Annotated in this window: 43 protein-coding genes and 1 pseudogene (1 of these 44 running past the window's edge); 15 read left to right on the top strand and 29 right to left on the bottom strand. The window is 45.9% G+C overall.

The window, feature by feature from the left end; translation table 11 throughout:
• The 5 genes from CIK98_RS08995 to CIK98_RS08970 form a co-directional block, all read right to left on the bottom strand.
• Positions 1 to 13 carry the beginning of a hypothetical protein gene (locus CIK98_RS08995; protein ID WP_094383903.1) on the bottom strand. Its footprint begins 398 nt before the window's first position, so 13 of the gene's 411 nt are visible here — the first part of the coding sequence; it begins with the start codon at positions 11 to 13; the stop codon falls past the left edge of the window.
• An 11-nt stretch (positions 14 to 24) separates the two neighbouring features.
• A complete protein-coding gene (locus CIK98_RS08990; RefSeq protein WP_094383902.1) occupies positions 25 to 471 on the bottom strand; it encodes a Panacea domain-containing protein in 447 nt (148 codons plus the stop codon).
• A 196-nt stretch (positions 472 to 667) separates the two neighbouring features.
• Complete coding sequence (locus tag CIK98_RS08985; protein WP_094383901.1) at positions 668 to 1,168, bottom strand: hypothetical protein; 501 nt, start codon at positions 1,166 to 1,168, stop codon at positions 668 to 670.
• A 371-nt stretch (positions 1,169 to 1,539) separates the two neighbouring features.
• Entirely contained in the window at positions 1,540 to 2,112 is a 573-nt protein-coding gene (locus tag CIK98_RS08980) for a UpxY family transcription antiterminator (RefSeq protein ID WP_094383900.1), read from the bottom strand.
• Positions 2,113 to 2,615: 503 nt separating this feature from the next.
• The gene (locus CIK98_RS08970; RefSeq protein ID WP_094383899.1) at positions 2,616 to 3,824 is read right to left on the bottom strand and encodes a site-specific integrase; all 1,209 of its coding nucleotides are present in this window, start codon (positions 3,822 to 3,824) and stop codon (positions 2,616 to 2,618) included.
• A 269-nt stretch (positions 3,825 to 4,093) separates the two neighbouring features.
• Here CIK98_RS08970 and CIK98_RS08965 point away from each other — a divergent pair, with 269 nt between their 5' ends.
• From CIK98_RS08965 to rhuM, 3 genes are all read left to right on the top strand, one after another.
• Entirely contained in the window at positions 4,094 to 5,161 is a 1,068-nt protein-coding gene (locus CIK98_RS08965; RefSeq protein WP_094383898.1) for a Fic family protein, read from the top strand.
• A gap of 379 nt (positions 5,162 to 5,540) precedes the next feature.
• Complete coding sequence (locus CIK98_RS08960; protein WP_094383897.1) at positions 5,541 to 7,019, top strand: RNA-binding domain-containing protein; 1,479 nt, start codon at positions 5,541 to 5,543, stop codon at positions 7,017 to 7,019.
• Positions 7,020 to 7,255: 236 nt separating this feature from the next.
• On the top strand, positions 7,256 to 8,626 hold the full coding sequence (gene rhuM / locus CIK98_RS08955) for a RhuM family protein (protein ID WP_094383896.1): 1,371 nt from the start codon (positions 7,256 to 7,258) through the stop codon (positions 8,624 to 8,626).
• Positions 8,627 to 8,988: 362 nt separating this feature from the next.
• Here rhuM and CIK98_RS08950 read toward each other — a convergent pair.
• The 9 genes and pseudogenes from CIK98_RS08950 to dnaK form a co-directional block, all read right to left on the bottom strand.
• Positions 8,989 to 9,732: pseudogene (locus CIK98_RS08950) on the bottom strand (transposase); the annotation flags it as partial.
• A gap of 143 nt (positions 9,733 to 9,875) precedes the next feature.
• Positions 9,876 to 10,046 (bottom strand): hypothetical protein, encoded by a 171-nt coding sequence (locus CIK98_RS18130; protein WP_094383894.1) that lies wholly within the window; start codon positions 10,044 to 10,046, stop codon positions 9,876 to 9,878.
• Positions 10,047 to 10,116: 70 nt separating this feature from the next.
• Positions 10,117 to 10,887 carry a DUF1883 domain-containing protein gene (locus CIK98_RS08940; protein ID WP_094383893.1) on the bottom strand — a complete coding sequence of 257 codons (771 nt, stop codon included), beginning with the start codon at positions 10,885 to 10,887 and terminating at the stop codon, positions 10,117 to 10,119.
• A 5-nt stretch (positions 10,888 to 10,892) separates the two neighbouring features.
• On the bottom strand, positions 10,893 to 11,195 hold the full coding sequence (locus CIK98_RS08935; protein WP_094383892.1) for a hypothetical protein: 303 nt from the start codon (positions 11,193 to 11,195) through the stop codon (positions 10,893 to 10,895).
• A 96-nt stretch (positions 11,196 to 11,291) separates the two neighbouring features.
• The gene (locus CIK98_RS08930; protein ID WP_094383891.1) at positions 11,292 to 12,305 is read right to left on the bottom strand and encodes a YafY family protein; all 1,014 of its coding nucleotides are present in this window, start codon (positions 12,303 to 12,305) and stop codon (positions 11,292 to 11,294) included.
• A gap of 3 nt (positions 12,306 to 12,308) precedes the next feature.
• Positions 12,309 to 14,546 (bottom strand): AAA family ATPase, encoded by a 2,238-nt coding sequence (locus CIK98_RS08925; protein WP_094383890.1) that lies wholly within the window; start codon positions 14,544 to 14,546, stop codon positions 12,309 to 12,311.
• Complete coding sequence (locus tag CIK98_RS08920; protein ID WP_094383889.1) at positions 14,543 to 15,121, bottom strand: RloB family protein; 579 nt, start codon at positions 15,119 to 15,121, stop codon at positions 14,543 to 14,545. The genes CIK98_RS08925 and CIK98_RS08920 overlap by 4 nt, the downstream gene beginning before the upstream one ends.
• Before the next feature lie 2 nt (positions 15,122 to 15,123).
• Complete coding sequence (locus tag CIK98_RS08915; protein ID WP_094383888.1) at positions 15,124 to 16,353, bottom strand: ATP/GTP-binding protein; 1,230 nt, start codon at positions 16,351 to 16,353, stop codon at positions 15,124 to 15,126.
• A 926-nt stretch (positions 16,354 to 17,279) separates the two neighbouring features.
• Complete coding sequence (gene dnaK, locus CIK98_RS08905; protein ID WP_094383934.1) at positions 17,280 to 19,193, bottom strand: molecular chaperone DnaK; 1,914 nt, start codon at positions 19,191 to 19,193, stop codon at positions 17,280 to 17,282.
• Positions 19,194 to 19,535: 342 nt separating this feature from the next.
• Between dnaK and CIK98_RS08900 the strand changes: the two genes are divergently transcribed.
• Entirely contained in the window at positions 19,536 to 20,786 is a 1,251-nt protein-coding gene (locus CIK98_RS08900; RefSeq protein WP_141210484.1) for a hypothetical protein, read from the top strand.
• Positions 20,787 to 20,837: 51 nt separating this feature from the next.
• Positions 20,838 to 21,860 (top strand): recombinase RecA, encoded by a 1,023-nt coding sequence (gene recA, locus CIK98_RS08895; protein WP_094383886.1) that lies wholly within the window; start codon positions 20,838 to 20,840, stop codon positions 21,858 to 21,860.
• A gap of 266 nt (positions 21,861 to 22,126) precedes the next feature.
• Here recA and CIK98_RS08890 read toward each other — a convergent pair whose 3' ends face one another.
• The 7 genes from CIK98_RS08890 to CIK98_RS08860 all read right to left on the bottom strand — a co-directional run bounded on the left by CIK98_RS08890 (position 22,127) and on the right by CIK98_RS08860 (position 31,926).
• Positions 22,127 to 22,726, bottom strand: coding sequence for an HAD family phosphatase (locus tag CIK98_RS08890; protein ID WP_094383885.1), 600 nt, complete (start codon positions 22,724 to 22,726; stop codon positions 22,127 to 22,129).
• A gap of 18 nt (positions 22,727 to 22,744) precedes the next feature.
• Positions 22,745 to 23,416: a tRNA 2-thiocytidine biosynthesis TtcA family protein gene (locus CIK98_RS08885; RefSeq protein ID WP_253249679.1), complete on the bottom strand. Its 672-nt coding sequence runs from the start codon at positions 23,414 to 23,416 to the stop codon at positions 22,745 to 22,747.
• Positions 23,417 to 23,460: 44 nt separating this feature from the next.
• Positions 23,461 to 23,829 (bottom strand): DMT family protein, encoded by a 369-nt coding sequence (locus tag CIK98_RS08880; protein WP_094383883.1) that lies wholly within the window; start codon positions 23,827 to 23,829, stop codon positions 23,461 to 23,463.
• Positions 23,830 to 23,845: 16 nt separating this feature from the next.
• On the bottom strand, positions 23,846 to 26,215 hold the full coding sequence (locus CIK98_RS08875) for a bifunctional dihydroorotate dehydrogenase B NAD binding subunit/NADPH-dependent glutamate synthase (protein ID WP_094383882.1): 2,370 nt from the start codon (positions 26,213 to 26,215) through the stop codon (positions 23,846 to 23,848).
• 26 nt (positions 26,216 to 26,241) lie between these two features.
• A complete protein-coding gene (gene serS, locus CIK98_RS08870) occupies positions 26,242 to 27,558 on the bottom strand; it encodes a serine--tRNA ligase (protein WP_094383881.1) in 1,317 nt (438 codons plus the stop codon).
• Between the two features lie 213 nt (positions 27,559 to 27,771).
• Complete coding sequence (gene pgk, locus CIK98_RS08865) at positions 27,772 to 29,040, bottom strand: phosphoglycerate kinase (RefSeq protein WP_094383880.1); 1,269 nt, start codon at positions 29,038 to 29,040, stop codon at positions 27,772 to 27,774.
• Positions 29,041 to 29,226: 186 nt separating this feature from the next.
• Entirely contained in the window at positions 29,227 to 31,926 is a 2,700-nt protein-coding gene (locus CIK98_RS08860) for a valine--tRNA ligase (RefSeq protein WP_094383879.1), read from the bottom strand.
• Between the two features lie 98 nt (positions 31,927 to 32,024).
• On the opposite strand from CIK98_RS08860, the gene mazG reads away from it, so the two are divergent.
• From mazG to CIK98_RS08845, 3 genes are read left to right on the top strand one after another with little or no spacing between them, the layout of a single operon-like run.
• Positions 32,025 to 32,888 (top strand): nucleoside triphosphate pyrophosphohydrolase, encoded by an 864-nt coding sequence (gene mazG / locus CIK98_RS08855; RefSeq protein WP_094383878.1) that lies wholly within the window; start codon positions 32,025 to 32,027, stop codon positions 32,886 to 32,888.
• A gap of 14 nt (positions 32,889 to 32,902) precedes the next feature.
• Positions 32,903 to 33,511: a lipocalin family protein gene (locus tag CIK98_RS08850; protein ID WP_172409879.1), complete on the top strand. Its 609-nt coding sequence runs from the start codon at positions 32,903 to 32,905 to the stop codon at positions 33,509 to 33,511.
• A 5-nt stretch (positions 33,512 to 33,516) separates the two neighbouring features.
• Positions 33,517 to 34,449, top strand: a complete 933-nt coding sequence (locus CIK98_RS08845; protein ID WP_094383876.1) for a ribonuclease Z — start codon at positions 33,517 to 33,519, stop codon at positions 34,447 to 34,449.
• On the opposite strand, the gene CIK98_RS08840 is transcribed toward CIK98_RS08845, so the two are convergent.
• Entirely contained in the window at positions 34,427 to 35,071 is a 645-nt protein-coding gene (locus tag CIK98_RS08840; protein ID WP_094383875.1) for an HAD family hydrolase, read from the bottom strand. The genes CIK98_RS08845 and CIK98_RS08840 overlap by 23 nt on opposite strands.
• Positions 35,068 to 37,761 carry a 4-alpha-glucanotransferase gene (locus CIK98_RS08835; protein ID WP_094383874.1) on the bottom strand — a complete coding sequence of 898 codons (2,694 nt, stop codon included), beginning with the start codon at positions 37,759 to 37,761 and terminating at the stop codon, positions 35,068 to 35,070. The genes CIK98_RS08840 and CIK98_RS08835 overlap by 4 nt, the downstream gene beginning before the upstream one ends.
• A 231-nt stretch (positions 37,762 to 37,992) precedes the next feature.
• Here CIK98_RS08835 and CIK98_RS08830 point away from each other — a divergent pair, with 231 nt between their 5' ends.
• The 3 genes from CIK98_RS08830 (at position 37,993) to CIK98_RS08820 (ending at position 43,150) form a co-directional block, all read left to right on the top strand.
• Positions 37,993 to 40,545, top strand: coding sequence for an ATP-dependent Clp protease ATP-binding subunit (locus CIK98_RS08830; RefSeq protein ID WP_094383873.1), 2,553 nt, complete (start codon positions 37,993 to 37,995; stop codon positions 40,543 to 40,545).
• A gap of 38 nt (positions 40,546 to 40,583) precedes the next feature.
• Complete coding sequence (locus CIK98_RS08825; protein ID WP_371683258.1) at positions 40,584 to 42,317, top strand: bifunctional UDP-sugar hydrolase/5'-nucleotidase; 1,734 nt, start codon at positions 40,584 to 40,586, stop codon at positions 42,315 to 42,317.
• 65 nt (positions 42,318 to 42,382) lie between these two features.
• Entirely contained in the window at positions 42,383 to 43,150 is a 768-nt protein-coding gene (locus CIK98_RS08820; protein ID WP_253249677.1) for an alpha/beta hydrolase-fold protein, read from the top strand.
• On the opposite strand, the gene CIK98_RS08815 is transcribed toward CIK98_RS08820, so the two are convergent.
• Positions 43,137 to 44,708, bottom strand: coding sequence for an NAD(P)/FAD-dependent oxidoreductase (locus CIK98_RS08815; protein WP_094383871.1), 1,572 nt, complete (start codon positions 44,706 to 44,708; stop codon positions 43,137 to 43,139). The two genes, CIK98_RS08820 and CIK98_RS08815, sit on opposite strands and share 14 nt — an antisense overlap.
• Positions 44,709 to 44,901: 193 nt before the next feature.
• On the opposite strand from CIK98_RS08815, the gene kdsA reads away from it, so the two are divergent.
• From kdsA to cls, 4 genes are all read left to right on the top strand, one after another.
• Complete coding sequence (gene kdsA, locus CIK98_RS08810) at positions 44,902 to 45,663, top strand: 3-deoxy-8-phosphooctulonate synthase (RefSeq protein WP_094383932.1); 762 nt, start codon at positions 44,902 to 44,904, stop codon at positions 45,661 to 45,663.
• Positions 45,664 to 45,723: 60 nt separating this feature from the next.
• Positions 45,724 to 46,674 (top strand): SIS domain-containing protein, encoded by a 951-nt coding sequence (locus tag CIK98_RS08805; RefSeq protein WP_094383870.1) that lies wholly within the window; start codon positions 45,724 to 45,726, stop codon positions 46,672 to 46,674.
• Positions 46,675 to 46,737: 63 nt separating this feature from the next.
• Positions 46,738 to 50,514 (top strand): two-component regulator propeller domain-containing protein, encoded by a 3,777-nt coding sequence (locus tag CIK98_RS08800; RefSeq protein WP_094383869.1) that lies wholly within the window; start codon positions 46,738 to 46,740, stop codon positions 50,512 to 50,514.
• Positions 50,515 to 50,528: 14 nt separating this feature from the next.
• Positions 50,529 to 51,773 carry a cardiolipin synthase gene (gene cls / locus CIK98_RS08795; protein WP_371683259.1) on the top strand — a complete coding sequence of 415 codons (1,245 nt, stop codon included), beginning with the start codon at positions 50,529 to 50,531 and terminating at the stop codon, positions 51,771 to 51,773.
• Positions 51,774 to 51,778: 5 nt separating this feature from the next.
• Here the strand turns inward: cls and CIK98_RS08790 are convergent, their stop codons facing one another.
• From CIK98_RS08790 to CIK98_RS08770, 5 genes are all read right to left on the bottom strand, one after another.
• Positions 51,779 to 53,278 carry a calycin-like domain-containing protein gene (locus tag CIK98_RS08790; protein ID WP_094383867.1) on the bottom strand — a complete coding sequence of 500 codons (1,500 nt, stop codon included), beginning with the start codon at positions 53,276 to 53,278 and terminating at the stop codon, positions 51,779 to 51,781.
• A gap of 31 nt (positions 53,279 to 53,309) precedes the next feature.
• On the bottom strand, positions 53,310 to 54,056 hold the full coding sequence (locus CIK98_RS08785; RefSeq protein ID WP_094383866.1) for a porin family protein: 747 nt from the start codon (positions 54,054 to 54,056) through the stop codon (positions 53,310 to 53,312).
• A 2-nt stretch (positions 54,057 to 54,058) separates the two neighbouring features.
• Entirely contained in the window at positions 54,059 to 55,237 is a 1,179-nt protein-coding gene (locus CIK98_RS08780; protein ID WP_253249676.1) for a PCMD domain-containing protein, read from the bottom strand.
• A 77-nt stretch (positions 55,238 to 55,314) separates the two neighbouring features.
• Positions 55,315 to 56,295 carry a CHC2 zinc finger domain-containing protein gene (locus tag CIK98_RS08775; protein WP_094383865.1) on the bottom strand — a complete coding sequence of 327 codons (981 nt, stop codon included), beginning with the start codon at positions 56,293 to 56,295 and terminating at the stop codon, positions 55,315 to 55,317.
• A 45-nt stretch (positions 56,296 to 56,340) separates the two neighbouring features.
• The coding region (locus CIK98_RS08770; RefSeq protein WP_141210483.1) for a DUF3987 domain-containing protein at positions 56,341 to 57,671 on the bottom strand (1,331 nt) is incomplete at its 5' end.

Genomic DNA, 57,671 nt, shown 5'->3' with positions numbered 1-57,671 from the left:
ACTTCTTTACCATAATGACTGTAACTATTGCATCTGAGTCTTGAAATATGATTCCATGCTCGACAACGGTATGACAGTACCGCGGTCGTGGGGCTTTGCCTCAATCCAAGGTCTCTCCGTATGGGTGCGGTTCATCAATCCAATGGCTGAGAACTCCCTATAGGCATCATATACCTGACTGAACAAGATTTCCTCCTCTTCACTGAGGGATATCTCCGATTCTACTACAGGTAGAGCGGATGAACCGTATGCTGAGAACACGTCATATACAGTTGGTACAACAGGCCCGTACATCCATGCCTCTACATTCTCAGAAAACAACGGTGTGCCAAAAGCTGCAAGATGATAGCCCTGCTGATAGTAAAGCAGTTTCTGCAACTTCAGGTTGGTAAGACGCTCGCCTCCGTTGGGCTCGTCGTTCTGCGCCTTGAAGATTAATTTCTTTGCTATGTCTAATGCCTTGTATGTCATATCTTTCTAATTTTGGTACAAATTTACGTATTTTTTTGCTAACGGCAAAAGAAATGTTTATTTTGTAACTTTTGCTAACCTTAATTAACTTTAATAACATTAATTATACGTTGTACTAATTCTCACTGCAGTGAGAAAGCTAAAGTCCTGCGGCTTATAACCTTCAATCACAATATTGATAATTATTGATTGATTTTCAATTCCACAAGTCGCGAAGTCCGTCTTTCCAGGCTGGGAAAGGCGGGGTGGTGTTGAGCTCGTTGTAGATATCAACGTTCTTATTGACCAGCATCGCCACTTTGTCCAATAGATTGTTGTCTATATGGGCGATGAGAGGGGTATCGACGTCACCATCACAAAAGACACCAAATCCTCTTTCGTGAGCAGGGGCGTTTCTATGACTTAGAAGACTGACGTCGTCCTTGTCTTCGCCGGTTAGAACAGCAAAGAGAGTTGGACAGTTCTTCTGGATTCTCGGCAGTTGGACATCGGGATTCTGCATACGCATGAAGTATTTGTCCCAATTGGCATAGAGCATAATCTTGCCTCCTGTGCCTCGGGTCATGTTGATAATGACATATATGCCAGGCTTCAGTTTAAAGATGAATTCTATGCAGTCCTTTCGGGTGCTCAACGTGAGATTCGGCATTTCTTCGTAGAAGGTGGCACCGGCTTTTGTATCGAGTAGCTTTCGCATTGAAAAAAAATTAAAAATTAAATAATTAAAGATTAATGATGTTAGTAAGCGGTCATTTAAGACCCGTAAGCCAAGATAAAATAAAATTTTTATTTTTTATTAAGAGAAATAGGGTGTGATTATACCCATTCGGACACAGTTGATGGCTGCCTCGCCATGCGCTTGGGCACTGATTGCTTTTATGGAATTTTCTTCTGATTTCATAGTGCAAAGTTAATAAAAATATTTGATATTTCCTTTATCAGTGAAACTAGTGCAGATTTTGAGCAGCTGCCGGCTATGGAGGACGGAACGGGCATCTGTAGTAGAGGAGACTCCGAAAGGGTGGCCTTTGCGTATGTCTTTGATGGTTATCATCATTGTATAAGCTTTCAGTCTATGACTTGAATATATTCCGGTGCGACTTCTGCGGAAACCGCTAACAAGTCGGGAATGATGACTACGAGTTGCTTACCACGCTTCCTGCCAATCTTTATGAAATAGCCTTCCACCTGATCGAACGGTCCGCCATGCACTCTTACTCGCTTGCCTTTGGCGATGTCAATCTTATCCTTGCCTTTGTTGATTTCATCAATTTTATAGAAATGGACCTCCTGTTCCGTCTGTTTACACACCTCGATGAAATTTTTCATCTCTTTTTCAGGCACGGTTAGATAGACGAGTTCATCTTCGGTTTTCCATGTGACAAACTGGAGATTGTAATAATAATTGTGTTTGAAATCAACAATCTGCCTTTGACTTGCATATACAAACACCAGACTATGGATGACGGGTACCATACAAAGGGTTTTCTCGCCGTTGATGGTGCGAAGGACTTTCTGCTTGGGTATGAAATGCTTCAGGCCATACGTTTTATGAGAGAGACGCTCTTCGGCAGTACTCTCGTTCTTGTAGGCCCGCATGACATACCACCGTGGTTTATCCTTGTCCTGTACATTTGCCATAGTATTTTGACATGTATTATTTAGGGAAAGAGCATACTCATGGTTCACCCCGATGTGTGTATCAGGCTGTATATCAGAATCTTCCCTTGTGTTGCAACTACAATAGTCATCTATTCTCAGTTTTCCGAGTCCACTATTTGCAAGGCCTTCTTTCCGGCATGAAATACCGTTCGGATAAGGTATGCAAAAGTGTTTCTCTCTTTAAGAGAAATATCGTTTTGCTAAACAGTTGATACATAGGCATGATTTCGCTGTAAATTATCATATTTGCAAAACATCCGATTGACGAAAATCAATAGTTTTTTGTGTTTTTTATAAAAAAAATGATAGACAATTTGGTGGTTTGGAATATTTTCCGTAATTTTGCAACGCTGAGGAGTTTCTCTTAAAGAGAGAAACACCTTTTTGCTCAACAATCCCCGTTTTTTTTGTGGTTGCGGTATCTCACCGCAATACAATAGTTATAAATATTGAAAGAAAGGTGCAGTGAGTCACTGCACCTCCTAAAGAGAATTGATGATGAGATTGTTGGCGTTATCTACTACAGAGGTGTCCAATGAGGAGAGATATATCTGTGTGGTTTTCTCGGAGTCATGCCCCAATGCCTCGCTGATAGTGGAAATGGGCACATTCTTGCTCTTGGCTATGCTTGCCCAGGAGTGGCGGGCAACATAGGTGGTCAGCGGTATGGACAGGCCTATAATTTCTCCGACTTTCTTCAACTGCTTGGTGATACGGCTATAGGCATTCTTGTACTGCCTCCAGAATAGGGAGCCCTCCCCTTTGGCGATAGGGAGAAGATAGGGAGAATCTTCAGTCTTGTACTTCTCTACAATCTCCTGCATGGCAGGTTCCCATTTGATGTGCAACTGTTGCGAGGTCTTCTGACGGCGGTAAGTGAGCGTGCCGCCATGCAGATTGCTTGGTGTAAGTTGTGCCATGTCGATGAACGACATTCCACGGGTATAGAAACTGAACAGGAAAATATCCCTTGCAAGTTCCATACGTGGGGTCAGGCTCAAATCCAGATTTTTCAACTGCTTGATGATTTCCAAGGGAAGGGCACGCTTGACGGTCTTGTCGATGCCGGTATAGACGTGCTTGAACGGTGAGGAGGAGATGACCAATCCGTCGTCAATGGCATGGTTGTAGATGGTGCGTAGGTTACGGATATAGAATGAAGTGGTGTTGCGGCACAGTCCGCTGTCCTTTAGCCACTGCTCATAGCCCTGTATCATCGTGCCGTCGATTTCTTCCAACGGCACATCGTCTCCTTTCAGGTAACGCTGAAGGCTGTTGAGGGTGGTGGTGTATCTTGCCACCATCCGCTTCTTGCCGATGCGTCTCAGTTTCTCGTTCAATTCCAGCGTGTAGCCGATGATGCCCTGCAACTCCTTCCTTTCATGGAAGTGTTCAACGACGGTGTCTGCAGAGTAAGGATGCCCCTCCTTGTCCAACCGTGCAATGACCAGCTGCAGTTTCTTTCTGTCTGTTTCCAGTGTCTCTTTTAATTCCTGGAGGTAATTATTGCGCTGTGGAGTGGCGGAAGACGACAGGATGACGCTTGAATGAACCGCATCCCACTCTGAGGAATAGATTCTGTATGCTGTTTGTATTTGCCTTACCACACGGTTGTGGATGACCTGATAGTACAGGCGGCCCTCTTTCTCCTGAACGGAGGATGTTCTGAACTTTAATTTGATGGATGCCATAATTCTCTGACTTTAACATTGACTTTTCTTTTTTACCTTATATAATATATGTGGCTGCCAAACAACAAATGTCGGATGACCCAAACATGTTATCACAAAAATGATGGATGAAATAGCACTAGAATGCCTAATAATACTAAAAAAGGTTGCTGGAATACACCTTTTTATGTGTTATACTGCTATTATTTGACGAGAATTTTGTAACTTTGCACGCAGTAAAGGTTGACGAAATAAACCTTTTAGTGTAAATTCTTGCAAAAACCGTATATATGAAGAGTATAGAAGACGTAATGAGCGAATGGAACGCTTTGCAGCCCTTGTCTGATAGAGACAGAGAGATGCTTAGCCGTCGATTCACTATTGATTTCAACTATAATAGTAACCACATTGAGGGTAATACGTTGACTTATGGACAGACAGAGATATTACTCCTGTTCGGAAAGATAGTTGGCGAGGCTGATGTTCGTGATGTTCACGAAATGACCGCCAGCAATGTTGGCCTGAAAATGATGAAGGAGGAAGCAAGGCTTAAAGAGACTCCTTTGACACAGCATTTTATACGAACGTTGCATAAGACCCTCTTACGAGAGGATTATACAGTGTATCGCAATCTGCCTGGAGGGGTTCAGACAAGTTACGTTATCCATGCAGGACAATACAAAACGCGCCCAAATTCTGTCATCACTCGTTATGGTGACCGATTTGAGTATGCTACACCAGAAGAGACTCCTGCTTTAATGAGCGATTTGGTAGATTGGTATAACGATGCAGAAAGATCGGGAAAGTTGACTCCAATAGAGCTTGCTGCGATATTCCACTATCGCTACATTCGTATTCATCCATTTGAAGACGGCAATGGACGTATTGCCCGATTGATGGTCAACTACATCCTCACTCGCCATGATTATCCTATGATCGTGGTGCGTAGTCGTAAGAAAAAAGAGTATTTAGAGGCATTGCATCGTACTGACCTTACTGTCGGAGCTGCCCCTTCACTTGGCGCACATGCCTCAAAGCGTGACATTCAGCAGTTTCTTACTTACTTTACGAACCTTTTTATTGACGAGGTGTCATATGACATACAGTTCCTGACTGAGCGTGGAGATAATGTTTGGTGGTTTGATGGCGAACGCGTGAAATTCCGTAGTGCTACTACCAGCGTAATACTTAACCGCATGTATGAGCAGCCGAACAGTACCATCCCGCAACTGGCAGAGGCTGCCGGTATCAGTGTTACAGCAGTAAACAAGCAGTTACGACTCCTTACAGAGAAGGGATATATCACTCGTACTGAGAAAGATAATTCTTGGAGACTAATTATCACACCATCAGTATAAAACACAAAGAAAAACAGGCAAGTTAAATTATGCTCGAAGAGGAATGTGATTACGTTGTCAAAATGACTTGTTTGTGCCAATGATAACGACAAATACTTGATAAAATCATCAAATTTTCACTATAAACAATAAAAATTATGTGTATTCTGCTGAATTATGAATAAATTTTTGTATCTTTGCCCTCAAATAAGAGAAATCTATCATGGCAAAATTAAATCGGATAAGAATCGTTCTAGCAGAACACGACCTAAACAACAAGTGGTTGGCAGAATACCACCCAACCAAGCCTTGAAGCCCTCATTGCAATAGCAAATGCGCTTGAAGTGCCGGTACAGGAGTTGGTGAGACAGGATGAATTCAATCAAGAGAAATAAGTCGAATGATAACAAAAGACGAAATACAAGAACTGCTGCATAGCACGGAAACCTATCGTGTGGAGCGAACCACGTCAACAGGTGACATGGATAAGTTCCAAGAGGCCATCTGTGCCTTTGCTAACGATCTGCCAAATTCACGAAAGAATGGCTACTTGATATTGGGCGCTTTCGACAATGGCGAGTTGTCAGGTCTGAAGGTCACTGATGACTTGCTGAAGAAGATTGCAGCCATACGCAGCAACGGAAACATCCTTCCTATACCTGTTATGAGCGTTGACCGTTTCCAGTTCCCTGAAGGTGATTTGTTGGTTGCTGAGGTCAGTCCGTCCGACCTGCCGCCTGTGCGCTATCGTGGACGAACTTTTATTCGTATCGGTCCTCGTCGTGACATAGCATCGGAGGCTGAAGAACGCATCCTAGCAGAACGAAGAATGTCATTCATGGCAACCTTCGACACCATGCCTTGTTTGGCTGCCAAACTGAATGATGTCAACACGGACTTGCTGCGCACAAAGTATCTGATACCGCTATTAGGTAATGAGATAGTGGAGTCAGATAAGCGCCCTATCGAGGAACAGATGGCCGCTGTGGGCATGTATGACACTGAGCACCAATGCCCCACATATGCAGCAGTCGTACTGTTTGGCTACAAGCCACGCCGTTTCATGCCAGGTCTTTATGTGCAGTATGTACGTTTTAAGGGTGAAGACGTGACCAGTGAGGTGGAGAACGAAATGCAGTTGGAAGGCAATTATTGTGAATTGTTGCCACGTCTGGAATCGCTTTTGGAGTTGTCTGTTATCAAGAAGAAACCCGTTTTCGTTTCTATCCTTCGCGAGGAGATGGTCAGTAACTACCCCTATCAGGCTATCCGAGAGCTTCTTCTTAACGCCTGTATGCACCGCGATATGCAGAGTAATACGCCACTTCGCTTCTATGAGTTTGCCAGCCATCTGGAGATTCTGAATGCAGGCGGCTTGTATGGCAATGCCCGTCCTGAGAATTTCCCCAGTGTTAACGACTATCGCAACCCACTTGTTGCCAGTGCCATGAAGACACTGGGCTATGTCAATATGTTCAATCGAGGTGTAGGCCAAGTCCAGACTGACCTGAAGGAAAATGGCAACCAACCCGCAGAGTTCAACGTCAATCTTATCACGGCATTCAAGGTTGATGTGAGAGTCTCACAGAGTTATACCAAAGAGGATGGCGGTAAAACTGGCGGTAAAGTTGGCGGTGATGTCGTAGAAAACATCGCAGAAAACATCGCAGATAGCATCGTAGAAAAATTATCTACGACGCGTGCTAAGATTGTTAGAATTATCTGTAAGAATCCGAACGCTACGGCACAATCCATTTCCAAAGAAATAAATATCGCTTCTCGCAACGTGCAAGAGCACTTAAGAAAACTACAGGAACAAGGGGTCATCCGTCGTATTGGCCCAGACAAAGGTGGGCACTGGGAAATAATCGCACCATAGTCTTTGAGGGTAAGATACCCCATAAGACTAATAAGAGAATAAACTGAAAGAACAATGATACAAGAAAATACACCTGCAAAGGTTGGCTTATTGGAGTTACATTGGTTTTCATCTTTGGAAGTCTGATGGCATAAACGGAGAGATAAATGGCTCATATTCCTATATCTCTGGTACAAACAGTGAAAACATACAGCGGTGAATTGTAGCAACATCCAACGAAAACGTTAAAAATATATATGGAGCAAAATTCTAACAACATCCCCGAACTCCAATCTCCTTTCAAGCAGTTAAGAGAGGTTGATGCTGATGGCAAGGAATGGTGGAACTCACGCAAGTTGGCGCGAGTGATGGGCTATGGCAAATACTGGAACTTTGAACGTGTCATAGCCAAGGCACAGGCATGGACTTCACAGAAGGGCTATCATCTGGGTGAGCATTTTGTGGAGATAACAGAGATGGCGGAACTGGGCAGTGGTGCTGTCAGAGAGGTGACGAGCATCCGTCTGTCTCGTGCGGCCTGTATGGCTGTGGCTATGAATGCCGACCAAAAGAAAGAGATGGTGAAGGCGGCTCAGCAATATTTCAGTGCGACCATGACTCCAGATGTTGCTGTGAGAAGCATGGAGTCTTCAGTACTCATGTATAGAAGTGGACATGGAAAAGTACAGGTTCAAGTTATCTTCGACACCAATACTTTCTGGCTTTCACAACAGAGAATGGCAGAGTTATTTGGTATCGACGTTCGTACAGTTAATTATCATCTTAAACAAATTGATGAAAGCGGAGAAATACATTTGTCCGACACTATCCGAAAAATTAGGATACCTTCGGACAAATGGTCTGGCGAGGTGATGATGTATAACCTTGATGTGGTCATTGCCGTGGGTTATCGTGTGAATAGCTATGAGGCAACTCAGTTCCGTATATGGGCAACACAGGTTCTGAAAGAATACCTTACCAAAGGATTTGTGTTGGATGATGAGCGACTGAAGGGAAAGAACGTATTCGGGGCAGACTACTTCGATGATTTGCTTGACCGCATCCGTGAGATTCGTATCAGCGAGCGACGTTATTATCAAAAGATTACAGACATATACAGTGAGTGTAGTTCTGATTACGATAAAGATTCAGAACAAACGCAGTTATTCTTTAAGACGGTGCAGAACATAATGCATTATGCCGTAACAAAACAGACCGCTGCCGAGATTATCTATGACCGTGCGGATGCCGAACGCCCTCATATGGGTTTGACAACATGGAAGAATGCGCCAGACGGAAGAGTCATCAAGTCGGATGTTACTGTGGCCAAGAACTATCTCAGCGAAAAGGAAGTTGATTCGTTGAACAGGTTGAGCAATGCCTTTATAGACATTGCAGAGCAACGTGCAGAAGACCATATCTTAATGACTATGGCAGACTGGTCGGCTCTACTACAGCGCTATATGGATTTGAACAACCGTCCGTTACTTCCAGATGCAGGGCGTGTGACTCACGAACAGGCGGTAGAAAAGGCACTCACAGAATATGACAAGTTCCGTGTCATTCAAGACCATGAGATTATGAGTGACTTTGACAAACAGTTGAAATTATTATTTGATAAAAAATAATAGTACAAGAAAAGCGTGTAACTCACCAGAGCTACACGCTTTCCATTTGATTATGTATTCTTATTTCTATATGTGCTTACTTCACCTCCTCAAATATAAAGTGTGTTGATAATCAATATATTACGTTTATCAAGGTACAAATAATATGCAAATGTATGCATAAAACCACATATACAAAGTACAAAGAAACATGTAAGCGTCTCCGCGATGACGTATTGCATATATCAAAAAAAACCGCTAAGAGCTCACTTAGCGGTTTTCTTTCCATTTGTCAGGCAGAAGCATCCTGTATTTTTCCAGCGGCGTGTTTGGCGGCAATGCTGCCGCTTTGTTAATAACGTCCGATATGTATTCGAAGAAGTTCACGCCGTTGAGTCTGCACGAGCACACGAGAGAATAGAACATGGCTCCCCGTTCGGCCCCTTGTGAGAACCGAAGAACAGCGAGTTTCTCCGTGATAACGAGATGTAGCGGTTTAGTCTCTCGATGTCGTTGTTGTCCAGATGATAGTCTCCCCTTTTGAAGATGTTCATCAGCGCATCCCATTCTCCGAGCATGTAGTGCACCGCGTCATATTTCTCTGTCTTTGGCAATATCGTCTTGTCGGCTGCCATACGGTCGAGCTTTTTCCTTATGATTTTCATTATCGGCTTACACATGTCCTTCCTCCATTTTCTGTGCTTCGCCTCGGTCCACCCGTTTTGTCCGATCCTGTGTTTGTGGTCCAGGTGGTAAATGTGGTTTATCAGCCTGACTATCACCTTGCAGTCGAAGTCGTCTCCGCAGTCGAGGAACTTCCTTTTCACATGTTGGAAACAGGCAAGCCTGAGGAACCATTTTCCCGCGCTCTTGTATGTCCTGTAGCCGTCTGACTGAAAGGCTCCCTTAAAGCCGCGGATGAACTCGAAGAAAACATCCGACCCCCTCGACCCGCGGCAATAGAAAAAATATACGAGGCCGAGGTTCACGGCAAGGAAAACCCAAATATATCCGTTCTTTATCCCCTTGCCGTCCTTGTTCTTTTCCTTTACCAATATCTTGTGGTAAGTCTCGTCGGCACAGCCGTATGAGTCTGTCTTCACGGTTATCTTAAGTGCCTCATTGAGTTTTTCGAAGAGATTTTATGGAGCTGTAGAATCTTTGTCTCGTTGTGATTTTAAATGGCACAATGTCATTCCTTCGTTCACGTAAATTATACTTAAATTAAAAAATGCCCCGTTGAGTTTCATCAGCGAGGCACATTCTTAAATCACTTTTCTTTTCTAACGCCTTTGAATGGTGTTCCGTCCTGTTTGCCATCCATAAACTGTCCATTAGGGCCACGTTTTGTCCAAATGCCAGTCTTTGGGTTCAGAACTTGACTTCTCTGGCGCACCATTCCGTTTCTGTGGCCATCGCCACTTGGGGGATTTGTTGCCATATTCAATCTTTACCCGTCCTTTTCGGGGATTAAAGTGGCTGCATGTTTCAGGCAGCCGTAATAATTTTCTCTATCCATTTATTAACTCTGTAATTTCTTCTGCAATTTCTTCAACCGTATATGAAGCTGTATTACGGGCTACTTTGTCGGCGAGTGATGGCGAGTAGTCTAACACCTCTTGCTTGGTAATGCCATGCCAGATAGGCAGGAGTACCTGCTCTCCTGTGTTGGCTTTGGAAATAATACCATCTAGTTCATAGTTAGTCCAGCCTTTTTTTATGAAAGACTGAGACAGTACTACGATACCAAATTTGCTCTTAGCTAAGCCTCTGTCTATCTTTCTTCGAAGACTGTCGCCAATCTTTAGCTCAAACTCGTCATACCAAACCTTCAGCCCTTTGGTCACTAGTGCTTGCGCTAATGGGCGCACCACACTATCTTTGTCCTCAGAAGCATGTGAGATAAACACATCATATTCCATACAACTGTCTTCAGAGTCACCAATAGTAATAGGCTCTTTATGCAACAATGAGGGAACTGAAGATAAAGGAGGCTCTCTGTATTCAGGTAGAGGGCTGGGCAGTTTACGTACAGAAGATCTTACAGAACCTCTTAAACCTCCAAGGTCAATGGTCACATACCAATGACCTGAACGAGGAATCGTTAGTACAGATGGCGAACGTCTCATGAGTCCGCCATAATAGCTATGGCGGCGCCCATGTTTGTAGTTGTTATAGTTGGAACTATCCATTAGTCTCACGTTGGCAGCATTGCCACTGAGTGTTACTTGGACTTGTTCTCCTTTACCACACTGATGTAGGTCATAAACTTGATACTGCATGGTTTCTACTCTTTAGTGGTGTTAGTAATTTCATAGCAGTACACATACACACTGTCATCAGAACCTCCGCCAGTGTCACCTTCCATGCCCTTAGCCAGATAGTACTCCTCCACCTTTTGGGCTGTAGCCTTGTCTGTAGCAGTACGGTATATCCACCAGGCATTTTCCTTACTTACATTGTGCTCAACAAATAGCCTACGCTCAATGTTATTGGTTATTCCAACATAAAAGTTAGAATAATACTGTTTCGAGCTCTTCTGAAGATGAGCATCGAAATCTGCAATAATTTCTTTTGCGGTCAATCTCATAATTCAATATATTAAAAATGTTACTAATTCAAATTTACACCGCAAAAGTAGGCTCTAAGATTGCAGCCTTACTTCATTGTTTCAGAAATCTCTTTTCTATTTACAATTTTTAACTATTTCCTCGGCTCTATTTCTTATTTTGTTCCGCAAACTCTTTGGCTCCACTATCTGACAGTTGTTCATAAACCCTAGCAGTGCAGTCTCAAATTCATAGTTTAAAATTAGGCTCATCTCTATCAAAACATAGTTCTCATTCTGCTCAATTATCTTCTGGCTGCTATGCATCGGTTTGGAAATCATATACTCTGCATCAGGATATCCCACCTTTAACACAACTTTTTCCTTTTTCGCTTTGATATTGACAGACACACCTACCACTTGACCAAAGTACTCGTCAAAGTTCATACCTTGATAAGTTTGGTATACCACATCTTTTGCTTTTTCAAACTTATCTATACGGTCAAGAGGCAAGTTCACTAATGGCAGTTTATCTGCCATGTCTGGTTCCATTCCTATTAAAAACCATCTGTTGTTGAATTGCCTTAATTGGTAAGGATGTATTTCCCTTTTCTTGGTGGTCTTTCTATACTTATAGTAATATACGTATAGTACTTTTTGATTCATAATAGCATCCATCAGTGGCTCAAAGTGCTTCATGCCTCTTAAATAAGGATTGTGGTCGAAAGCAACAATGCCATAAGGCCTTTCGCCTAGATGGAACGTATCTTCCAATCTAGTCAGTGTTTCTTCTATCCAAAGGTAGTTGGGCAAACCTTTTAGCCTGCCAAGCATCCTTATCATTTCCTCCAGTCTCCCCATATCCTCTTGGGTTAAGGGCATATTCATAATAGAAAAGTCTGGGTCACTATAGTAATAATAGGCCTTATGCCCCACCATGCCTTTTTTGATGGGGGCAGAATAGCCCTCACTATCCATCATATAGCTGATGTCTTTTCTGATGGTTCTATCTGAGACTTCAGTCCCATAATAATAGTATGTATCCTTATTGACAATATCTATCAGGTCATCCATAAAGTACCTTTTGCTTCGGTCTCTGAAGCATCTGTCTAATACTTTATGCCTCTCAAAGGCATTCTTTGTTGCTGGCATACTCTAACTCTCTTCAGTACTAACACTACTTTCACCTTCTTTAGTAACTGGTCGCATCATCATTTCGTAATGCTCCAGCTGATTCATCTTCTCAAATATTTTTTTGAACACAGCCTTATGACGTCCAAGCTGCTCTTCAGACAATTCAACGAAGATGTCATCTGGAAAAGAATGAGAACCATCATTAACCCAACTTAGCAAAGATCTGCATATTTTTCTTTCTTCTGGAACTTCAAATTTCTCAAGGATATATTCAGGACTAAATCCACCTAATATCTGGAAGTAGTTCTCAATAATCCTACGCATGATATTCTGTATTATCACATGCGATTTAACATGATTAGAGTTTTTGTATTCATGCCATAGCAAATCATATGAACTCTTTATCGGGTTATCCTTCATAAAGGGTTGTATTGAAGAGATATTGTCATTCTTTCTCAATATCCAGAAATAAACATCATCCCTCCATTTGCAATATCTATCAAGAAAAGAAACTTCTTTGTGGAAGTAAACATTGTGAGTAAGCAGTATAACCTGCTTAATATTGGTATTTCCCTCATGAATAGTTGTGAATAACTCCCTAATCAACGTGCTTACAACAAAAAGAACACTGCTATCCAAACTTGAAACAGGATCATCTATAACCAACACCCTGCTACTGGTAATACCACTATCACTAAAACTACCTTTCACTAACTGCATATAATACAAGAAGGTCAGGAAAGTGATTTCACCCTCACTTAGTGTTTTATACGCCAATTCTCCATTTTCTCTTACAACGTGGTATTGATTATGGCCTTCAACGGTTTCTTCAATGTGAAAACCTGTGAAGCCAAAGCCTGACAGCATCTTATTCATTTTTATAACTGTAGGCTTTACGCTTGTCATGTTAGTTTCTAGTTTTCTGATTTCTGTCCTTAGTTCCAAATATCTCTTTCTAGCATCTTTAATCTTCACGTCTAAAGCAGATACGCCCTTAACAGTGTCCTTACACAATTTATCGTAGGCTTTCAGTTTTACATATTCAGATTTCACGAAAAACCGCCATATACTCTTTATCAGGTTGTCCCTCTCGCTATTAAAGTTATTCACAAGATTATTATGCTTGACAATTTCATCATTTGCACTTTTGATAAGAGCATTTATTTTCTCAATTATGTTTTTGGTGGAAGGTAATGTAATCTGCCTACTAGGTTCTTTTGCCTTCTGAGTCATACTCCCATATATTTCTGAGATTGTCGCATTAAGAGCTTTGATTAATGATTCTATCTGAATTATATCAAGAAAGCTCTTTGGCATACCTTTTTGCCCCTCTACCATAACTTTCAGCTTATAAACAATATCGTTACAAGATGCTTTATAGTTGGCTTGCATGTTGTTTATTTCAGCAACATTCTTCTTATATCCCTCATCAAAGAAATCATTCAGTTTCTTTCTAAAATCCCCATTAATAGTGCGGTGCTGGCAGAAAGGACATACATCACTTCCATCTTCTAGAAACTGCAATCCTTGGCTAACCCAGTCAGACATTCCCAATTTCTTAATTAGAGCAGCAATATCAATATCCTGTTTACCCACTACAACCTTTTTCCACAATTCAGATTCCTCAATATTGAATAAAATAGAGGCGTTAATAGTTTCTATAAGAGCATGTGTGATTGGTGTTTCACCAAAAAGCTGATATGCTTTTTTCCTAAGAACATCAACTTCCGGCACATCATCTTCAAATATACTGAAGCTCTCTAAAATTTTGTCTTTAAACGTTTCCTTCTTTTTAAACCCTTTACAAGCATCAGAAAACTCAGAATACCTTCTATAGATATTATCCCATAGGTACTGCATTAAATTACTTTCTTCTGTATTTTTCTTTTCTTTCAGTTTATCAATATTCTTCTGATAATTTTTCCCTTCTTCCTCTATTTGGTTGAGTTGCTCATTTTTTTCCTTTATAATTTTCTCTTTTTCTATAGTTGCTTCACCTAGGGTAAATATCCCAGGCATATTTTCAACAAAGTTTCGATCTTGGAAATCCTTGTTGTATGTCAAAACATCAAGCGGAGTATCATCAGTCCAATCAATAAAACACTCAGGATATTTACCCTCAGTATCACTCAACACTTTGCTAATAGTACTTTTTCCAGTACCATTAGCACCATAGATAATATTTACCTTTTGCAGGTTCTCAATCATTACCTCTTCTTTAAACGAGGCTTCATTTAGGATTTTTATAGACTTAATCATATTACAACATTCCTTTTACTTCCTACCTCTTTAAGAAATTCAATCAATTTATAAATGCCTGTTGATGGATTCTGGAATTCATGCAGTTCCTTTGCTCTTGTAACAGCAATATCCGTGTTGTTGTTTAAGAAAGACTTTTGTGTGTCGGTAAAGGCCGATTTGGAATAATTCTTCCACAAAGATGCGCTTTTCTTCAACTCTTTGATGAGTGCATCCGTTTCGATGGCAGCTTTTTGGTCTTTGGCATGAAGCAGCAACCATATCTCAAAACAAGGGTTGCTTAAAAGCATTTCAGCCTTACATTTACGCAATTTCTCATTGATGGCTTGTACATCCATGTCGTACATGAGGAATGTGTGCACCTTATCCCATTGAGAGATTTTGAGTTCCTTTGTACGCTTCTCAACCAACGATGGCGTGATTTTCGTGCCTTCTATGTGCGAAATGATTCTGATAGGTGACTTATACCACGATTTTAGTAGGTTGATATAGCAGACCTCTGTTTCGCCCTCGCAAATAACAAGGGCAATCTTTCGCATTCGCAAAGACGGTGACGGTTCTCTTTTGCTTGCCATAATCAATCTTCCAATAATTGTTTGATACTTGATACCGAAGAATCAACATAAGGCACAGCATCAAAGCGCCCTTGTATATACCCCTTTTCGGCATCCATGTTCTCACGGAAATCCTTAAAGTCGTATAATGAATACACTTCCGTTGCACCTTGCTCCGACTTGTTGACAAAAACAATCTGGTCACGTCTCAGTCGTTTAACATCGATAAGGTTCGTGTTATGGGAAGTGAACAATAACTGACTGCTCTCTGAGGCATGAATCAAGTCGAGAATGAAATCAGCCAGACGAGTGTGAAGTCCCATGTCAAACTCGTCCATCATAATGCTCTTCTTATTCTTTACCACATCCAAGAGTCGTATCAGAATCTGGAATAGTTTTCTTGTACCATTAGATTCTTCCATATCCATGTCGAACATAATGTCCTTTTGGTTGCGATGGTACGTCTTGAAGCGAAGCACATCCACCAGCTTGTATGACAGTTCCGTTTGTCCAGGCACAACCACAGGAGCTGGCATTTGCTCTTTCCTTGCCTCGATGTCAGTAATATCCGTATCGCATATTTCAAGTGCTTTGAGTATCACCTTCTTGTAGGCATTGAAACTGTCCAGCACCATCATGTCATTCACATTTACAAGTCCAAGCAGGAATTGATTCATGAAATAACGATATAGCTTTTGAGCAATTTCTCTGTTCATCGAGCTGGCACGACTTAGGAAAAGGTTCCTCTCACTGGTGTTTGTAACCACATCCGAAGGCTTAGCCATAACGCCAGTACCAAAGCTGTATTTTCCTTCTGCATCACGAACAAATATCTTTGCACGTCTGCCAACTGGGTAATGATATAGACTTTCGCTGATAATACGTTCACGAGTTAATTCAAAAGCGTATTCGTATTCCACATCATCGCACACAAAATCAATCAAGAACTTACTTGATTTATCTTGCCAACCATCGAATTTGAAAGGTTCGAAATTGAATATCGCACCTTCATTGTAGAGGTGTGACTCCAAAATCATTCTACAGCAAAAAGTAATGGCTTTCAGAATATTCGATTTGCCAGAAGCGTTTGGACCAAAGAGTCCAATGGATTTAAGTACTGGCACACCGTTCCACGCCATCACATTATGGATTAACTCCCGTGCAAGAGCTGTATTGATGTTTCCTGCTCTAAAGTCGATTCTTATCCTATCTCTAATAGAAAAGAAATTCTCAAATTCGATTTTTAATATCATTATACACTTGATTTTGTAGAATTGCTGCAAAAATAGCAATTAAATTTGATTTTACAAAGGATTTAGAGTAAAAATAGTTATAATATAACTGCTTTTTAACATTTATCAACCGAAATAATAGATGTTTACACTTATTATATATCCAAACTATCCTCTTTTAGAAGGAAATCGAAAAGACCTATTGTCAGTATGCCTTCTTTATTGCGACGTGGCATGCTCCATGATGTGCGTTTCCTCTTGTTGACGCATATCTAAGATGGCATTTCTCAAACCTATATCAGAGAAATAGTATTTGGATAGTGGCTTACATTCTTAACGTTTTTTATTCTACTACACAAGTTTTACATTAAAAAACTGCCAATCTTGGCATTTTTTTTATGCACAGATAACTACTGAGGTCAACTGCGTGACTGTCAGTTTGAAGCAATCACAGAACTCGAAAGGTTTTTCCTGTTTTGTAGTGTCTATTCCACTTGCCGATGCCCATTTTTCTTAGCAAAGTTACTGCCCTGACTTATGTAAAGCTTTACATAATGATGGAAATAGTTATAGAATGGAAAATCGCAAAACAATCTTTGAAAAGAAGAAGGAGTTGTAAAGCAATAAGAACATATTGATATATCAAAAAAAATACAGGTGATGCATTTACTTTACGAAAAAATGATGCATTTAAATTTGCATGTTACATTACGGTCACGACAATGGCGAATATTACAAATGACTTCATATTTTCAAGTTTGATTTTACTATGATTTGGCTTATTGCCAGTGCAAAAATAGTGTTGAGATACAAATGGGGTACAGATGTTTATAATAATAACGCAAAGATAGCAATATTATTGTGTACGGCCAAAAACAAGAAAAGCGTGTAACTCACCAGAGCTACACGCTTTCCATTTGATTATGTATTCTTATTTCTATATTCGCTTACTTCACTTCCTCGAAGTCGGCATCCTGGACGTTGTCGCCTTGTGACTGCTGGGAGCCTTGTCCTCCGGCGTTCTGACCGGCGCCTGGCTGAGGTCCGGCCTGAGGACCGGCTTGCTGGTACATCTGGGCAGAGGCGGCCTGCATTACCTGGTTGAGGTTGTTCATAGCTGAGTCTACGGCTGCGATGTCCTGTGACTTGTGGGCGTCCTTGAGCTGCTGGAGTGCCTGCTCGATAGCTGGCTTCTGGTCGGCTGGCAGCTTGTCGCCGTTGTCCTTCAGGAAGTTCTCGGTGGTGAAGATGAGGGAGTCTGCCTGGTTGAGCTTGTCGATGCGCTCGCGCTCTGCCTTGTCGGCTGCGGCGTTCTGCTCTGCCTCGGCCTTCATGCGGTCGATCTCTTCCTTGCTCAGGCCTGATGAAGCCTCGATGCGGATGGCCTGCTCCTTGCCTGTGGCCTTGTCCTTGGCTGACACCTTGAGGATACCGTTGGCGTCGATGTCGAAGGTTACCTCAATCTGTGGTACACCACGGCGTGCGGGAGCGATGCCGGTGAGGTTGAACTGTCCGATGGACTTGTTCTGGGCTGCCATAGGACGCTCACCCTGGAGTACGTGGATGGTTACCTCGGTCTGGTTGTCGGCTGCGGTAGAGAACACCTCGCTCTTCTTGCAAGGAATGGTGGTGTTTGCATCGATGAGCTTGGTCATCACGCCACCCATGGTCTCGATACCAAGAGTAAGCGGGGTTACGTCAAGCAGTACGATGTCGCCTACTCCACCCTCCTTATTAAGGATGGCACCCTGGATGCAGGCACCTACGGCTACCACCTCGTCGGGGTTAACACCCTTAGAAGGCTCCTTGCCGAAGTAGTTCTTCACGAGAGTCTGAACGGCAGGGATACGGCTTGAACCGCCCACGAGGATTACCTCGTCGATGTCGGCTGTGTTGAGCTTGGCATCGCGCATAGCGTTCTGGCAAGGTACGAGACAAGCCTGGATAAGAGAGTGGGCGAGCTGCTCGAACTTGGCGCGAGTGAGAGTCTTTACGAGGTGCTTTGGCACACCGCCAACAGGCATGATGTAAGGAAGGTTGATCTCGGTAGAGGTAGAGCTGGAGAGCTCGATCTTTGCCTTCTCGGCAGCCTCCTTAAGACGCTGCATTGCCATAGGGTCGCCAGTGAGGTCGGCACCCTCGTCGTTCTTGAACTCCTGTACAAGCCAGTCGATGATCACCTGGTCGAAGTCGTCGCCACCAAGGTGGGTATCACCATTTGTGGAGAGCACCTCAAACACACCGCCACCGAACTCGAGGATAGAGATATCGAATGTACCGCCACCGAGGTCGAACACGGCAATCTTCATATCCTTGTTAGCCTTGTCGACACCATAGGCAAGAGCGGCTGCGGTAGGCTCGTTGACGATACGGCGTACGTTAAGACCGGCAATCTGACCAGCCTCCTTAGTGGCCTGACGCTGAGAGTCGGAGAAGTAGGCAGGAACGGTGATTACGGCATCCGTAACCTCCTGTCCGAGATAGTCCTCGGCAGTCTTCTTCATCTTCTGGAGCACCATGGCAGAAATCTCCTGCGGAGTGTATCTGCGTCCGTCGATGTCAACACGAGGATAGCCACCCTCATTGACAACCGTGAAAGGCACGCGGCTCACTTCCTTGGCGGTCTGCTCATAGGTTTCACCCATGAAGCGCTTGATACTGTAGACGGTGTTCTTCGGATTGGTGATGGCCTGACGTTTTGCAGGGTCGCCAATCTTACGTTCTCCGCCTTCAACAAAGCCAACTACAGAAGGAGTTGTGCGCTTGCCTTCGCTGTTGGCGATTACAACTGGTTCGTTGCCTTCGAATACGGCAACACATGAATTAGTTGTTCCTAAGTCGATTCCAATAATCTTTCCCATAATTCTTTCTTTTTTTATTATTATTTTTTTTATTTTCGAATGAGTCAACTATTTCCCTTTCTTCCGAAAAGTTGAGTTATTAAACATGTTATAGAACACTGAAAGCGACAAACAGTATTGCGCTCTCATTTTCGGGGGAGGCAAAGGGTGTGCCAAATGACAAGCGACTGACATTTTGTCATATAAACATAAAACGTTAAATATACCTAAAAAAATGATTTATTTAGTTGCTTATATAAAATAATGTAGTAATTTTGTCTGCAAAAGTAACTTTAGACGAATAATCACTTCATAGAACATTAAATTCTAAAATCGATGAGAAGATATTTATCAGCATTTTGCATGGCATTGACTGTAATGGGAGCCATGGCACAAAACTCGTACATTGTCAAGACAAAGGGAGCCAAGAAGGCAGAATCAACCGTGACCGCAAACGAACAGGCTGCTGAAGAGGCTACCGAAGAACCCACTGACTTCATCGGTGCGAACTTCAAGAACATGAAACTTTGCAACTGGACGGAAGGCATGAGATTTATGGTCATGCCTGAGAAGTATGACCTGGTGGTGGGAGCGTTTTGTGACGCAAAAACCAACCGCGACGTAAGCTGCGGAAAACTGAAACACAAGATTATGGTATATAAGGGGCATAGTGTGGCCAAGGACGGTACCGCACTCGTGAACTTTCACTGCGAAGACGACAACAACGACTACTACTACCCTATTCCCAACGGTACGTTTGACGACTACTGCTACCTGAAGCTTGGCGTGCCTACACTGGCTTATCTTGGCGATGTGGACAAGGCCCGCGAACTGCTGATGGGTTCCACTCTCTATACCCGCACCACAGAATTTTTTGTAGACACTGACTATTACAGCGACGGCTGCAAGGAAGTGGCAGTAGACCTGAACAAGGAGGTGAAGGTGGTGGCCATTGGTGTAGGAACAAGAAGTTTCCCGGTGAAGATTATTGTGGAAGACAGCGACGGCAACCAGTTCTTCCAGAATGTGGCCATGAGCAAGACCAATTGCGGCATGCGCGACGACGAGTTTATCATGAAGAAGACCAAAAACCTCTTCTATGGCTCGTTTGCCCTTGATGACGCAAAGAAGGACATAGCTGAATCGTATAACAAATATATCGGACGTCATGTTTACACGAAATATGCTGTTGACATGATTGACCTGATGGGACAGAAGGTGAGAGTGCCACGCCTGTCGCAGTTTACGATCAAGAAGATTGAACCTATCGACAACAGCACATACGTGAAGATGAGTCTGCAAAGCGCAAAAGACGGTTACCAGTATATTATGGAGGTGACATTCAAAAACACTTACGTGGCTGGTGACATTGACGGCAAGAAGGAGAACTACTACGGCTTCCTGTTTGGCGAAGGTGCAGCCGGCAAGAACGTCTCTGCGAAAAACATGAAGCTCATTCGCCAAGGACGTATAGCCAAGGGTTTCACCAAAGAGGAGGTGAGACTGGCCATTGGGGATCCAATAAAGGTTGTGAAGAACAAGAATGGTATCACCGCATGGTATTATAAGAACGGAAATGTAGTGAAGTTCGGGAAGAACGGAAGAAAGATCTAGAAGAATTAAAGGATTAAAGAATTAAAAAATTAAAAGATTATAACACCACTCATGGCAAAAAAAGAAGAAGAAATCGTAGACATAAGGAAAGCTAAACTGCAAGCATTGCAGGCGGCTATGTCAAAAATTGAAAAAGACTTCGGAAAGGGGTCGATAATGAAACTCGGTGATGAAAACACTGAAAAGGTGGATATCATTCCTACAGGTAGCATTTCACTTAATGCCGCTCTTGGAGTCGGAGGATATCCAAAGGGACGCATCATTGAAATTTATGGCCCAGAGTCATCGGGAAAAACTACTCTCGCCATTCATGCCATTGCTGAGGCACAGAAGGCAGGAGGCATTGCCGCATTCATCGACGCCGAACATGCTTTCGACCGCTTCTATGCGGCAAAGCTTGGTGTTGATACCGACAGTCTCATCATCTCACAGCCAGACAATGGAGAACAAGCTCTCGAAATTGCCGACCAGTTAGTGCGCTCTGCCGCAGTAGACATCATCGTGGTCGACTCTGTGGCTGCCCTCACTCCGAAAAAGGAAATTGAGGGTGAGATGGGAGATAACGTGGTGGGACTCCACGCAAGACTCATGAGTCAGGCTCTGAGAAAGATGACAAGCTCAGTGAGCAAGACTAACACTACATGTATCTTCATCAACCAGCTGCGTGAAAAGATCGGAGTGATGTTTGGCAATCCGGAAACTACCACCGGTGGTAACGCACTGAAGTTCTATGCCAGTGTACGTCTTGACATCCGTCGTGTCACAAGCCTTAAGGATGGCGACGAGGTAATAGGCAATCAGGTAAGAGTGAAGGTGGTGAAAAACAAGGTAGCGCCTCCATTCAGAAAGGCTGAGTTTGAAATCACATTTGGTGAAGGTATTTCCAAGGTTGGTGAAATACTCGACTTAGGCGTTGAATATGGCATTATTCAAAAGAGCGGCAGTTGGTTCTCATACAACGACACCCGACTGGCTCAAGGTCGCGATGCTGCCAAGAATGTGATAAAAGATAATCCCGAACTTGCTGAAGAGCTTGAAGCGAAAATCAAGGAAGCGATAGAGGAAAAGGACTAAAGAATTAAAAAATTAAAAACTCAACTTTCGGAAGTTATTTTAAACCACAGAGTTTAAGAGATAAAGAGTATTTATACTAATGAAAGAGGTTGAATGCCAAGGCATTTAGAGCTCATAGAGAGCTGCGCATCATGTTTGCCGCATGGAAACTCTGTGTCCTCTGTCGCTTGCGACCTACTCTATAAAACCACAAATCTCTTTTTCTCTTTAACTCTGTGGTTTAAATAAAATGAGTTACAGAGTTACGCTTTTCAATAAAAGGTAGGTTATAGAAATCGGCTTCTCAGCTCACTTTCATACTGCCTTGCGTCTACAAACACTATGCCTTCCATGCCTACATTCCTGCCACCCAAAATGTTTTCCTCACGATCGTCGGTGAATATGCATTCTGAGGGATTAAGGCCATAGCGGTCAAAAAGACGGTGGTATATGTCGGGCTCTGGCTTTATCACCTTTTCCTCTGAGGATATGACATAACCGTCAAGTAGTTTGAAAATTTCAAACTGCCTGATGGTAGTGTGAACCTTGCTGCACCAGTTGGTAAGTCCGTAGAGCTTGAAGCCTTCTGCCTTCAGTCGCCGGAGCAGGTCGTTCATGCCGTCTATCTCCTTGGTCACGAGTTCCGGATAGTGTTCGATGAAGAGTCGTATCTCTTTCTCAAACTCACTGTTTTGGCTTATCCACTCTTCCATTATTACGTCGAACGGTTGTTCCTCACGGTCTAAAAGGTGTTGCAGTTCTTCGTTGTATATCACAGGTGTAAGAGCCTTACATCTCTCTTGGTCGGGCACATACTTGCGGAAAAACGAGAAGAAGTCGTAGTCCACGAGTACTTTCCCAAAGTCGAATATCAGATTTTTTATCATACTTTTTTACTATTCTCATTAGTTCTCCACCAACTTCCCCTCAGCCTCCAAAGCGTTCCAGATGGAGTAGCGTGCTTCGGGTGCCATCTGTTCTATTTGGGCATAGAGATTGCGAATGGTGGTGCGATGGGAGTCGGTTTCATAAGGACAGAGTTTTACCTGTTTTTGGTATCCGGCCTCAATGGCATATTCGCGTATGTCCTTTTCTTCACAATAGCATAACGGGCGGATGATGGTTATTGGCATCTTCCGCATGTGGAGCACAACTGGCATTGTGGAGAAATGGCCTTGGAAAATGGTGTTCATCAGGGCTGTATGTATGATGTCGTCATTATGATGGCCGAGGGCTATCTTGTTGCAGCCCAATTGTTGCGCAAGGTTGAACATCTGCTTCCTACGATGCCACGAACAGAGGAAGCATTTTGGCTTGTGGGTAGGTATTGTCTCGTCAAACGAGGTGGTGACCACATGGAGTTTCACACCCAGAGAAGTGCAGAAACTTTCAAGATATTCGGTTGAGGTTTCATATTTCACGTTTGCCATTCTTACATGTATGGCCTCAACCGTAAACCTTGGTTTGATAATCCTGCTTCTTTTGGCAAGCAGTTCCAAGAGCAAAAGAGAGTCCTTACCGCCGGAAAGGCCTACAAGTATATGGTCGCCATCGTCGATGACGCCAAATCGGCCCATAGCCTTCTTAAAAGCCTTTTGTAATCTATTTTCAACGGCTCCACTCATTTCATAAACACGAGATATACGGCACAGATGATGAGAAAGAAAGCCAGTATATGGTTCCAGTGGAGGTTCTGTCCCTGAAACATTATATTGGCTATTACCGCAAACACACCGAGGCTAATACATTCTTGAATAACTTTAAGCTGGACAAGGTTAAAAGGTCCACCATTGCCAGTAAAACCAAGCCTGTTTGCCGGAACTTGGCAACAATACTCAAAGAAGGCTATGCCCCATGAAAACACTATCACTCCGAGAAGCGGCCATTTCGATGCCACTCCTGTCTCTTGCAATTTCAGATGCCCATACCAAGCAAGTGTCATAAAGACATTGCTTAGTATGAGCAACATAATGGTATAAAGTCCGTTCAACTTTCAAATTTAAATTTTAATTTTCAATTTTCAACTTTCTGTCCATTGCAGCGGCAGCACGACGTCCGTCTCCCATGGCAAGGATTACGGTAGCTCCACCACGCACGATGTCGCCACCGGCAAACACGGTAGGACGCGAGCTCTGCATGTCGTCGTTTACAGCTATGGTATTTTTGCGGCCAAGTTCAAGACCCTCGATAGACTTCGGCACGAGCGGGTTGGGAGAAACACCTACTGCCACGATCACTTGGTCAACATCCATGGTCACAGTCTTGCCTTCCACAGGCACTGGACTACGACGTCCGGAAGCGTCAGGCTCGCCAAGCTCCATCACCTGAAGCACAGCCTGACAAACAGCACCCTTCTCGTCGGCCTTGTATTCTATAGGATTGTGGAGGCAGAGGAAATTGATGCCTTCCTCCTTTGCGTGCTTCACTTCCTCAAGTCGTGCCGGCATCTCAGACTCTGAGCGACGGTAGACGAGTGTAACGTCAGCTCCAAGACGCTTTGCTGTACGGCAGGAGTCCATGGCTGTGTTACCACCACCTACCACTATCACCTTCTTTCCCAGGTTTATAGGAGTGTCTGACAATGGGTCGGCAGCATTCATAAGGTTCACACGTGTGAGATATTCGTTAGACGAGAGTATGTTGATAGCGTTTTCTCCAGGAATGTTCATGAAGTTTGGCAGACCGGCTCCCGAGCCCACGAAAATGCCTTTGAATCCGCTTTCTTCAAGCTGCTCGACGGTGATGGTCTTGCCCACGATGCAGTCTGTCTGGAAGTGTACCCCCATCTTCTTGAGGTTGTCTATCTCCACATCTACAATCTTGTTTGGCAGACGGAATTCAGGTATACCATATTTCAATACTCCACCTATTTCGTGAAGTGCCTCAAACACATATACATCATATCCCATCTTTGCCATGTCGCCGGCGAAGCTGAGTCCTGAAGGACCGGAACCCACGACAGCCACCTTTATGCCGTTGGCGGTAGCTATCTCAGGCAGTGACATCTTACCGCTCTCACGCTCGTAGTCAGCAGCGAAACGCTCGAGGTATCCGATGGCCACTGCCGGCTCGTTCATCTTCAAGTGGATACAACGGCTCTCACACTGCTTCTCCTGTGGACATACGCGACCACAAACAGCAGGCAATGCTGAGGTCTGCTTCAGCACTTTGGCAGCACCAAGGATATTTCCACGTTCAATATTTTTGATAAACGAAGGTATGTTGATGTTTACCGGACAACCCTCAACGCAGGTAGGCTTTGCACAGTCGAGACAACGCTTGGCCTCTGTCATGGCCTGCTCGAGCGAAAGGCCTTTGTTGACTTCCTCTGTACGTGTGGTTGCACGATAAACTGGGTCGAGTTCAGGCATCACCACTCGTTTGATGGCAGTACGTTCTTTAGGTTTCATTGTTGCACGCACTTCTTTGCGCCATTCTGCATTACGGTCGGTAAGAGTCTCTATCGACTCTTCCTGTACGGCGGCAGCCTGACAAGGGGCAGTATTGCCGGCGGCAGTCTCTTCCACAGGATGGTCTTTATGTTCAAGGCCACTGAGGTGGTCGGTATAATGTTCCATCTCATCCTGTTCCTCGCGCTTGAAGGTACCCATGCGCTTAAACATCTCGTCCCAGTCAACAAGAGCTCCATCAAACTCAGGTCCGTCGATGCACACAAACTTTGTCTTTCCGCCAATGGTAAGTCGGCAAGCTCCACACATGCCTGTACCGTCCACCATGATGGTGTTGAGCGACACGTCGGTAGGTATGTTATATTTCTGTGTGAGCAAGCAACTGAACTTCATCATTATAGGAGGTCCGATGGCAAACACTTTGTCGACATGCTCTTGCTGTATGAATTTTTCAATACCTACGGTCACAACACCTTTTTCTCCGTATGATCCATCGTCGGTCATGATGATGAGTTCGTCGCTACTGTCCCTCACTTCATCCTCAAGTATCACGAGGTCGCGGGAGCGTCCTGCTATTACAGACAACACACGGTTACCGGCAGCTTTCAGAGCTCTGATGATAGGCAGCATAGGAGCCACTCCCACACCACCACCGGCACATACCACAGTACCGAAGTTTTCGATATGTGTAGGATTTCCGAGTGGTCCCACCACGTCAGTTATGTAGTCACCTTCATTGAGTGAGCATAGTTTTTGGGAAGAGAGTCCCACTTTCTGCACAACAATTGTTATCGTGCCTTTTTCCACGTCGGCATCGGCAATGGTAAGTGGCATACGCTCGCCTTTATTGCCTATTCTAATTATCACAAAGTTTCCAGCCTTACGGCTTTTGGCAATTAGTGGTGCCTCAACCTCAAAGAGAAAGACTTTCTCTGAGAACTGTTTTTTCTTGACAATTAAATTCATTTTTAAAATTGTTCAATTTTCAATTTTCAATTTATTATCTCACATCCCATATATGGAACAAGGACACGTGGAACCCGTATGCCTTCTGGAGTCTGGTAGTCTTCGAGAATGGCGGCTACGATGCGCGGTAGGGCGAGTGCAGAGCCATTGAGTGTGTGACAAAGCTCTATTTTCTTGTCGTCAGTATGACGATAGCGGCATTTCAGACGATTGGCCTGATAGGTGTCGAAATTGCTTACGGAAGACACTTCGAGCCAGCGGCCTTGTGCTTCTGAATAAACTTCGAAGTCGTAGCAGATGGCAGAGGTGAAAGACTGGTCGCCACCACAAAGCAGAAGTATGCGGTATGGCAGTTCCAGTTTTTTCAGCAAGCCTTCCACATGTGCGAGCATTTCCTTATGCGACTCCTTAGAATGTTCAGGCTTGTCGATACGCACAATTTCTATTTTCGAAAACTCATGTAAACGGTTCAGTCCACGAACGTCCTTTCCATAGCTACCGGCCTCTCTACGGAAGCACTGGGTATAAGCACAATTCTTTATGGGCAGGTCTTTCTCGTCTATTATCACATCGCGATAGATGTTTGTCACTGGCACTTCGGCTGTAGGAATAAGATAGAGGTCGTCTACCTCACAGTGGTACATCTGTCCTTCCTTGTCGGGCAGCTGTCCTGTGCCATATCCAGAAGCCTGGTTGACAACCGTGGGTGGCATTATTTCGGTATATCCCGAAGCGCGGGCCTCGTCGAGGAAGAAGTTTATGAGGGCACGTTGCAGGCGGGCTCCCAAGCCGATGTAGACGGGGAAACCGGCACCAGTGATTTTCACTCCAAGGTCGAAGTCGATGAGGTTATATTTTTTTGCAAGTTCCCAGTGAGGCAGTTTTGCATTGCCCGAGTCAGGTATTGCGGTCCAGTTTCCAACTGTATCACCAGGTTCACACTCTTTCAAGTTGCTTTTCACCACCTTGTTGTCTTCTGCAGAGCTTCCTTCCGGCACCTCGTCGTATGGTATGTTTGGTATGGTGCAAAGTAGGGTATTGAGTTCTTTTTCTGCATTATCCATCAACTCCTGTAGCTGTTTGTCTTGAAGTTTCAGTTCTGCCACAGCCTTTTTTATTTCTTCGGCTTCCTCTTTCTTTCCTTCCTTCATGAGAGCCCCAATCCTGGCAGCCATCTGCTTAGCCTCTTGTTTAGTCTTATCAAGCTGCTGTTGAGCCTCGCGACGACGTTTGTTGAGGTCGAGAGCATTGTCTATGGCTTCTTTTGCACCTTTGAAGTGCTTCTTTTCAAGACCGCTTATCACACGGTCTGTTTCCTCAGTGATGAGTTTCAGTGTAAGCATAATAATATCTATTTTCGTTTATAATCAGAATAATGCTGCAAAAGTAAGAAAAAAAAATGATTTAGCGAAGAAAAAAGGGAGAAATTTGAATATTGAATATTGAAAATTGAAAATTGAAGGCTAATAACTTTAAATATAAAAAAGGATTGCCGCGCATCCTATCAAAACAAGATGCGCAGCAATTCAATTTTCAATCTTCAATTTTCAATCTTCTTACCCTTTGATGGCAGCAATGCCAGGAAGTACCTTTCCTTCAATGGCCTCGAGCAGAGCGCCACCACCGGTAGAGATATAAGACACCTTATCGGCAAGACCGAACTTGTTTACACAAGCTACAGAGTCACCACCACCAATGAGTGAGAATGCGCCCTCTGCAGTTGCCTTTGCGATAGCGTCGCCAATGGCACGTGAGCCAGGAGTGAACTCTTCGCACTCGAAGCATCCGGCAGGACCGTTCCAAAGGATTGTCTTTGCGCCTTCGATAGCGGCAGCAAACTTTTCACGGCTTTCAGGACCAGCGTCGAGTCCGTCCCAACCAGCCTCGATAGCGTTTGACGGGAATACCTTGATCTGGGCACCTTCCTTAACAGAGAATGTCTTGAAATCGTAGCCAGTGCAGCATACAGAGTCTGTACCGAGTACGAGTTCCACACCCTTTTCAGCAGCCATTTTCTCTACACCGAGAGCAACATCGAGCTTGTCGAGCTCCACGATAGAGTCACCGATTTCGCCACCGTGTGCCTTTGCAAATGTATAGGTCATACCGCCACAGAGGATGAGTTTGTCAACCTTTCCGAGGAGGTTTTCGATGATTCCAATCTTAGAAGACACCTTAGAACCGCCCATTATAGCCACGAACGGACGCTTGATGTTGTTCAGCACGTTGTCAACGGCATTCACTTCCTTCTCCATCAGGTAGCCCAGCATTTTGTTGTCGGCATCGAAGTAGTCGGCAATAACAGCTGTTGAAGCATGCTTGCGGTGAGCTGTACCGAAGGCGTCCATAACATAGCAGTCAGCATAAGAGGCGAGCTTCTTTGCGAAGTCCTTCTGACGGCCCTTCATCTCCTTCTTTGCCTCTTCATACTCTGGAGTGCCTTTCTCTACGCCCACTGGCTTGCCCTCTTCCTCAGGATAGAAGCGGAGGTTTTCGAGCAGAAGTGCCTCGCCTGGCTTGAGAGCAGCCACTTCAGCGTCTGCATTTGCACAGTCGCCAGCAAACTTCACCTCAACACCGAGGTTGTCGCTTACGTTCTTAACAATCTGAGAGAGTGAGAGTTCCTTCTTCACTTTGCCCTTTGGCTTACCCATGTGGCTCATCATGATAAGTGCGCCACCATCGGCAAGAACCTTCTTCAAGGTAGGGAGAGCACCCTTTATACGGGTTTCATCAGTTACAACACCATTTTCATTCAGTGGCACATTGAAGTCCACGCGTACAATTGCCTTTTTGCCGGCAAAGTTGAATTGATCGATATTCATAATGAAATGTTTATAAAATAAATAAATTATTACAATATTCTATTTACGTTTAGCCCTTATTGGCTTCGTCGAGCGCAAAGTTACTCTTTTTTATTGAAATACGGAAACTTTATAAGCATTTTTTTGCTTTTTTTCTCCATTTTGTAACATTCTGTCATTCGACAAACCAATAAGGCTGGAAAAATCTTACTTTCCTGAGAGTGCGGCAATGGTTTCCTTCAGTGCGGCAATCTTTTCGAGAGAGTCGCTTTCCTTCTTGCGTTCAAGTGCCACAACAGCCTCCGGTGCGTGAGCCACAAACTTCCCGTTGCTGAGTTTCTTGCGCACACCTGCAAGGAAGCCCTCGAGATGCTTCAGCTGAGCCTCGGCCTTCTCTATTTCCGCTGCCACGTCTATCTTGTCGCCAAGAGGAACGGCATATTCGGCTGTACCTACCATAAAGGCGGCTGAGGTTGAGTCTTTCTCTGTCACCACGCTTATCTCAGAGAGATTTGCCATCTTGCGTATCACACTGTCATAAGCCGACAAGGTGTCGGTTCCTACCACTTGCAGCACAAGAGCCTCACGTGGTGAGATATTCTTCTGATTGCGTACTGTGCGCACACCGCTCACTACCTGCTTTAGCGACTCCACGTCGGCACATAGTGTTTTATCGGCATGTGAAGGAGCATTCAACGCCAGTTTGTCACGCATGATAGACTCTCCTTCCTTTCGCTCATAGATGTTCTGCCATAGTTCTTCTGTAATGAATGGCATAAACGGATGGAGCATTTTCAGGAGGGTCTCGAAGAATCGGAGTGTCGCATCGTATGTTGTGCGGTCGAGAGGCTTCTGATAGTCTGGCTTCACCATTTCAAGATACCATGAGGAGAACTCGTCCCAGAACAGGCGGTATACAGCCATGAGAGCTTCTGAGATGCGATATTTCTTGAACAGGTCGTCGAGTTCGGCATTTGTCTCTTTCAGCTTTGCGTCAAACCACTCTACGGCTATTTTGTTTGCCTTCGGCTGTTCCACGTCTACAGTTTCCCATCCCTTCACGAGTCGGAAAGCGTTCCATATCTTGTTATTGAAGTTACGTCCCTGTTCGCAAAGGCTTTCGTCGAAGAGAATGTCGTTGCCTGCCGGTGCTGATAGCATCATACCCATGCGCACTCCATCGGCACCAAATTTCTCAATGAGTTCTATCGGGTCGGGAGAGTTGCCGAGCGATTTCGACATCTTGCGTCCGAGCTTGTCGCGTACGATACCTGTGAAGTATACGTTCTTGAACGGGAACTTGCCCATGTATTCTTCACCTGCCATGATCATGCGTGCCACCCAGAAGAAGATGATGTCTGGACCAGTTACGAGGTCGCTGGTGGGATAATAGTATTTTATCTCATCGTTACCGGGATTGTTTATTCCGTCGAAGAGTGAGATAGGCCATAGCCACGAAGAGAACCATGTGTCGAGTGCATCCTCGTCTTGACGGAGGTCTGAGAGCTGAAGGTCTGCATTACCGCTCTTCTCTCGTGCCAGCGTGAGTGCCTTTTCGGCTGTCTCTGCCACCACGAACTCTTCTCCATCGCCATAGAAGTATGCCGGGATGCGGTGTCCCCACCACAACTGGCGTGAGATACACCAGTCTTGGATATTGTCGAGCCAGTTTTTGTATGTGGTCTTATATTTTGCAGGATAAAAATTCATCTCGCCTTCCATTACCGGAGGGAGGGCGATGTCGGCAAAGTGTTGCATTCTAAGGAACCATTGGAGCGAGAGACGCGGTTCGATGGCTGTATCGGGATTACGCTCAGAATATCCCACCTTATTATTATAGTCTTCCACGCGCTCCATGAGTCCAGCTTCTTGCAGGTCGATGGCTATCTGCTTGCGGCAGTCGAAGCGGTCCATGCCTACATAGAGTGGCGACTGACTTGATATTGTTCCGTCGGCATTGAAGATGTCGATGGTCTCGAGGTTATGTGTCTTGCCGAGCATGTAGTCGTTGGTGTCGTGTGCCGGAGTGACTTTCAGACATCCAGTACCAAACTCAATGTCCACGTATCTGTCTTCTATGACCGGTATTTCCCTTCCTACGAGAGGCACAATGACACGACGTCCCTTTAGCCACTGGTTTTTCGGGTCTTTGGGGTTGATACACATTGCCGTGTCGCCCATGATGGTTTCCGGGCGTGTAGTGGCCACTACAGCATAGTATCCTTTTTCGTCACGATGAATGATATTTCCCTCTTCCGTGAGCTGATCCTCGTTGTCGAGTGATGTAAGGCCTTTTACATAATATTTGAGATGGAAGAGTTTCGACTGTTCGTCTTGATAAACCACTTCCTCGTTGCTCAGTGCAGTCTGTGCCTTTGGATCCCAGTTCACCATACGTAGTCCACGGTAAATGAGTCCCTTGTTATATAGGTCTACAAACACCTTTATCACGCTTTCCGAGCGTTTCTCGTCCATGGTAAATGCCGTTCGGTCCCAGTCGCAACTTGCTCCCAGTCTTCTCAACTGTTTTAGGATAATGCCACCATGTTCGTGAGTCCAGTCCCAAGCATGTTTCAGGAATTCGTCTCTTGATAGGTCATGTTTTTTAATACCTTTTTCAGCCAGTCTTTTCACCACCTTTGCCTCTGTGGCAATTGAGGCATGGTCAGTGCCAGGCACCCAGCAGGCATTTTTTCCTTCCATACGTGCCCTTCTCACGAGTATGTCCTGAATGGTGTTGTTGAGCATGTGTCCCATGTGCAGCACACCTGTGACATTTGGTGGCGGAATAACGATAGTGTAGGGTTCCCGACCATCTGGCTTGCTTGCAAACAGTTTGTTGTCAAGCCAATACTGATACCATTTAGACTCCACCTGTTGTGGGTCATATTTGCTTTGAAGTTCCATGTATATAAACCTTTTTAACTAATTCTTTTTAAAAAACGTGGCAAAATTACTAAAAATCCGCGGAATATTATTATATTTGCACGAAATTTTTAATTATTATGCATTCAAGAGAAGAAAAAATGGCGGCTTTCGGCCGTTTATTGGACGTTTTGGACACTTTAAGGGAGAAATGTCCATGGGACAAGAAGCAAACAAACGAGAGTTTGCGACCTAACACCATTGAGGAGTCTTTCGAACTTGCCGACGCTCTGATGAAGAATGATGTAACAAACATCTGCAAGGAATTGGGCGACGTGCTGCTTCATATTTGTTTCTACGCAAGGATTGCTGAAGAGAAACAGCAGTTCGATGCTGCTGACGTGTGCAATCAATTGGTCGACAAACTGATATTCCGTCACCCTCACGTATACCATCCGTCACAGATAGGCGAATACGACCCAAAGCCACTTCCATACATTCCGGAGCAAGCCCAAGACGCCAGCAACGAAATGAGCAATGCAAAGACATCGCAAGAAGTGATAGAAAACTGGGAACAGATAAAGCTGAAGGAGAAAGACGGCAACAAGTCTGTTCTATCAGGTGTACCCGACGCCCTGCCATCGCTGATAAAGGCATACCGCATACAAGACAAGGCTCGCAACGTGGGTTTTGACTGGGAGGATGCCGGAGATGTATGGGCTAAGGTAAGAGAGGAACTCGCAGAACTGGAAGAGGAGATGAAGAAAGGCGACAGGGAAGCTTCGCAGGCAGAACTGGGCGACTTTCTCTTCAGTGTGATAAATGCCGGAAGACTATACCACCTGAATCCCGATACAGCTTTGGAACATACCAACCAGAAGTTCATCAGCCGTTTCAACTACATCGAGCAACATAGCATAAAGATGGGCAAACCGCTAAAAGACATGTCGATTCAAGAAATGGACAAGCTATGGGAAGAGGCAAAGAAATTGGAAAACAAATAAACAACATATCGACAATGAAAAAAATCATGACTTTTGCCTTGACGGCCCTTTTGGCCACAACGTTCACACAGTGTGGGAACAAGGCGACACAGAAAACAGATGAGGTGGAAAGAGATGACACTGCTACGGTAGTGAACAACAACACCATGGTATACGGCATTTGCGGAGACGCTTCAGCCATGAACACTCTTGAGCTCATCACCGACACAGGCGACACCTTGAGCCTTCCATTGGAAAAGGCCAAGGAAGAAAACAGGGTGTTTGGCGGATATGGCGTGGGAGACAGAATGGCTGTATATATCGACAAGAAGACTAACGACCCAAAAGTAGTCATCAACGAATCGACACTGATGGGCAACTGGCTCATGCCTAACCCCATCGACGGTAGCTCAACTCTTGGCATGTCAATAAAAGACGGAGGTATAGCCGAAAGCATCAACCAGCCCACCATTATCTTCAAGACGTGGAGAATCATAGACGGACAACTTGAAATATCTCTCGTAAGAGAAGGTGGTGGCGATGAAGAGGAAACCAACCTCTACACTATGAAGAAACTTGATGCCGACTCGTTGATTTTCTTTGGTCCTGAAGACACTTTTGAGTATTCAAGGGAGAAGAAGTAATTGTTATGACTCCATTTAAACTATATATCCTGGGTTGTGGCAGCGCGCTACCTACGCTCCGCCACAACCCTTCTTCGCAAATTGTGGAAATTCGTGACAAGCAATTCATGATTGACTGTGGCGAAGGAACACAACTGCAGCTGAGACGCTCAAAAATCAGGTTTACGAAATTGGGACATGTATTCATCTCCCACCTTCATGGCGACCACTGCTTCGGTCTTATTGGCATGATATCCACGTTCGGCATGCTGGGACGCACCGCCCCACTCCACATCTTTGCCCATTCAGCCCTAAGGAATATCCTCCAGCAGCAGATTGACTTCTTCTGCCAAGGACTTGAATATGAAGTGGTAATACATGACATAGACCCAAGCGTAAACAAAGTGATATACGAAGACCGAAGCCTGACAGTTGAGACCATCCCACTTGAACACCGGATTCCCTGCTGCGGTTTTCTCTTCAGGGAGAAACAGCCTCTACCACACATCCGCAGAGACATGATAGACATGTATGGCATTCCTCTAAGCCAGATAAACAATATAAAGAACGGACTTGGATGGACCACACCGGAAGGTGAGTTCATATCATCCGAACGGCTTACCACTCCCGCCGACCCGGCACGCTCATACGCCTATTGTAGCGACACTACGTTCAAGCCTGACATTGCCGACATCATCAAAGGGGTTGACATGGTTTTTCACGAATCCACATACTCCAGCGAAGATACGACAAGGGCCCGCAAGCACTTTCACTCCACAGCATCCGAAGCAGCCACTGTGGCTAAGAGAGCACAAGCCGGCCATCTCATTCTCGGCCACTATTCCGCCCGTTACGACAACGAGGCAAAGATGCTGGAAGAAGCAAGGTCAATATTCCCTAACACCGACCTTGCTGCAGAAGGCATGGTGTTTGATGTCACCAGTCGAGTAGTTCCTTAGGGTCGTTGATGAACGTTTCCGCCCCATGACTTTCTAGGAAATCGCGGTCGCGGAATCCCCATAACACACTGACACACGGCATGCCACTGTTGCATGCCGTTTCCACATCCACCTCGCTGTCACCAATATACACAGCATTATCCTTTCCCACTCCCAGTTGTCGCAATGCCTCTTCCACTGTGTCGGGAGCTGGTTTTTTCCTTATTCCCTCCCTTTCTCCAATGGCCACCTCCACCACATCGCCAAAAAAGTGTTGGCAAAGGTCGACAGTGGCGTTATAGAACTTGTTGCTTACCACTGCCACACGCTTATTTCTAAGTCTCAGACTCTTCAGTGTTTCAATTATGTGAGGATAAGGAGCTGTATGGTCGTATGAATGGTGGATATAATGATTTTTAAACGTGGAAAGCACTTCATCAAACCTTGGGTTTGTCTCTCCTCCAGGCACAGCCCTCTCAATAAGTTTTCTTACTCCATTTCCCACAAACCTACGAACTTCGTCAATCGAACGCGCAGGCATGGAACATTTCTCAAGTGCATAATTGGTGCTTATAGCCAAGTCTTCAAGCGTTGACAGCAAAGTGCCATCGAGGTCGAAGATATAAACGTCATATTCTTTCATCTTTTACTTCTTTTTATCATGGTGTTAACTTTACTAATATAGCGGCTATCTGCCATAAGGCGTTCGATGGTGACATTCATGCGATATTGCCATCGGTTGTAGCTGTCGCCTGGCGTGTTGATTCTCTCAAGACGAGGTTTAGCCGACCTAAGTCCGGCATCCATCGAGAGCCAGTCTTGTATCGATAGCACGCAAAGCATGGAAGGCGAATACAGATGTCTTGCTATTATCTCCTCTGCAAGCACCGTGGTGAGCTGTTCTGGCGCTCTTCCTTCTTTTTGCATCATTTCCACATAGTAGTGTTGAGCCTTCTGTGGGTTTTCCTGCCACCAAAGCCTTAGTGGAGCCATGTCGTGGGTTGTGATGGTTGCCATGCTTAAATAAGGATTTGCTTCGAGATGTGCAAAGTCCACTTCGTCATGTTTTGGCATAAACTGAATCTCAAGCGAAGGAATGCGCAAATGGTCGAGCACTCCAGCCACACATCCAGGCTTATGTCCTAAGTCTTCTGCACATGTGAGCATCTTTGTCCCTCCAAACACCATGGAGAGGCGTCTGCTTCCAGTATATGCCCAAAGGGCGTTATGACGCTCGTAATAGTAGTTGTTATAAAGTCGCATAAAGGCATCCCGGTCAGCCGGGCCAATCATATTGTAAGCCGGTGTGGAGAAGGCATTTACACGAGGATGGTACATGTCGCTGCCTTCATCCGCCACAAAGAGCACATTTGTGGCTATACGACACAATCCGTCGCGAATCCAAATACTGCTCTCATCATGCCGTCCTCCAAAAAGCGCCATAATTTTCTTCTGTGTAGAACATTCATCACGAAGGTCATAAAGGTTATATCCACGTGGTGTCAGATAGTTTTCCCTTACGTATTTTGCATGAATGCCAAAGACGCGGTCAACCAATGCATCGTCGATAATCGGTTTTGTATAGTTGTCTTTATGGAATGACAGTCCGTAATATCCCATCTCAGCCTCGTTGAGCGGCATTGCAGGCGCGAAATGTCCGAGCAGTCCGTCAATATTTTCATTTGGTATTTCCCACATCCTGAAGAAGCCGAGCACATGGTCTATTCTTATGGCTCCAAAATACTGCTCCATATGCTTTATTCGCTTATGCCACCATTTGAATCCGTCGGCCTCAATGTTCTTCCAGTTGTATGTAGGGAATCCCCAGTTCTGTCCTCTTGGGTTAAGGTTGTCTGGAATGGTACCAGCCTGGGAGTCGAGATTGAAAATCGCCGGATTGGCCCAAGCCTCCGCACTGTCTCGGCTCACTCCAATAGGCATGTCCCCCATAATGGCGATTCCTTTTTCGGCAGCATGTTCTGCTGCACGTTTCAGTTGTGTGTGGAGATGGTATTGTAGGAAAAATATGTATCTGGCATCTTCACAATTACACAATTCCTCAGCCTTCCTATAGTCATATACAGCATTTTCACCCCAATCGGCAAAGCGTGCAGTCCTGTTAGCCTCACGAAGCAGGCAGAAGGCTGTATATGGCAGAAGCCATGTCTTGTTGTCGGCGATGAAAGTCCTGAAATTGTCGTCTTTGTCAAGCTTATCCTTTACTTCCTCATATTTTATGCGCATATACTCGTCCTTGACTCTTTCCACTGCCTCATAGTCGGTATAGTCGAGCGAGTTGAGTTCAGCCCGCCTTCTGGAGAAAGAGGTCATCAGAGCTTTGTCTTTCAGTTCTCCCACCTGTTCGAGGTCAAGATACTGTGGATGTAACGCAAAAACACTTATTATATTATAAGGATAGGAGTCTTGCCAGTTGTGTTGCATCGTGGTGTCGTTAACCGGCAGTATTTGAAGAATCTTCATTCCCGCCAAAGCCATCCAGTCGGCAAAGCGTGCGAGGTCTCCAAAGTCTCCCACACCATACGAGTGCTCGCTTCTGAGTGAGAACACTGGCACAGCCACTCCAGCAGCCTTCCATGTCTTCTCAGCTACTCTCAGAGTCCCGTTGTCGAGCACCACGACTTCCCCGTCTCTCATCTTGCTAATGTCTACCTTTCTGTTTTCACCCCCTTCCCATTCTACGAACTCATGGTTTTCATCGTCTACCACCACATATTTATATTCTATCTCCGGATATAGAGCATCAACATTCATTGTGAGCGTCCACACAGAATGTCCGTTATAAGACATTTTCAGGTATCTCGACGTGCTCCATCCTCCAAGCGAAGGATGACTGCCACACACGGCCACAGCCTGTCGGTTGTCTATCTGCGGAGCCGTGATTCTAAAGAAAAGAGTCTTTCTGTATAATGGCTGCCTGAGAGCCTTTATAGTCGCATCAGCCATGTTTTTCCTGCCCGATGTACACATACAGGCCTTGGTATAAAGGTGAGACATGAGGGGAATGTCTTTCCACTCATCGTTCATGACAAAGTCGTGGGAGTTGTCACAAGGAATAATTCGTGGCACCACATGCCATTCTCTTCTCAGCACCACATCGTCGCCCCCTCTTATCTGATATTCATATTCAAAGAAAGTAAACACGGAATGTCGAGATTCCATGACTGCCAATTCAGCCGTCCAGTGCTCGCCATCGTCGGTCAAGAGGCATAACCGGTAGGTTTTCATTACACCGGTAGAGACATGAGCCTTTACCACCACCCATACGTTTTCTCCCCATTTAGTGGAATATTGTATACTAAATCTCAGTTTCATTTTCAGAATTTTGTCCCAAAGGTAGCATATTTTGTGGAGAGAACAAAATAAAATCGATTTTTTTTTGCTGTTTCAACAATAAATATTACCTTTGCAAAGAAATACGCACAATAATTTGTAAAAAAGTAATAAATTAAATACTTATTCTTTACATTCCCAAACAAATGGCACATTATTTGTATAAAGGAAATAAAGAAAACATCAAGATATCGACAGAACAATACAACGAATATGGCAACATTCACAAATCAAGTATCAGAAATCCTCGCATACGGCAAGGAAGAAGCACTACGTCTTAACACACCGTTTGTCGGACCGGAGCATATCATGCTCGGTATTATAAGACAAAACGGACAGGACGTTGCTGACGTATTCAGGCAATTGAACATCGACCCGCAGAAAATAAAAAAAGAACTCGAAGACGAACTCGCCAGCGATGTGGATCCAAATATTGACTCATCTGCACAAACCGACCTTTCGCTTGCTGCCAACAACATACTGAAGTTGGCCGTGCTCGAAGCAAGACTACAACATACAACCACTGCCGACGTGAAACATGTGCTGCTCGGCATACTTCACGACAAGACTTGCAACAAGGCCAGAATGGTGCTTGAGCAAAACAAGATTGACTATAACATGGTCATTGACGTTCTCGAAGGAAGGCATATAAACCCAAACGCCAACATGCCAGCGAAGTCGAAAATAAAAGAGGAGGAATTCGACGACGATGACGAAATGGAATTCGCCTCAGGAGGAAGCAACAAGGCATTTGGCACAATGCGCGGAACCACAGCAAAGAAGGAATCAAAGACTCCTATGATAGACAACTTCGGCATCGACCTCACAAAGGCAGCCGAAGAGGGACTGCTCGACCCTGTGGTAGGACGCGAGAAAGAGATTATGAGACTGACCGAAGTGCTTGCAAGACGAAAGAAAAACAACCCGGTATTGATAGGCGAACCTGGCGTAGGTAAAAGTGCCATCGTGGAAGGATTGGCACAGATGATTGCTAGCAAACAAACATCTCCCATACTCTATAACAAAAGAGTGGTGAATCTCGACCTCACAGGACTCGTGGCTGGCACAAAATACCGCGGACAGTTTGAGGAAAGAATCAAGGTTCTCGTAAGGGAACTTGAAAAAAATCCCGACATCATCATTTTCATCGACGAGATACACACACTCGTAGGTGCCGGTTCCGCTCCAGGTACCATGGATGCCGCCAATATCCTCAAGCCGTCGCTGGCAAGAGGTCTTATACAGTGTATAGGAGCAACAACACTCGACGAATACAGGAAAAGCATTGAGAAAGACGGGGCTCTGGAACGACGATTCCAAAAAATCATCGTTGAACCCACTTCCTCCGACGAGACATTGCAGATACTGAAAAACATTCGACAAAGATACGAACAACACCATAGCGTAAAATATTCCGACAACGCTCTGAAAGCATGCGTGGAACTGACAGAACGCTACATCAACGACAGACAGTTTCCCGACAAGGCCATTGACGCTCTCGACGAGTCTGGAGCTCATATTCACATGAGCAAGTTCACATTATCGCCCGAAATTATCGATCTACAAAAACACATCGCTGAGATAAAGGAGAAAAAGCAGGAGGCTATAAAGAACCAGGACTTCAGAATGGCTGCCGACCTACGCAACATGGAACTCAGCGAAGAGGAGCGACTACTGAGTATGCAAGAATCGGCAAAAAACATGTTGGATACTGAGAAACACGAGGTAGAAGATACTGACGTGGCAGACATTGTGTCCCGCATCTCTGGGGTGCCTGTACAGAAAATGTGCGAGTCGGAAAACCAAAGGCTCAAAAATATGGGACCAATGTTGAAGTCGCAAGTGGTGGCTCAAGACAATGCCATCGACAAAATGGTGAAAGCAATACAGAGAAACCGCATCGGACTGAGAGACCCAAACCACCCCATCGGAGTGTTCATGTTCCTCGGACCTACTGGCGTAGGAAAGACTTATCTGGCAAAAAAACTTGCTGAATATATGTTCGGTACGAAAGACGCACTGATACGCATCGACATGAGCGAATATGGCGAGAGCTTCAACGTGTCGAGACTAGTAGGAGCTCCTCCGGGTTATGTCGGATATGAGGAGGGCGGACAACTCACAGAGAAAGTCAGACGACGCCCCTACTCCATCGTACTTCTTGACGAAATAGAAAAAGCTCATACCAACGTGTTCAACATGCTGCTGCAGGTGCTCGACGAAGGAAGACTCACCGACGGATCGGGAAGGCTCATCGACTTCCGCAACACCGTGATCATCATGACAAGCAATGCTGGCACACGTCAGCTCAAAGAGTTCCAGCACGGAGTGGGATTCAATGCCGCAGGAATGGTGAACGGAATGGCAACAAACGAAAAGGACAAGGAGTATGCACGCAACATCATACAAAAAGCCCTAAGCAAACAGTTCTCTCCTGAATTCCTCAACCGACTCGATGAAATCATCACCTTCGACCAGCTTGACATCAATGCCATCAGAAGCATTGTCGACATAGAGATAAAACCTCTGCTGGACCGAATAGAAAAACTCGGATACGACATCGAGATAACCTCCGAAGCAAAGGATTTCGTGGCAAGAAAAGGATACGACATACAGTTTGGTGCCCGACCGCTGAAACGTGCCCTGCAAAACCATATCGAAGACGGCATTTGCGAGATGATCATCAACGAGACCATTACAAGGGGCGACAAAATCCTAATCGACAAAGACAAGGAGAACGATAAGCTGATAATAATCAGGAGTTAAGGAGCTAACTCTTTAACTCCTTTAACAATAACCACTGCATGATGAAAAAGGCGACAATCATTATTACGGCTTTATGCCTGTCAACAACCATTATGGGCGAAAACAAAGACATCACCATCAGAATCTTGGCAACAAGCGACGTTCACGGATGCTTCTTTCCATACGACTTCATAGACCGAAAACCTACAAACGGCTCAATGGCAAGGGTGAGCCACTACGTGAAGGAAGTAAGGAAGGAAAACGAAGGCAACGTTGTGCTGCTCGACAACGGAGACATACTGCAAGGACAGCCCACCAGCTTCTACTGCAACTACACCAACCCGAAAATACCGAATGCTGCCGTACATGCCATAAACTACATGAAGTATGACGCACAAACCATCGGCAATCATGATATCGAAACCGGACACAAGGTCTATGACAAATGGATCAAAGAAGTCAATTGCCCCATACTCGGAGCCAATGTAGTAGACAACAATACCGGCAAACCGTATCTGAAACCTTACACCATAGTGGAAAGACAAGGGGTGAGGATTGCCGTTCTCGGCATGCTTACTCCAGCCATTCCCAACTGGCTGAAGGAAGACCTGTGGAGCGGCATGCACTTTGAAGATATGACTGCATCAACAAAAAAATGGATGCAATACCTTAAAGAGACAGAAAAACCTGATGTCATAGTCGGACTTTTCCATAGCGGATGGAACGGCGGGATAAGTACTCTACACTACAATGAGGATGCCACAGAGGAAATAGCTAAAACGGTTGACGGATTCGACATCATCATATTCGGACACGACCACCATGCACGAAATGAAAACGTCATAAACTCCAAGGGCAACAGCGTGTTGTGTCTCGACCCGGGATGCAACGCCACTATCGTGGCTGACGCAACACTACGCATCACCACCACCGACGGAAAAGTGACTGGCAAACATGTAGAGGGTAAACTCGTGAAAATGAAAGGACTGCCACTCGACAACGACTACCTCGACCACATGAAGGAAATAGAGGAAAACGTGACACGATATGTCAACACCAAACTTGGCACTCTTACGGAGACTATCTCCACAAGCGATGCTTTCTTCGGAAGCTCTCCTTTCAACGACCTCATACATGAAATACAACTGAAAGTGACCGGGGCTGACATTTCCATCAACGCTCCACTCACCTTCGACAGCAAAATAGAAAAAGGAGACATCCTCATGAGCGACATGTTCAAGCTCTACAAATACGAAAACAATCTCTACATGATGAAGATGAAAGGGTATGAAATACGTAAACTGCTGGAAATGAGCTACGACCAGTGGGTAAACACCATGACATCTCCCGACGACCACATCATGCTGCTGAGCGACAACACACAGTACGACCGACAAAAATGCGGCTTCAAAAACCTTACATTCAACTTCGACAGTGCCCTGGGCATCGACTATCTTGTGGATGTGACCAAACCTGACGGAGAGAAGGTGAAAATACAGAGAATGAGCAACGGAGAACCTTTCGTGGAGGACAAATGGTACAGAGTGGCCATGAACAGCTACCGAGGAAATGGTGGTGGCGAACTGCTCACCAAAGGGGCAGGAATACCTAAGGAAGAACTCGAGAGCCGCATACTGTGGATAAGCGAACAAGACCAGCGATTCTACATCATCGATGAGATAATGAAACGCGGAACTATTGAGCCAAAGGCACACAACAACTGGAAATTCGTGCCTGAGGAATGGACAATACCTGCAATAAAACGCGACAGAAAAGCTCTCTTCGAAAAATAACACATCACCACGACCCCATGCCAATAATTAGAATAATTTTTACATTAACTATCATCTTTTGCACCATGGGCGCAAAAGCACAATACGATTATCTTCACGCCGAGCGAAACGTCATACCCGGCGGTTATGACTTTTGGGTATACACTCCTGAAGACTATTTCTATTCCCAGGAACAGACTCCTTGCATCATCTTCCTCCACGGAGCGTCATTGTGCAGCAAAGACCTCAACAGGTCGAGACGCTACGGACCGCTGCATGCTATCGTAAAGGGAAGGGAAATACCAGCCCTTGTCGTAGTGCCTCAGAATCCCGGTGGGGCTTGGAATCCGAAGAAGATAAACGATGTGCTCGAATGGACAAAGAAAAACTATGTCATGGACTCAACACGAGTGTATGTCATAGGCATGAGCCTCGGTGGATATGGCACAATGGATTTCGCTGGCACTTATCCCGAAAAGGTGGCTGCCGCGATGGCATTGTGCGGTGGATGCTCGCTGAAAGACCAGACTGGACTTGGAAAACTGCCACTATGGATTATTCACGGAACAGCCGACAGGGCCGTTTCGGTCAAACAGTCGCAATCGGTAGTCAACGGCCTTCAACAGAAAGGACTCGACAAAAGACTCAGGTTTGACTGGTGGAAAGGGGCTTCACACGGAGCGTTGGCAAGGGTGATGTATATGAAGAAAACCTACGAGTGGCTTTTCTCTCATTCCACACGCGACCCTGAGCGTAATGTCAATATGGCGATTGATATAAAGATGTCGGAACTGAAAAGCGCTTACGACGACATGATTCGCGACTATGCCGACCCGGAAGTCATCGACGACTGACCAGATATTCGGCACACATCTCGGCACATCGTTCCCCGTCAACTCCAGCCGACACTATTCCTCCTGCATATCCGGCACCCTCTCCGCAAGGAAACAGCCCATGTAGCCTCACGTGCATAAGTCGTTCTGTATCACGCAGAATGCGTATTGGCGATGAAGTTCTTGTTTCAACAGCTATCACCACAGCCTCATTGGTAAGAAACCCACGGCTTTTCCTTCCGAAATCCTTAAAGCCCTCCCGCAGCTGATGGCTCACGTGCGATGGCAGCCAGAAGTGTAGTGGCGAGGAGATAAGCCCAGGGGCGTATGATGTTTTCGGAAGGTCATAACTCAGCTTTCCGTTCACGAAGTCACACATTCTCTGTGCAGGAGCCGTCTGTCGCATGTTGCCCTGCATCCAGCAGTCACGCTCCACCCTTTTCTGCCATTCAAGCATTTTCATCACGGGGTCTCCATCTATATCCTCAGGTCTCAGTTCCACAACCATTCCGCTGTTTGACCATTGTCCGTTTCTATTGCTCGGACTCATTCCGTTCACCACTATCTGTTCCGGTCCAGTGGCGGCAGGAATGACAAATCCTCCCGGACACATGCAGAACGAGTAGACTCCACGTCCATCCACCTGTGTGACAAACGAATACTCAGCAGCAGGAAGGTATTTTCCACGTCCCTCCTTGTTATGATATTGTATTTGGTCGATAAGTTTCGAAGGGTGCTCCAGTCTCACTCCCACGGCTATTCCCTTAGCTTCCATATCCACATTCGACGAATGAAGATATTGGTATACATCGCGTGCAGAATGCCCTGTGGCAAGTATCACCGGACCACGGAATGACTTTTCCAATCCAGTCTCCGTGTCCACTGTCTCTATTCCCTCAACAGTGTCGCCATTGATTATCAACGAGGTCATTCTTGTTTGGTGATGCACCTCTCCGCCACAACCTATTATCGTATTACGCATGTTTTCAATCACCCTTGGCAACTTGTCAGTACCAATGTGTGGATGAGCGTCAGAGAGTATGTTTTCCGAGGCTCCATGCTGGCAGAACACGTTTAGAATTTTTTCAACATTTCCCCGCTTCTTGCTCCTGGTATACAATTTTCCGTCAGAGTAAGCGCCAGCTCCACCCTCACCGAAACAGTAGTTGCTGTCAGTTTCCACCTTGTGGGTTTTTGTTATCCTTGCGAGGTCGGTCTTCCTGTTTCTCACGTCCTTGCCTCTCTCGACCACTATCGGCCTGATGCCGAGTTCAATGAGTTTCAGTGCCGCAAACAGTCCTGCCGGCCCTTCCCCTACGACCACAGCCCGTTGCCCATTGCTGACATCAGGATAATCAGTTTTGTGGAAGGGCATGTCGTCAGGCATTTCATTGACAAATACTCTCAAAGAGAGATTAACGAAAATGGTGCGTTGCCTAGCGTCAATACTCCTTTTCAACACTCTGACTTCCTTAATCGTCCTGGCATCGAATCCCTTCTCTTTCGCCACATAATCCTTTATAGTTGCAGTGCTTGCCGCAATGTTTGGAAGCACCCTAATTTGCAGTTCGTGTACCATTGTTCTAATATGAAAATTTCAAAGAATTAGTGCAAAGGTAAGCAGTCAATAGGCTTTTGTGCAAAAAATTACAGTTAAAAGAATTAAAATTGGTCATTATAATATGAAAACATTTGGCAATGTCAAGAAAACACAATATCTTTGCAAGCAATATTTGCCATTTTGGGCATATTTAAGCAAAAATAAACAACCCATGCAAACAAAAATCATAGCAGGACCATGTGTCATAGAGTCAGCGGAACTGCTCGACACCGTAGCAAGAAAGCTTGTTGACATCAACGACAGGCTCGCCGTGGATATCATCTTCAAGGCCTCCTTCGACAAGGCCAACCGTACATCCATATCTTCATTCAGAGGTCCGGGCATCGACAAAGGGCTGCAGATGTTGTCTGACATCAAAAGCCGCTATGGACTGAAAATTCTAACCGACATTCACGAAAGCTGGCAGGCAGAACCTACTGGAGAAGTGGTGGATGTCATACAGATACCAGCTTTTCTCTGCAGACAGACCGACCTTCTCGTGGCTGCCGCAAAAACCGGAAAAACGGTAAACATCAAGAAGGCACAGTTTCTCAGCGGGCTCGACATGAGATACCCTGTGGAAAAAGCCAAGGACAGCGGTGCCTCGGACGTATGGCTCACCGAGCGTGGCAATATCTACGGATACAACAATCTCGTCGTTGACTTCAGAAACATCCCCGACATGCTCAACATAGTGCCCACCGTAATCATGGACTGCACCCACAGCGTGCAACGACCCGGCGGAGCTGGCGGCAAGACCGGTGGCGACAGGCAGTATGTGCCAATGATGGCCATGGCAGCAAAGGCCTTCGGTGCCAACGGCTGGTTTTTCGAAGTTCATCCCGACCCTGACAAGGGGCTTAGCGATGCAGCAAACATGCTAAGGCTCGACGACCTTGAAGACGTGGTAAAACAACTTGTTTCCCGCCAATAAGGCAGAGCGGTGGCAAACATAATAAATCGAAATAAACAACATTGAAACACCCCGATATAAATGACAATAAGAGATTATGCCATCCAATGCATCAAAGATGAGGCAAAAGCTCTTCTCGACCTCATACCGAAGATAGACAGGAACTTCGAGGATGCTGTTGAACTTATTTACCGATGCCACGGAAAGGTGATCGTAACCGGTGTGGGAAAAAGCGGACACATAGGCGCAAAGATTGCCGCCACACTCTCAAGCACCGGCACACCCTCGTTCTTCATCAACCCTCTCGACGTTTATCACGGCGACCTCGGCGTGATGACCCGCGACGATGTTGTATTGGCAATATCCAACTCCGGACAGACCGACGAGCTGCTTCGCTTCATTCCCATGGTGCTGCATATGGAAATACCCATAATCGGCATGAGCGGCAACCCCAATTCCCTGCTTGCAAAATACTCCTCATGCCACATCAATGTCAGCGTCGACAAAGAAGCATGCCCTCTCAACCTCGCACCCACGAGCAGCACTACTGCCACCCTCGCCATGGGCGACGCCATTGCCGTGGCACTTATGGAGAAACGCAACTTCAAGCCGCAAGACTTCGCCCAGTTCCATCCAGGAGGAGAACTCGGAAAGCGACTGCTCACCACCGCCCACGACGTGATGATAACGGAGATGATGCCTGTCATGACACCAGATATGCACCTTGGCGACGCCATAATACTCGTAAGCAAGGGAAAACTCGGACTGGGAGTTGCCATGACTGACGAAAACACCATTGCCGGACTCATCACCGACGGAGACATCAGAAGGGCAATGGAAAAATGGAGAGAGAAATTCTTCGACAAGACAGTGGCTGACATAATGACAGAAAGGCCAAAGACCGTCACTCCAGATACTAAGATTTCTGAAATACAGAGAATAATGAGCAGATACAAAATCCACTCAGTGCTCGTAGTAGACAAAGAACGGCATCTCTTGGGAGTTGTCGACCACTACTCATGTATGATTTAGCAAATATCCCAACAAGACAACCACTTATCTTTTCACAACATATCAACACTTTTTTATCGATATATGGCAAAAAAAATCAAATACATAAGGCATCTCATACTGGTACTGCTTCTGACAATACCACTTGCTACAGCTGCTGTTTACCTTTTCAAGACCCTAAACGCAAGGGTTGGACTTAACAGCAGCCAAATCAACTGTATAATGAAAGACTCAAAAGGGTTTGTCTGGTTTGGCACACCTGCCGGACTTTACAGATACGACGGATATACCTTCAAGAGTTTCCAGTGCAACTCTCTCGACGGTTCGTCACTGCCCGACAGCTATATCAACAGCATGCAGGAAGCCATCGACGGAAATATATGGATAGAAACGGCTTCGGGACTTTGCATCTACAACCCGCAAACAGAAACATTCGGAAGGGAGACAAAACAAGTGCTCTCAAGAATGGGCATAAGAGACATTCCCAACATCGTGTTTATCGACTCAAAGAAAAACATATGGGCATATATCGCAAAAAAAGGCGTTGTGGCTTATAACACACAACAACAGCTGTCATACGACTTCGGGTATACAGACGACATGAAAGGCATACCCGACGGAGAGGTCTGCTCAATAAGCGAATGCCGGGACGGTACAATGCTGGTATACAACAACGGACGCATCGTGTGCTGCAACATCGACAACCAGCAAACCACGGTGTGGCAGACTCAAGAGGTGGCTGAAAATAATCTCAGACGCTCAAACAGCCTGAAAGCATTTGCCGACCAGGTAGACAATATCTGGCTTTACGGACAAGGAACCCTCATGGTCTACAACAAGAAAAACAATACATGGGACACTGAATTCGGCAACCAGCTCGGCCTCACCGGAGCAGGCATCGACAGTAGCGTCACTGGTATGGCTGGCGACAGAAAAGGTAATATCTGGGTAGGTACAGACAGGGCAGGACTGCTGAGAATCAATGTCAACACCCACGAGATAGAACCCGTAAAACCACAAAGCGCTAACTCATCACTACACACCGACGATGTTACAGGAATACTCAGCGTATACGTTGACGACACCGACCTGCTATGGGTGGGAACAGAAAAAGCCGGTGTGGCATACTACGGAAAAGGCATATACAAATTCGACTCAGGCTTGTACGGCGACATCACAGCCATAACACAAGACAAAGACGGAAAAGTATGGTTCGGAACTTCCAACAAAGGCATCGTTGGCTACGACGGACCGTTGGCAAGCCAAAAAGTGTCAACCATGGCCACTACTCCCGACGGAAGCCTTTGGGTGGGTTCAGAACAAAACGGACTCACCAGAATACTCAACGGCGAAACCACATTCTACTCGGCTGCAAGAGACAGCGGACGTACCATCATCAACGACCATATCAACGCCCTCTGTGCCGACAAGACAGGAAGCCTCTGGATAGCTACCGACGGAGGACTACAGGTCTATAACCCAAGGATGAACACCTTCTCCACCTACACCAAGGAGAACGGCAAACTCTCAACCAACAACATCACATCACTTCACTACGGCAAAAACAACAACCTGCTCGTGGGCACCAACGAAGGACTCATGATACTCAATCTCTCCACCACAGAGAAAACACTCCTCACCGGTAACTCCACAAACCTCATGACCTTCACCAACGACTACATAACAACAGTCACACAAGACTCACGAGGACTAATTTGGGTAGGAACACGCGAAGGTGTAAACGTGCTCAACCTCTCCAACGACAGCCTTAACTATATCACCGAAAACGAAGGCCTCTGCAACAACTGCATCTGTGGCATCACCGAAGACAAAAACAAGAACATGTGGATCACCACAAGCAATGGCGTCTGCCGAGTGGTGGTGCAACGTATAGACAAGGAAAAGCAGTTCAACTACGGACTCTACAACTACGACATCAGCGACGGACTTCAGAGCAACGAGTTCAACATGGGCGCCATCCTCACCAAGAAAGACGGCAACGTGCTGCTCGGCGGACTGTATGGCGTAAACTGGACACGCGAGCGTGAAAAAGCCAACACCCGCACCCTCCCGAGAGTCATCCTGACACAGCTTTTCATAGGCGAGACAGAAATACAGACAGGTCACGAATATAACGGCACTGTAATACTGCCACAAGCTCTCAACGAAAGCAGTGTGCTTGAACTGTCCAACAAGCAAAACACCTTCACCATCAAGTTTGCAGGAGGCAACTACAACCAAAGCGAACGACTGCAGTTTATGTACTGGATGGAAGGCCGCGACGAAGACTGGCGCAATGGCGACGCCCTGACCCATGGTGTCACCTTCACCAACCTGGCAAGCGGGAAATACACACTCCACGTAAAGGCCATCAGTGCCGACGGAGCCGTGAGCAAGCAGGAACGTGTGCTCGATATAGTCATCGCAAGTCCTTGGTGGCTGTCGTGGTGGATGTTTTTGATATATATCGTTGTCATAATATTCGCCATTTTCATCTATCGCACCATAGTAAAACAAGTGCGTTATCTCTGGAACAAAAAGAAAACGGTGATCTCTGAACTGACACGCCAGCGAAACGAGGTGAAACTCGCCAGCGACGACCTCCGACAACCCATGGCCCGAATGGCATCCATCATTGGCGCCATATCAGAGAAAGCAGAAAGTGTGGAGATAAAGGAACAGGTAAACTCCCTACACTTCCAGATGCTGCAAATCATCACACGAGTGTCTGAAATGCAGATGTATCTCGAAAATCCGGAATCCAAGGCCGTGACAGTGGCAGAGGAGCGACTGCAACTTAACGACCGTGGCGAGGTAAACTTGCTTGAAAACACCGACGAAGAACTCACGGCTGACATGGTTAGACCAAGAAAGAGCGGACTCGTCACTCAGCAATACACCATCATCATCGTCGACACCAACAAGGAATTCCTCGAATTCATGAAAAACCGTCTTGGAGAGATATATAATGTATACACCTACGACAACACCACACTGGCCTACAACGACCTCGAGGTGCTGCATCCTCACATTGTGGTAGCGAAAGAGGAAATGCCTATGATGACAGGAAGCGAATTGTGCAACAAGATAAAGACCGAAAAGCTGTACCAAGACATCCGCTTCGTGCTCATGACAGACGGAGTGCTCTCTGCTGCGGAAATGGCAGGAAGAAACATCACCGTCTCTGCCGACGACTATCTCTCAAAGCCATTCAATCTTCACGAAGCTGCCACACGTTTCAACCGCCTGCTCGGTCTTGCACCAGCCGAAGGACTCTGCGACGTTATCGAGGGTGTGGAGACACGACGACTCGAAGGCTACAGCTCTAGTATGACCACTGCCACCGTTGAATACGACGACATCTCCGACGAGGAAACAAGCGCAGCAATGGAAGAGGCACGCAAGATGGAGGAAAAGCGTAAGGAGGAAGAAGAGGAAAAGGCTAAGGCACAGGAAAGACTCAACGCCCAACTCAGCCTCTACAATAACGGCGAAACCATTGGCGACTACTCTATGACCGACTCCATGGACCAGCAGCTTATAAGAAACATCGAACAATACGTGCTGCAGAACATGAGCCGCGGACATATCAACCTCGAGGAAATGGCTTCCGCAATGGGTATGGGAAGAGTGCCTTTCTACAGAAAGATAAGGGCCATCACCTCAAAGACTCCGGCAGAACTGGTAAGGGAACTGAGACTAAAGCACGCTTGTACTCTTCTGGAACGTACAAACATCAACCTCAGCGAGCTTGCCATAAACGTAGGATTCGTCACAGCCGAAAACTTCATAACCATTTTCAAGGAGAAATATGGCATGTCGCCACTCGAATACAGACTCCTGCACAGGAAACAAGAATAATGATACGCAACATAATGACTATTTGTTGCCTGCTGCTCGTCATGGCAAAGGCCTATGGCGGGCAGCGGAGTGACTCAACCATAAGACATGTGCTCGAAGCAAAGGCAGTAGAGTTCACTAACAACAATTCCGTAATACTGCTTACTAACGGTGAGGAAAAATTCGACGACCTCTTTAAAGCCATCAGACAGGCACGCCACCATGTACACCTGGAATATTTCAACTTCCGCAACGACTCCATTGCGTCTTTGCTCTTCGACTTGCTAAAGACAAAGGTGAAAGAAGGTGTGAAAGTAAGGGCTCTGTTCGACGGCTTCGGCAACGACTCCAACAACCGGCCGCTGAAAAAGAGCCATCTCAAGGAACTGAGAAATGCCGGAATAGAAATATTCGAATTTGACCCCGTTCGCTTCCCCTGGGTAAACCATGTGTTCTGTCGCGACCACAGGAAAATAGTGGTCATCGACGGAACAATTGCATATACAGGGGGAATGAATGTGGCCGACTATTATATCAACGGCACAGAGCAAGTGGGCGAATGGCGCGACATGCACTGCCGCATAGAAGGCTGTGCGGTGGATGAGCTGCAGCGCATCTTCCTTCGTATATGGAACAAGGTGTCGAAACAGGATATTTCCGGCGAGGAGTATTTCTGTCATACATCGACATTCAGCCATCTCAAACCCGACACCACCGCCACTGCCGGACACAAGACCATCGGCATTATCAACCGCGAACCACACACCTCGCCCGACATCATCCGCACATTCTATCTCGAAGCCATCAATGCGGCAAAAGATTCAATAAAACTGGTGAACCCTTATCTCACACTTAACCGAAAACTGAAAAAGGCATTCAAAAAAGCGGTAAAACGTGGAGTTAAGGTAGAAATAATGATTTCCCAGCATAGCGATATCCCGCTTACTCCCGACTGCGTATTCTACAATGCTCATAAGCTGATGAAAAACGGAGCTCATATATGGGTATACCAACCGGGATTCCACCATACAAAGGTCATCATGGTCGACGGCATGTTCTGCACCGTGGGTAGTGCAAACCTCAACTCCCGAAGCCTGAGGTGGGACTATGAGGAAAATGCGGTCATTCTCGACTCATGCACCACAGGAGAGCTATCGCGTCTCTTCGACCTCGACAAGCGGAAAAGCCTTTATCTCACCGAGCCTCTCTGGGATGAAATGCGGTCGCCATGGAAAAAGTTTGTAGGCTGGTTTGCCCATCTACTTGCTCCGTTCCTGTAACTTCTTTACTTTATCCTCTTCTCCGTGGTACCGTCAGAATACTTCGTAATGGTTATTCCCCGAGCGGTCTTCACTTGCTGTCCAGCCAAGTTCACACGGCTTACCACGGTCTTTTTTGTCACATTATTAACGTTCTCCACACCCGTCGGGTCGATGGTGAGATTCAACGTGTAGGCCTTCTGAAACTTCAAGTCCTCGTTATACAGGTTCACCGTCAGCACATTGCTCTGGTCGTTGAATGAAGAGAGCGAGTAGGAGCAGCCGTTTTCACACTCAAAGTCGATGTCCATGTCGGTTGGCACTTCCGGTACAGTCACGTTGTATGTCGTTTTGTCGGCAGAGAAGCCTTCCACAGGAATGTCGAAGATGTTGAGGGCAACAGGCAGCGGAGCGTAAACCAGCTCCACATCGTCTATATAAAGCACGTCAGGATCGTTGTTGTCACTACTTCCTCCTCCAGCCACGGCACATGTCGAGAAGGTTATCAGCAGCGAAGCTGGAAATACATCCACGTCTTTATAGGAGAAGTTCACAGTCATCTCCTTCCACTCCCCATTGGTGTCGCCCATTGATGTCACATCCTTAGCCACAGCCACAATGTTGTTGTACTCCTTGTCGGCAGGGTCCTGACAGTATGTTCCGTCGGTCAGCAATGCGTTCACCGATGCAGTCTTGTTAGCTGCATTGCCAGTGTTTCTTGCTCCCATCTTAAACTTATACCAGAAATGTAGAGCCGTGGGCTCTCCAGCAATATTGTTGGCAAAGAGTTGTCCGTTGCCGTCAACGTCGGTAAGCGACAAGTCCATGAATGTACAGTTTTTTGGATCAGAAGCAGTTAACGAGCCAGCCTTCATTCTTCCAGTGGTTATCGTTCCGTTGGCAGAAACGCCCAACACGGAGCTCGACTCCATCTTCACTGCCTTTATTCCGGTTGTTCCAGGTCTCACATCGTCGGTGGGGAACACATGCTGTTTATTATTTACAATGCTTGCTAAATCTCCCGTTGCGCTCATGATGTGGTGCCATGCGTTTGGCTCGTTCTCAGTAGCGTCAGATACGTTCACCTTGTGCCATTCCTCAAATCCTCCGTTCTGCAGTTGTGTTCCAATGCTTGAAAGCAGCAACTTCACACCCACACCCGGGATGTCGAGATGTATAAAGATGTCTTTGCCGATCAGCGTGCCATTGAGCACCAAGGGAATTTGTAAGCCAGGCATAATAGCGATACTTATGCTTTGCTCAGAGTGTAATTGGACCATTCCTTTTTCCTCTTCCACCACGTCAACGTTATTCACGTTCACGGTGCCTACAGGAATTGTCCCAAACGAAAAGTTGTCAAGTGTGATGTCATACTTTCCTGCTCCATTCTTAACGCAAGAGATTTTCACTGTATTGAAGTCTTGCGGCTCGCCATATACGTCCATAGCCATACCGCAGACATAGTCCTCTGCAAATGAAGTCATAGCCACCAAGGCCATTACAATAATTAGATAAACTTTTTTCATATTGTTTAGTTTTAAATTGAAAAAAAATGCGTTATTTCAGTTTATACGTCAGTCCTATTGTCCCATATATAGGATACAGCGTCTGCTCAATGGTCTTGAAAGAGCTTTTGAACGATCCCGTCAGTCCCCAAGCCAAGTCGGCAGAAACACCTATTCGGCTTCCGATCCTGTAGTCGGCTCCTATGTTCAGACCAAACTGGAATCGCCTCATCTGTCCGCTGAAGTCATAGGTGGGGTTTCCTTCCCCTTCAGGTCCCATGTCCACCCTGTCGCCCGTCGGGTCTCCGGTTCTGAGATATCCGTCATATACGTGACCTTTGAAACTCTTGCTCGCCACATACGAGGCGTAAGGTCCGCACTTCAGAAGGAAGCGTCCTGTGTGGAAAGTAGCCATCACAGGCACTGTGAGCATCCACTGGTTGCAGTCGGTCACGAGTTTTCCGGTATACATACCTTCAAGCCTTTCTCCACCCTGAACCATCTCCATGTGATAATTTTTCACCGTGGCGTCAATGTTCATACCCTTGTTTTCCAGTCTCACTCCGGCGAGCAAGCCCCATTTTCCCCAGATGTCCTTCCACAGGTCGAGTCCGAGGCTAATGTTTGGCTCAAAGTTGTAACTATTCAGGCTTCTGATGGTTTCCGGCATTCCCACAGGGGCGTTTCCACCTATGTTATAGCCTATTCGGAACGTATAGTTCAAGTTGTCGGAAAGTTCACTTGCCATCGTCTGTGATATACATGCTGCCATCAGCATTGTAAATAAAAACTTCTTCATACTCATTCTTCGCTTTCACAGATTATTCTTACATTGTCTATCATCAGCGTGCTTCCGGGAGCACCCTTGTAGTAGTCGCCGGCGGCACTCGACGAGAACACCACCGTGAGGCTGTATCCCCTTCTCTCCAGCTCGTCGATATCGATGTCGGTGAAATATGTGAACGTCATCTCAAACGGAGTCCAGACGTCGGTCTCAGCCACCTTTTCCACACTCGCAAAAGCCACGATGTTCTGGTTGGTCTTGCTGTCGTCGCCATAGAGCATCACCGGGTTGCCGCCATCGTCGTGGTTTCTGTAGAAGGAGGCGTATATCACCGCCTCGTCCTTCACGTCGGGCCTCTCCACCTTCTTGTAGTTCACGTAGTCCCAATACACGTCTCCCGCCTTGTATTTGTACATGCCTGTCACCTTCACCGGTTTCTTTGTGAACGGCAGCCCCATGCGCGAGCAGTGCAAGGTGTTGATGAGGGCTAACGACACGTCAAACTCCCCTATGTAGAAGTTGCCGGCAGCCAATGGCCTTCTCACCATCTCTCCCCAGGCTCCGGTGCTGCTTGTGGTGAGCTTCACCGACTTTCCTTCATATCCGTCCACCGCGACAGAAGGATATTCCTCCGGAGCCGCGCTCGACTTGCTCATGGCAAATCCCGCATTGGCGTTAGCCCAATATTCGATGTCATTGCCGTTCTCGTCGGTTTCATACCATTTGTAGTAGGTGGCCTTGGTCTTCGAGTCGGTGTACACCTTCGCGTTTTCAAAGGCGAAAGAGATGGTGTCGGGCACAATCATCGTGGTAGGGCTCACCGTCACCGCATATCGTCGGCTCCAGTTTCCGTCCTCAGAGGTCACGGTGTAAGTCACCGGTCCGTTAGAAAAGTCCTGCACCGAACCGTTGGCGGGCGATATTTTTGCCCCTGGGGTTATTTCAAACCAAGGAGCGAGACAGGATACGTCAGTCTTTCGCCTCACTCTGAACAAAATCTCGTTCATATCGTAACGCACGTTGATGGCAGTATCGGTAGTTTGGAAAAACATATCCTCAGGGGTATCCACATGAATCCATGCTTTTGTTATGTCGCATTCCGCATTCGGCGCCTCGTCCTTGAAGCAAGACGAGAGCGACACTAACGACAGTGCCATTGTTGTCATCCATAAAAAAGGTTTTCTATATCGAATCATACTCATAATGCTTAATAAATCGCTGCAAAGTTACGAATAATTGTCGTAAAATTGTACTTCATCGTAGTAAAACTATGTTAAAACAATCCATCTTTCCAACACTCCCCGAAGTCTTTCACTCCGTCGGGCAGCACATGCCCCTGCATCTGCGGGAAATGCCGTTTTAGGTCTTGGAAGAGTTCCATGCCGGGACGGTCGTTGTCGGGAGCCATGTGTAGCGACACGCCGTCAGGCAGTCCGTGAGTCAGCAGTCTTATGTCGTCCATCGTCAGACTCGTAGCCGACGGTATTGCCACCGCCTTCCTCCCGGCCGACAACATTGCCCAACAGTCCGACGGCCCTTCCGTAATCCAAAGTTCGTCGCCCTCCCCCAACCTGCGCAACACCGGCTTGTTATACATTCCCACCTGCGACCCAGGAGGAAAACGGAATCGAGGAGTATAATGTTTTGAATCTTCATCGCCCATTTCTTTAATTTTTAATTCTTTAATTTTTAATTCTTCTAACCTTCTTCCTTGCACCGTCAGCAGCCTTCCGTCCACGTCGCGGTATGGAATCAGCAGCGATGGAGCGTCGTAGAAAGCCTTGCCCCAGCGCCAGCAAGGCGTAGGCACGTCAATGCTCGTCAGACCGCACCATTCCACCACCCTTGGGTCAATCTTCCTCTCGTCAAACAGAAACCGCCTTGCATCCACCGTCAGCACCGGATGGGCTATCAGTGTAGAGAGATATTCTATGTCGGGAGTTTTCAGAGTTTTTTGTGGCGAGGCATCGTGGCAATCATCCGCCTCCAATATCTCCCCTTTCTTCTCCAGTATTTCCGCTACCGCCTCCTTAAACCCCAGATTATTATATCTCATCACCAAGTCAACCACATCTCCGCTTGCCCCGCATGCAAAACACTTATATCGGTTTTTGCCACGGTGGAAGTGCAGGCTCGGATTCTTGTCGTTGTGGAAGGGGCAGAGCGCCGTATGGCGCACCACCCTCATTCCCAGTCGCTTTGCCACCTCCTCAATAGGCGTAGCACGAGCTCTGTCCAATTCTTCATTCTTCATTCTTCATTCTTCATTCTTCATTCTTCATTCTTCATTCTTCATTCTTCATTTCTTCTTGAATCCGTTACCCTGAGACACGATAAGCCCTTGTCGTTTCCAGTTTCTCAACATGCTCCACACCTTCGTTTCTGTCGGGTCTTCCCCAGTGTTTATCTTACACTGCTGCGCAAGCTGGTCTTTCGAAAAAACTGTTGGCAGACACTCGTAGATGGTGTCGTTGTTGGTGCGGTACTTTCTTTCATCACCTAACACCCGGCAGTTCTTGTCCTCGTACTTGGCCTTGATCTTTTCGCCAAAAAAGAGCATTTCCATGTCCACAATGTAGTCGGCAATGTTTTGATACACCTTGAGCATTGCAGGCGTCTGTTCGTCCACTATCAGCTCGGCTGTGATGTCAGGATTTTCCACCAGAGCCTTCTCCGCCCCCTCATATCCATGCTCGTTAATCAGCCTCTCAGCCACCTTAAACAGCATCAGGCAAACCGTCATGCGGTAGGCAATCACATTGTCGCGCAACCGGCATCGTGCAAGCACATCGTTGCCGTCTTTGGAGGCATGCTTACAAAGATTGTCCGACCACTTTATGCTCTTTTCCTCCAGCACCGGAAGCACCATCGTGCCCCTCATCAGTCCAATCAGATGCGCCACCTCATGAATTCTGCGTTTCTCATCGTCAGTAAACGGAAGGTCGACCTTATAGAAGTCATAAGTATTGTCATGCATTTTCGCAATGGCAGTTCTCGACAGCAGACCGTTGGTGAGGTCAGACATCAGTTTATACAGCGACTCCGGCTGACCGCACATTATCACCGTCCACTGCAAGCTTCTAATGTGAACGTTTGCAGCCTCGAGGCTTTTTGCCTCCCTTTCGTAGGTGGTACCGTCATAGGCGAGGCGTAGCATGGTTGAAAACTCGTTTGTGCCGTTCCTTCCCCACTTTGTCAACGGGATGTCTATCTCCGGCGTAAACGAGATGGCACGCTTTCCGTCAATGTCCTCCAGTCTTTCGGCGAGGTTAGCCACGGTCGTGTTGAGCGTCTGCACCCTGAGCGGAAATCTTGGTTTGTCCTTTTGTTTCTTGGCGTTACGGTCTCGTTTAGCCTCCATTCTCCATTTCTTTTCCTCCTCCACTATCCTCCATTTTTCCTCCACCAACTCAAAAGCCAGTTCGTTAAATATTTCGTCCATCTGACTTTTTTTTGAAGCAGCCTCACCAATATTGACAACAATCTGGTTAAGAGGATGCACTCTGTTATGTATCTCCACCGTCACCTCCGATGCCAATGCGCTTGTAGTGCCTGTTATGGTAAACAAAGCTGGCATCAGGTTTTCCGGTCCCACATGGTCAAGGCATTCCCTCACGCCCTGACCTCGGG

This window comes from Prevotella sp. P2-180, from assembly GCF_002251435.1.
Taxonomy (GTDB): Bacteria; Bacteroidota; Bacteroidia; order Bacteroidales; family Bacteroidaceae; genus Prevotella.
The sequence above is the reverse complement of the archived record's forward strand: the minus strand, read 5'-3'. Positions and strand labels throughout refer to the sequence as shown.

Coding starts and splice junctions, on each gene's coding strand:
- CIK98_RS08815 (WP_094383871.1), bottom strand. CDS start 44,708: ATGGTACACGAACTGCAAATTAGGGTGCTTCCAAACATTGCGGCAAGC.
- recA (WP_094383886.1), top strand. CDS start 20,838: ATGGCAAAAAAAGAAGAAGAAATCGTAGACATAAGGAAAGCTAAACTG.
- CIK98_RS08925 (WP_094383890.1), bottom strand. CDS start 14,546: ATGATTAAGTCTATAAAAATCCTAAATGAAGCCTCGTTTAAAGAAGAG.
- CIK98_RS08875 (WP_094383882.1), bottom strand. CDS start 26,215: ATGAATTTAATTGTCAAGAAAAAACAGTTCTCAGAGAAAGTCTTTCTC.
- CIK98_RS08825 (WP_371683258.1), top strand. CDS start 40,584: ATGATGAAAAAGGCGACAATCATTATTACGGCTTTATGCCTGTCAACA.
- CIK98_RS08980 (WP_094383900.1), bottom strand. CDS start 2,112: ATGGCAAATGTACAGGACAAGGATAAACCACGGTGGTATGTCATGCGG.
- kdsA (WP_094383932.1), top strand. CDS start 44,902: ATGCAAACAAAAATCATAGCAGGACCATGTGTCATAGAGTCAGCGGAA.
- CIK98_RS08800 (WP_094383869.1), top strand. CDS start 46,738: ATGGCAAAAAAAATCAAATACATAAGGCATCTCATACTGGTACTGCTT.
- dnaK (WP_094383934.1), bottom strand. CDS start 19,193: ATGGGAAAGATTATTGGAATCGACTTAGGAACAACTAATTCATGTGTT.
- CIK98_RS08775 (WP_094383865.1), bottom strand. CDS start 56,295: ATGAAGAATGAAGAATTGGACAGAGCTCGTGCTACGCCTATTGAGGAG.
- CIK98_RS08900 (WP_141210484.1), top strand. CDS start 19,536: ATGGCATTGACTGTAATGGGAGCCATGGCACAAAACTCGTACATTGTC.
- CIK98_RS08785 (WP_094383866.1), bottom strand. CDS start 54,056: ATGAAGAAGTTTTTATTTACAATGCTGATGGCAGCATGTATATCACAG.
- CIK98_RS08790 (WP_094383867.1), bottom strand. CDS start 53,278: ATGAAAAAAGTTTATCTAATTATTGTAATGGCCTTGGTGGCTATGACT.
- CIK98_RS08820 (WP_253249677.1), top strand. CDS start 42,383: ATGGGCGCAAAAGCACAATACGATTATCTTCACGCCGAGCGAAACGTC.
- CIK98_RS08965 (WP_094383898.1), top strand. CDS start 4,094: ATGAAGAGTATAGAAGACGTAATGAGCGAATGGAACGCTTTGCAGCCC.
- CIK98_RS08935 (WP_094383892.1), bottom strand. CDS start 11,195: ATGAGATTGACCGCAAAAGAAATTATTGCAGATTTCGATGCTCATCTT.
- CIK98_RS08990 (WP_094383902.1), bottom strand. CDS start 471: ATGACATACAAGGCATTAGACATAGCAAAGAAATTAATCTTCAAGGCG.
- CIK98_RS08835 (WP_094383874.1), bottom strand. CDS start 37,761: ATGAAACTGAGATTTAGTATACAATATTCCACTAAATGGGGAGAAAAC.
- CIK98_RS08890 (WP_094383885.1), bottom strand. CDS start 22,726: ATGATAAAAAATCTGATATTCGACTTTGGGAAAGTACTCGTGGACTAC.
- CIK98_RS08860 (WP_094383879.1), bottom strand. CDS start 31,926: ATGGAACTTCAAAGCAAATATGACCCACAACAGGTGGAGTCTAAATGG.
- CIK98_RS08970 (WP_094383899.1), bottom strand. CDS start 3,824: ATGGCATCCATCAAATTAAAGTTCAGAACATCCTCCGTTCAGGAGAAA.
- CIK98_RS08805 (WP_094383870.1), top strand. CDS start 45,724: ATGACAATAAGAGATTATGCCATCCAATGCATCAAAGATGAGGCAAAA.
- CIK98_RS08885 (WP_253249679.1), bottom strand. CDS start 23,416: ATGGGCCGATTTGGCGTCATCGACGATGGCGACCATATACTTGTAGGC.
- CIK98_RS08920 (WP_094383889.1), bottom strand. CDS start 15,121: ATGGCAAGCAAAAGAGAACCGTCACCGTCTTTGCGAATGCGAAAGATT.
- CIK98_RS08960 (WP_094383897.1), top strand. CDS start 5,541: ATGATAACAAAAGACGAAATACAAGAACTGCTGCATAGCACGGAAACC.
- CIK98_RS08985 (WP_094383901.1), bottom strand. CDS start 1,168: ATGCGAAAGCTACTCGATACAAAAGCCGGTGCCACCTTCTACGAAGAA.
- pgk (WP_094383880.1), bottom strand. CDS start 29,040: ATGAATATCGATCAATTCAACTTTGCCGGCAAAAAGGCAATTGTACGC.
- cls (WP_371683259.1), top strand. CDS start 50,529: ATGACTATTTGTTGCCTGCTGCTCGTCATGGCAAAGGCCTATGGCGGG.
- CIK98_RS08930 (WP_094383891.1), bottom strand. CDS start 12,305: ATGCCAGCAACAAAGAATGCCTTTGAGAGGCATAAAGTATTAGACAGA.
- serS (WP_094383881.1), bottom strand. CDS start 27,558: ATGCTTACACTGAAACTCATCACTGAGGAAACAGACCGTGTGATAAGC.
- CIK98_RS08845 (WP_094383876.1), top strand. CDS start 33,517: ATGACTCCATTTAAACTATATATCCTGGGTTGTGGCAGCGCGCTACCT.
- CIK98_RS08915 (WP_094383888.1), bottom strand. CDS start 16,353: ATGATATTAAAAATCGAATTTGAGAATTTCTTTTCTATTAGAGATAGG.
- CIK98_RS08830 (WP_094383873.1), top strand. CDS start 37,993: ATGGCAACATTCACAAATCAAGTATCAGAAATCCTCGCATACGGCAAG.
- rhuM (WP_094383896.1), top strand. CDS start 7,256: ATGGAGCAAAATTCTAACAACATCCCCGAACTCCAATCTCCTTTCAAG.
- CIK98_RS18130 (WP_094383894.1), bottom strand. CDS start 10,046: ATGGCAACAAATCCCCCAAGTGGCGATGGCCACAGAAACGGAATGGTG.
- CIK98_RS08850 (WP_172409879.1), top strand. CDS start 32,903: ATGAAAAAAATCATGACTTTTGCCTTGACGGCCCTTTTGGCCACAACG.
- mazG (WP_094383878.1), top strand. CDS start 32,025: ATGCATTCAAGAGAAGAAAAAATGGCGGCTTTCGGCCGTTTATTGGAC.
- CIK98_RS08840 (WP_094383875.1), bottom strand. CDS start 35,071: ATGAAAGAATATGACGTTTATATCTTCGACCTCGATGGCACTTTGCTG.
- CIK98_RS08780 (WP_253249676.1), bottom strand. CDS start 55,237: ATGATTCGATATAGAAAACCTTTTTTATGGATGACAACAATGGCACTG.
- CIK98_RS08940 (WP_094383893.1), bottom strand. CDS start 10,887: ATGCAGTATCAAGTTTATGACCTACATCAGTGTGGTAAAGGAGAACAA.